58 protein-coding genes and 4 tRNA genes (2 of these 62 cut by a window edge) are annotated in these 56434 nt (G+C 70.4%); 51 read left to right on the top strand and 11 right to left on the bottom strand.

The annotated features are described in order from the left end of the window. On the bottom strand, nt 1-1148 hold the 5' portion of the coding sequence (locus tag ACIO92_RS14130; protein ID WP_366439694.1) for a sensor domain-containing protein. It extends 139 nt beyond the left edge of the window; the window shows 1148 of its 1287 coding nt (coding positions 1-1148); it begins with the start codon at nt 1146-1148; the stop codon falls past the left edge of the window. A 311-nt stretch (nt 1149-1459) separates the two neighbouring features. Further along, a complete protein-coding gene (locus ACIO92_RS14125; protein WP_402056662.1) occupies nt 1460-2641 on the bottom strand; it encodes a sensor histidine kinase in 1182 nt (393 codons plus the stop codon). A gap of 471 nt (nt 2642-3112) precedes the next feature. Here ACIO92_RS14125 and ACIO92_RS14120 point away from each other — a divergent pair, with 471 nt between their 5' ends. The 14 genes from ACIO92_RS14120 (at nt 3113) to ACIO92_RS14055 (ending at nt 16012) form a co-directional block, all read left to right on the top strand. Continuing rightward, nucleotides 3113-3514 carry an NADH-quinone oxidoreductase subunit A gene (locus ACIO92_RS14120; RefSeq protein ID WP_366439692.1) on the top strand — a complete coding sequence of 134 codons (402 nt, stop codon included), beginning with the start codon at nt 3113-3115 and terminating at the stop codon, nt 3512-3514. Then, nucleotides 3505-4092: an NADH-quinone oxidoreductase subunit B family protein gene (locus tag ACIO92_RS14115; protein ID WP_366439691.1), complete on the top strand. Its 588-nt coding sequence runs from the start codon at nt 3505-3507 to the stop codon at nt 4090-4092. The genes ACIO92_RS14120 and ACIO92_RS14115 overlap by 10 nt, the downstream gene beginning before the upstream one ends. Further along, the gene (locus ACIO92_RS14110) at nt 4089-5303 is read left to right on the top strand and encodes an NADH-quinone oxidoreductase subunit C (protein WP_402281357.1); all 1215 of its coding nucleotides are present in this window, start codon (nt 4089-4091) and stop codon (nt 5301-5303) included. Before ACIO92_RS14115 ends, ACIO92_RS14110 begins: the two co-directional genes overlap by 4 nt. Continuing rightward, nucleotides 5300-6271: a complex I subunit 1 family protein gene (locus ACIO92_RS14105; protein WP_366439689.1), complete on the top strand. Its 972-nt coding sequence runs from the start codon at nt 5300-5302 to the stop codon at nt 6269-6271. Before ACIO92_RS14110 ends, ACIO92_RS14105 begins: the two co-directional genes overlap by 4 nt. Then, nucleotides 6268-6888, top strand: coding sequence for an NADH-quinone oxidoreductase subunit I (locus ACIO92_RS14100; protein ID WP_366439688.1), 621 nt, complete (start codon nt 6268-6270; stop codon nt 6886-6888). The genes ACIO92_RS14105 and ACIO92_RS14100 overlap by 4 nt, the downstream gene beginning before the upstream one ends. Next, nucleotides 6885-7553: an NADH-quinone oxidoreductase subunit J gene (locus ACIO92_RS14095; protein WP_402281355.1), complete on the top strand. Its 669-nt coding sequence runs from the start codon at nt 6885-6887 to the stop codon at nt 7551-7553. Before ACIO92_RS14100 ends, ACIO92_RS14095 begins: the two co-directional genes overlap by 4 nt. Beyond that, nucleotides 7553-7942 carry an NADH-quinone oxidoreductase subunit NuoK gene (gene nuoK / locus ACIO92_RS14090; RefSeq protein WP_402056651.1) on the top strand — a complete coding sequence of 130 codons (390 nt, stop codon included), beginning with the start codon at nt 7553-7555 and terminating at the stop codon, nt 7940-7942. Before ACIO92_RS14095 ends, nuoK begins: the two co-directional genes overlap by 1 nt. Next, nucleotides 7939-9924, top strand: a complete 1986-nt coding sequence (locus ACIO92_RS14085) for an NADH-quinone oxidoreductase subunit L (RefSeq protein ID WP_366439685.1) — start codon at nt 7939-7941, stop codon at nt 9922-9924. Before nuoK ends, ACIO92_RS14085 begins: the two co-directional genes overlap by 4 nt. A gap of 27 nt (nt 9925-9951) precedes the next feature. After that, on the top strand, nt 9952-11505 hold the full coding sequence (locus tag ACIO92_RS14080; protein WP_366439910.1) for an NADH-quinone oxidoreductase subunit M: 1554 nt from the start codon (nt 9952-9954) through the stop codon (nt 11503-11505). After that, complete coding sequence (locus tag ACIO92_RS14075) at nt 11502-12995, top strand: NADH-quinone oxidoreductase subunit N (RefSeq protein ID WP_366439684.1); 1494 nt, start codon at nt 11502-11504, stop codon at nt 12993-12995. The genes ACIO92_RS14080 and ACIO92_RS14075 overlap by 4 nt, the downstream gene beginning before the upstream one ends. Before the next feature lie 55 nt (nt 12996-13050). Beyond that, nucleotides 13051-13506 (top strand): MscL family protein, encoded by a 456-nt coding sequence (locus ACIO92_RS14070; RefSeq protein ID WP_366439683.1) that lies wholly within the window; start codon nt 13051-13053, stop codon nt 13504-13506. Nucleotides 13507-13653: 147 nt separating this feature from the next. Then, entirely contained in the window at nt 13654-14517 is an 864-nt protein-coding gene (gene htpX, locus ACIO92_RS14065) for a zinc metalloprotease HtpX (RefSeq protein WP_351781140.1), read from the top strand. Continuing rightward, nucleotides 14514-14921: a YccF domain-containing protein gene (locus tag ACIO92_RS14060; protein ID WP_366439682.1), complete on the top strand. Its 408-nt coding sequence runs from the start codon at nt 14514-14516 to the stop codon at nt 14919-14921. The genes htpX and ACIO92_RS14060 overlap by 4 nt, the downstream gene beginning before the upstream one ends. A 5-nt stretch (nt 14922-14926) precedes the next feature. Beyond that, nucleotides 14927-16012: a hypothetical protein gene (locus ACIO92_RS14055; RefSeq protein ID WP_402281351.1), complete on the top strand. Its 1086-nt coding sequence runs from the start codon at nt 14927-14929 to the stop codon at nt 16010-16012. A 277-nt stretch (nt 16013-16289) separates the two neighbouring features. Here the strand turns inward: ACIO92_RS14055 and ACIO92_RS14050 are convergent, their stop codons facing one another. The 4 genes from ACIO92_RS14050 to ACIO92_RS14035 all read right to left on the bottom strand — a co-directional run bounded on the left by ACIO92_RS14050 (nt 16290) and on the right by ACIO92_RS14035 (nt 18858). Next, nucleotides 16290-16925, bottom strand: a complete 636-nt coding sequence (locus tag ACIO92_RS14050) for an alpha-ketoglutarate-dependent dioxygenase AlkB (RefSeq protein WP_366439680.1) — start codon at nt 16923-16925, stop codon at nt 16290-16292. Next, nucleotides 16922-17419: a methylated-DNA--[protein]-cysteine S-methyltransferase gene (locus ACIO92_RS14045; RefSeq protein WP_366439679.1), complete on the bottom strand. Its 498-nt coding sequence runs from the start codon at nt 17417-17419 to the stop codon at nt 16922-16924. Before ACIO92_RS14045 ends, ACIO92_RS14050 begins: the two co-directional genes overlap by 4 nt. Nucleotides 17420-17536: 117 nt before the next feature. Next, nucleotides 17537-18169, bottom strand: a complete 633-nt coding sequence (locus ACIO92_RS14040) for a hypothetical protein (protein ID WP_366439678.1) — start codon at nt 18167-18169, stop codon at nt 17537-17539. Between the two features lie 197 nt (nt 18170-18366). Beyond that, nucleotides 18367-18858, bottom strand: coding sequence for a YajQ family cyclic di-GMP-binding protein (locus ACIO92_RS14035; RefSeq protein ID WP_351792955.1), 492 nt, complete (start codon nt 18856-18858; stop codon nt 18367-18369). 174 nt (nt 18859-19032) lie between these two features. Between ACIO92_RS14035 and ACIO92_RS14030 the strand changes: the two genes are divergently transcribed. Beyond that, a tRNA-Tyr gene (locus ACIO92_RS14030) sits at nt 19033-19114 on the top strand. Between the two features lie 85 nt (nt 19115-19199). Here the strand turns inward: ACIO92_RS14030 and ACIO92_RS14025 are convergent. Continuing rightward, entirely contained in the window at nt 19200-19856 is a 657-nt protein-coding gene (locus ACIO92_RS14025; protein WP_366439677.1) for an SDR family oxidoreductase, read from the bottom strand. A gap of 2 nt (nt 19857-19858) precedes the next feature. Beyond that, on the bottom strand, nt 19859-21139 hold the full coding sequence (locus tag ACIO92_RS14020; protein ID WP_401236676.1) for an amidohydrolase family protein: 1281 nt from the start codon (nt 21137-21139) through the stop codon (nt 19859-19861). Between the two features lie 217 nt (nt 21140-21356). Here ACIO92_RS14020 and ACIO92_RS14015 point away from each other — a divergent pair. The 6 genes from ACIO92_RS14015 to ACIO92_RS13990 all read left to right on the top strand — a co-directional run bounded on the left by ACIO92_RS14015 (nt 21357) and on the right by ACIO92_RS13990 (nt 23882). After that, a tRNA-Thr gene (locus tag ACIO92_RS14015) sits at nt 21357-21429 on the top strand. Nucleotides 21430-21473: 44 nt separating this feature from the next. After that, nucleotides 21474-21546 (top strand) — tRNA-Met (locus ACIO92_RS14010). An 89-nt stretch (nt 21547-21635) separates the two neighbouring features. Beyond that, nucleotides 21636-21800: a 50S ribosomal protein L33 gene (gene rpmG / locus ACIO92_RS14005; RefSeq protein WP_006604855.1), complete on the top strand. Its 165-nt coding sequence runs from the start codon at nt 21636-21638 to the stop codon at nt 21798-21800. An 81-nt stretch (nt 21801-21881) separates the two neighbouring features. Further along, nucleotides 21882-22334 (top strand): MaoC family dehydratase N-terminal domain-containing protein, encoded by a 453-nt coding sequence (locus tag ACIO92_RS14000; protein ID WP_366439675.1) that lies wholly within the window; start codon nt 21882-21884, stop codon nt 22332-22334. Between the two features lie 2 nt (nt 22335-22336). Continuing rightward, entirely contained in the window at nt 22337-22765 is a 429-nt protein-coding gene (locus ACIO92_RS13995) for a MaoC family dehydratase (protein ID WP_366439674.1), read from the top strand. Between the two features lie 58 nt (nt 22766-22823). Next, nucleotides 22824-23882, top strand: coding sequence for a UDP-N-acetylmuramate dehydrogenase (locus tag ACIO92_RS13990; RefSeq protein WP_366439673.1), 1059 nt, complete (start codon nt 22824-22826; stop codon nt 23880-23882). 74 nt (nt 23883-23956) lie between these two features. Here the strand turns inward: ACIO92_RS13990 and ACIO92_RS13985 are convergent, their stop codons facing one another. Then, nucleotides 23957-24979, bottom strand: a complete 1023-nt coding sequence (locus ACIO92_RS13985) for an adenosine deaminase (RefSeq protein WP_366439672.1) — start codon at nt 24977-24979, stop codon at nt 23957-23959. Nucleotides 24980-25110: 131 nt separating this feature from the next. Further along, a complete protein-coding gene (locus ACIO92_RS13980; RefSeq protein WP_366439671.1) occupies nt 25111-26337 on the bottom strand; it encodes a pyridoxal phosphate-dependent aminotransferase in 1227 nt (408 codons plus the stop codon). Nucleotides 26338-26543: 206 nt separating this feature from the next. On the opposite strand from ACIO92_RS13980, the gene ACIO92_RS13975 reads away from it, so the two are divergent. The 15 genes from ACIO92_RS13975 to tuf all read left to right on the top strand — a co-directional run bounded on the left by ACIO92_RS13975 (nt 26544) and on the right by tuf (nt 45395). Beyond that, nucleotides 26544-26616: transfer RNA gene (locus ACIO92_RS13975), tRNA-Trp, on the top strand. A gap of 103 nt (nt 26617-26719) precedes the next feature. Continuing rightward, nucleotides 26720-27007, top strand: coding sequence for a preprotein translocase subunit SecE (secE, locus tag ACIO92_RS13970; protein WP_366439670.1), 288 nt, complete (start codon nt 26720-26722; stop codon nt 27005-27007). A 44-nt stretch (nt 27008-27051) separates the two neighbouring features. Continuing rightward, on the top strand, nt 27052-28005 hold the full coding sequence (gene nusG, locus ACIO92_RS13965; RefSeq protein ID WP_402281345.1) for a transcription termination/antitermination protein NusG: 954 nt from the start codon (nt 27052-27054) through the stop codon (nt 28003-28005). Nucleotides 28006-28164: 159 nt separating this feature from the next. Further along, nucleotides 28165-28599 carry a 50S ribosomal protein L11 gene (gene rplK / locus ACIO92_RS13960; protein ID WP_266895354.1) on the top strand — a complete coding sequence of 145 codons (435 nt, stop codon included), beginning with the start codon at nt 28165-28167 and terminating at the stop codon, nt 28597-28599. An 85-nt stretch (nt 28600-28684) separates the two neighbouring features. Then, on the top strand, nt 28685-29413 hold the full coding sequence (rplA, locus tag ACIO92_RS13955; protein ID WP_366439668.1) for a 50S ribosomal protein L1: 729 nt from the start codon (nt 28685-28687) through the stop codon (nt 29411-29413). Between the two features lie 117 nt (nt 29414-29530). Beyond that, nucleotides 29531-30436 carry a hypothetical protein gene (locus ACIO92_RS13950; protein ID WP_401236685.1) on the top strand — a complete coding sequence of 302 codons (906 nt, stop codon included), beginning with the start codon at nt 29531-29533 and terminating at the stop codon, nt 30434-30436. Between the two features lie 247 nt (nt 30437-30683). Continuing rightward, nucleotides 30684-31214 (top strand): 50S ribosomal protein L10, encoded by a 531-nt coding sequence (rplJ, locus tag ACIO92_RS13945; RefSeq protein WP_024755372.1) that lies wholly within the window; start codon nt 30684-30686, stop codon nt 31212-31214. A 110-nt stretch (nt 31215-31324) separates the two neighbouring features. Beyond that, the gene (rplL, locus tag ACIO92_RS13940; protein WP_366439666.1) at nt 31325-31705 is read left to right on the top strand and encodes a 50S ribosomal protein L7/L12; all 381 of its coding nucleotides are present in this window, start codon (nt 31325-31327) and stop codon (nt 31703-31705) included. Between the two features lie 549 nt (nt 31706-32254). Further along, nucleotides 32255-35737 (top strand): DNA-directed RNA polymerase subunit beta, encoded by a 3483-nt coding sequence (gene rpoB, locus ACIO92_RS13935; protein WP_366439665.1) that lies wholly within the window; start codon nt 32255-32257, stop codon nt 35735-35737. 100 nt (nt 35738-35837) lie between these two features. Further along, entirely contained in the window at nt 35838-39752 is a 3915-nt protein-coding gene (locus ACIO92_RS13930) for a DNA-directed RNA polymerase subunit beta' (RefSeq protein ID WP_402281341.1), read from the top strand. Between the two features lie 159 nt (nt 39753-39911). Then, nucleotides 39912-40736 (top strand): hypothetical protein, encoded by an 825-nt coding sequence (locus ACIO92_RS13925; RefSeq protein ID WP_366439663.1) that lies wholly within the window; start codon nt 39912-39914, stop codon nt 40734-40736. A gap of 303 nt (nt 40737-41039) precedes the next feature. Then, the gene (gene rpsL, locus ACIO92_RS13920; protein WP_003948652.1) at nt 41040-41411 is read left to right on the top strand and encodes a 30S ribosomal protein S12; all 372 of its coding nucleotides are present in this window, start codon (nt 41040-41042) and stop codon (nt 41409-41411) included. Nucleotides 41412-41413: 2 nt separating this feature from the next. After that, nucleotides 41414-41884 carry a 30S ribosomal protein S7 gene (gene rpsG / locus ACIO92_RS13915; protein ID WP_015035567.1) on the top strand — a complete coding sequence of 157 codons (471 nt, stop codon included), beginning with the start codon at nt 41414-41416 and terminating at the stop codon, nt 41882-41884. A 39-nt stretch (nt 41885-41923) separates the two neighbouring features. Then, nucleotides 41924-44050 (top strand): elongation factor G, encoded by a 2127-nt coding sequence (gene fusA, locus ACIO92_RS13910; protein WP_366439662.1) that lies wholly within the window; start codon nt 41924-41926, stop codon nt 44048-44050. Nucleotides 44051-44201: 151 nt separating this feature from the next. Further along, nucleotides 44202-45395 (top strand): elongation factor Tu, encoded by a 1194-nt coding sequence (tuf, locus tag ACIO92_RS13905; RefSeq protein ID WP_366439661.1) that lies wholly within the window; start codon nt 44202-44204, stop codon nt 45393-45395. A 204-nt stretch (nt 45396-45599) separates the two neighbouring features. Here the strand turns inward: tuf and ACIO92_RS13900 are convergent, their stop codons facing one another. Beyond that, nucleotides 45600-47576, bottom strand: a complete 1977-nt coding sequence (locus tag ACIO92_RS13900; RefSeq protein ID WP_402281338.1) for a PIG-L family deacetylase — start codon at nt 47574-47576, stop codon at nt 45600-45602. Between the two features lie 210 nt (nt 47577-47786). Here ACIO92_RS13900 and ACIO92_RS13895 point away from each other — a divergent pair, with 210 nt between their 5' ends. The 15 genes from ACIO92_RS13895 to rplX form a co-directional block, all read left to right on the top strand. Next, nucleotides 47787-48149, top strand: coding sequence for a YciI family protein (locus ACIO92_RS13895; RefSeq protein ID WP_402056619.1), 363 nt, complete (start codon nt 47787-47789; stop codon nt 48147-48149). Between the two features lie 506 nt (nt 48150-48655). Continuing rightward, nucleotides 48656-49900, top strand: a complete 1245-nt coding sequence (locus tag ACIO92_RS13890; protein ID WP_402281336.1) for an RNA polymerase sigma factor — start codon at nt 48656-48658, stop codon at nt 49898-49900. Between the two features lie 571 nt (nt 49901-50471). Beyond that, the gene (gene rpsJ, locus ACIO92_RS13885; protein ID WP_003948644.1) at nt 50472-50780 is read left to right on the top strand and encodes a 30S ribosomal protein S10; all 309 of its coding nucleotides are present in this window, start codon (nt 50472-50474) and stop codon (nt 50778-50780) included. An 11-nt stretch (nt 50781-50791) separates the two neighbouring features. Then, complete coding sequence (rplC, locus tag ACIO92_RS13880) at nt 50792-51436, top strand: 50S ribosomal protein L3 (protein WP_148005762.1); 645 nt, start codon at nt 50792-50794, stop codon at nt 51434-51436. A gap of 7 nt (nt 51437-51443) precedes the next feature. Then, nucleotides 51444-52094: a 50S ribosomal protein L4 gene (gene rplD / locus ACIO92_RS13875; protein WP_351793007.1), complete on the top strand. Its 651-nt coding sequence runs from the start codon at nt 51444-51446 to the stop codon at nt 52092-52094. Then, nucleotides 52094-52417 (top strand): 50S ribosomal protein L23, encoded by a 324-nt coding sequence (gene rplW / locus ACIO92_RS13870; RefSeq protein WP_015035575.1) that lies wholly within the window; start codon nt 52094-52096, stop codon nt 52415-52417. The genes rplD and rplW overlap by 1 nt, the downstream gene beginning before the upstream one ends. Nucleotides 52418-52457: 40 nt before the next feature. Continuing rightward, nucleotides 52458-53294: a 50S ribosomal protein L2 gene (gene rplB / locus ACIO92_RS13865; protein ID WP_030318653.1), complete on the top strand. Its 837-nt coding sequence runs from the start codon at nt 52458-52460 to the stop codon at nt 53292-53294. Between the two features lie 12 nt (nt 53295-53306). Then, nucleotides 53307-53588: a 30S ribosomal protein S19 gene (gene rpsS, locus ACIO92_RS13860; RefSeq protein ID WP_024755409.1), complete on the top strand. Its 282-nt coding sequence runs from the start codon at nt 53307-53309 to the stop codon at nt 53586-53588. 42 nt (nt 53589-53630) lie between these two features. Then, complete coding sequence (gene rplV / locus ACIO92_RS13855) at nt 53631-53978, top strand: 50S ribosomal protein L22 (protein WP_004571827.1); 348 nt, start codon at nt 53631-53633, stop codon at nt 53976-53978. Further along, the gene (gene rpsC / locus ACIO92_RS13850; protein WP_366439657.1) at nt 53978-54829 is read left to right on the top strand and encodes a 30S ribosomal protein S3; all 852 of its coding nucleotides are present in this window, start codon (nt 53978-53980) and stop codon (nt 54827-54829) included. Before rplV ends, rpsC begins: the two co-directional genes overlap by 1 nt. Before the next feature lie 5 nt (nt 54830-54834). Then, nucleotides 54835-55254 (top strand): 50S ribosomal protein L16, encoded by a 420-nt coding sequence (gene rplP / locus ACIO92_RS13845; RefSeq protein ID WP_017239579.1) that lies wholly within the window; start codon nt 54835-54837, stop codon nt 55252-55254. Further along, on the top strand, nt 55254-55478 hold the full coding sequence (gene rpmC, locus ACIO92_RS13840; RefSeq protein ID WP_056552388.1) for a 50S ribosomal protein L29: 225 nt from the start codon (nt 55254-55256) through the stop codon (nt 55476-55478). The genes rplP and rpmC overlap by 1 nt, the downstream gene beginning before the upstream one ends. Beyond that, nucleotides 55478-55759, top strand: a complete 282-nt coding sequence (gene rpsQ / locus ACIO92_RS13835; RefSeq protein ID WP_030208995.1) for a 30S ribosomal protein S17 — start codon at nt 55478-55480, stop codon at nt 55757-55759. The genes rpmC and rpsQ overlap by 1 nt, the downstream gene beginning before the upstream one ends. A 99-nt stretch (nt 55760-55858) precedes the next feature. Further along, on the top strand, nt 55859-56227 hold the full coding sequence (gene rplN, locus ACIO92_RS13830; RefSeq protein ID WP_003956455.1) for a 50S ribosomal protein L14: 369 nt from the start codon (nt 55859-55861) through the stop codon (nt 56225-56227). 2 nt (nt 56228-56229) lie between these two features. Beyond that, a protein-coding gene (rplX, locus tag ACIO92_RS13825; RefSeq protein ID WP_015035583.1) for a 50S ribosomal protein L24 crosses the window boundary here: on the top strand, nt 56230-56434 show its 5' portion. 107 nt of this gene lie beyond the right edge of the window; the window shows 205 of its 312 coding nt (coding positions 1-205); its start codon is at nt 56230-56232; the stop codon falls past the right edge of the window.

The raw sequence follows: 56434 nt of genomic DNA, 5'->3' as shown, positions 1-56434 counted from the left end.
ACCCCGTCGTCCCTGACCTGGAGCATCAGCCGGTCGCCCGCGCGCCACACGTCCACCCACGCCCGGCGCGCCCGCGCGTGCTTCGAGACGTTCTCGAGCAGCTCCGACACCGTGAAGTACGCGGTTCCCTCGATCGCCGCCACCGGCCGCGCCGGCAGGTCCACGTCCACCGCCACCGGCACCGCGCACCGCCCCGCCAGCGCCGACAGGGCCGCGTCGAGACCCCGGTCGGTCAGGACCGCCGGGTGGATGTTCCGGGCCAGCGCCCGCAGTTCCTGGAGCGCCAGCTTCACCTCGCCGTGCGCCTCGTCCACCAGCACCGCCGCCGCCTCCGGGTCCCGCGCCACCTTCTCCTTCGCGAGCCCCAGGTCCATGGCGAGCGCCGAGAGCCGCGCCTGCGCCCCGTCGTGCAGGTCCCGCTCGATGCGCCGCAGATCGGCGGCGGCGGTGTCGACGACCACCCCGCGGTCCGACTCCAGCTCCGTCACCCGGGACGCGAGCCGGGACGGGCCGAGCAGCCCCGACACGAGCAGCCGGTCCACGGTGACGAGCCCGCGCAGCAGCCACGGCCCCACCATCACGAACAGCAGTCCGATGAGGCACGTCACCGCGATCTCGAAGGACGAGTCGAGGTAGAAGTCGTGCGTCCCGTCGCCGTACAGCTGGATGCCGTCCTGCCCCACGTACGCGGGGAAGACCCACTGCCACAGCGGATACGTGAACAGGCCCCAGCCCCAGCTCCAGAACGCCACCGTCACCGAGAACGAGAACACCGCCCACGGCATGTGCACCAGCGCGTACAGCAGATGCCGCCACGAGGCCCCGCTCTTCAGCATCGCGCCCATCCACGAGAACGCGCCGCCCGTCTTCCCCCGCACCGGCTCCGGAGCCCGCACGTCGAACCCGAGGAGCCCGCGCGCCCTGGCCCGCTCGACCGCACCGAAGCCCCGGCACATCGCGAGCGTCCCGGCGAGGATCGGCACCCCGAGGAAGGTGACCAGCAGTCCGGCACCGGCCGAGGCGAACGCCACGGACAGCGCGAACCAGACGACGCTCAGCGGCAGCCCGATCAGCACGTACAGCAGGGCCCGCCAGGTGCGGGCCTCGAACGGCGCGCGGATCGCGGCGGGGAGGCGGGGGGAGTCCATCGCGGGAGTCCTTCTCTGCTCGGAGGGGGCGCGGTACGTGTTCCAGGGTTCCGTGTCCGGCCCCGCCGGACCATGAGGCGGGTGGGCGTCCCGGGGCGGGGGTTTTCCCTACCTGCGGGGCCGGACCGGTGTCCGGACCGGTGTCCGGTCACCCGCCGGGGGCACCCGGGAGCCATGGCCCCCGGGTGCCCCCGTGGTCGTACGCGCGGCCGGTCAGCGGCCGGAACCGGTCCCGGCCGGGACGACGGTCCACCGGACGGAACCGCTCACCGCCCGGTCCCGCCCGCCCGGTCCCGCCCGTGAGGGACCGCTCACCGCCCGGGGCGGGAGCGCCACGGCAGTTCCGCCGTCACCGTCGTCGGGCCGCCCTCCGGCGAGTCCAGGACCAGCAGGCCGTCCACCGCGCCCAGCCGCTCCGCGAGCCCCGCGAGGCCCGTACCGCCGCCGAACCCGGCCCCGCCCGCCCCGTCGTCCCTGACCCGGAGCATCAGCCGGTCGCCCGCCCGCCACGCCTCCACCGACGCGGACCTGGCCCGCGCGTGCTTGGAGACGTTCTGCAGCAGCTCCGACACCGTGAAGTACGCGATGCCCTCGATCGCCTCCGCGGGCCGTTCCGTCAGATCGACGGTCACCCGCACCGGCACCGTGCACCGCCCCGCCACCGCCGACAGGGCCGCGTCGAGACCCCGGTCGGTCAGGACCGCCGGGTGGATGCCCCGCGCCAGGTCCCGCAGTTCCTGGAGCGCCAGCTTCACCTCGCCGTGCGCCTCGTCGACCATCGTCGCCGCCGCCTCCGGATCGTTCAGCAGCTTCTCCTTCGCCAGACCGAGCCCCATCGCGAGCGCGACGAGCCGCGCCTGCGCCCCGTCGTGCAGGTCCCGCTCGATGCGCCGCAGATCGGCGGCGGCCGTGTCGACGACCACCCCACGGTCCGACTCCAGCTCGGCGATCCGCCGCTCCAGCTCGTCGGAGGGCGAGAGCAGCCCCCGGACCATGCCCCGGTCCGCGTTGGCCAGGCCCCGCGCCAGGAACGGCAGCACGGGCCAGAGCACGATCAGCGAGACCAGCGCCACGGTGAACGTGAGGATGCCCCACGGCAGCCGGATCAGCCCGTACAACTGGGTCCGCCACGCCACCGGGTCCTTCAGCGAACCCCACAGCCAGCCGAAGAAGCCCCCGCGCGACGGCAGCGGCGACGGCTCGGCCACCTTCACCCCCAGCAGCGCCCGCGCCCGCCCCCGCTCCGCGCGCCCGATCAGCCGCGCGCCGCCGAGCCCGAGCGCGAGCAGCGGCAGCCCGATCACGGTGACCGAGAGGCCCACCCCGAGCAGCACGCTCACCACCGAGTACACGAAACCGACCAGCGCCGTGACGAGATTGGAGAGCAGGAAGACGAGCTCCTTCCAGGTCTCCTTCCCGTACGCGGTGCGCTTCGGGGGAGGCGGGGCGGCGGCGGGGTCACGGGCCTCGACGGGGTCAAGATCGGCGGTCATGCTCCCCAGCCTGCCGGTCGCGCCGTGCCCGGCGCCATGGGGGAGGTGGGTGAGCGGCAGGGGGGATATCCCCACCGCCCCCTCCCGTCCCCGTCCTGACCGGGGTCGCGCGCCCCCCTTCCCGGCCTCGCCGACCCCCCACGGCACCTCGGTCGGACCCCGCCGTCCGCCCGCGCGCAGTCGTCCGCCCCCGGCCGCGCCCGCCGTTCCCCGGGCCGCGCCCCACCCGCCCCGACCTCGCCGAAGACCCGCCGCCGCGCCCGCCGGAGGCCCCCGTACCCCCGCCCGCGCCCCGTCCCCACACCACCGAACCCCTGTCGGACCCCCGCCGCGTCCGGGCCGGAGCCGTACGCCCGCCCCGCCCGGACCGCACCACCGGGGCCGTACGGGACTGCTTACGGGCCCTTTAGCAGGGCCTAGACTCGCGTCCGACAGAAGTGACTCCTGAGACACCGAGACCGAGGGGCGGACGTGCGGGAACCGACCGTTGTCGCGGCCGACGCGGCGGACTACTTCCAGACGTACTCCGTCGTCGGCCTGCTCGCCGTCCTCGGCGTGCTCTTCGTCGCCGTGGCGTTCGGCGCAGGCCGTCTGCTGCGGCCCGTCGTGCCGACGCCCGAGAAGCTCCTCACCTACGAGTGCGGCGTCGACCCGGTGGGGGAGGGCTGGGCCCACACCCAGGTCCGCTACTACGTGTACGCCTTCCTCTACGTGATCTTCGCCGTCGACTCGATCTTCCTGTTCCCCTGGGCGACGGTCTTCGCCGCGCCCGGCTACGGCGCCACGACCCTGGTCGAGATGTTCGTCTTCCTCGGCTTCCTGGCCGTGGGACTGCTCTACGCGTACAAGAAGGGCGTCCTGGCATGGATGTGACACCCGGATCCGGCGAGGGGCCCGTGCCCCTGCCCGCGCCGAAGCTGGGGCCGCTCGCCCGCCTCGCCCCCGAGCCGATGAAGGTGGTCCTCAACTGGGGCCGCCGCTACAGCCTCTGGGTCTTCAACTTCGGGCTCGCCTGCTGCGCCATCGAGTTCATCGCCGCGTCCATGGCCCGGCACGACTTCATCCGGCTCGGCGTGATCCCCTTCGCCCCCGGCCCGCGCCAGGCCGACCTCATGATCGTCTCCGGCACGGTGACCGACAAGATGGCACCGGCCGTGAAGCGCCTGTACGAGCAGATGCCCGAACCGAAGTACGTCATCTCCTTCGGAGCCTGCTCCAACTGCGGCGGCCCGTACTGGGACTCGTACTCCGTCACCAAGGGCGTCGACCAGATCATCCCCGTCGACGTGTACGTGCCGGGCTGCCCGCCCCGCCCCGAGGCGCTCCTCCAGGGCATCCTCAAGCTCCAGGAGAAGATCGCCCGCGAGAACCTCGCCGAGCGGTACGCCACCGCCGCCACGGTCTCCCAGCTGACCAGCCCCCTGACGCCCCCGCCGGGAGGCACGGCATGACCGCCGCCGCGTACGACTCCCTGCCCGGCGCCGTCACGGAGCTCTTCGGCGAGACGGCGACGGCGGAACACGCGTACGACCTGCTGACCGTCGACGTACCCCCCGCGTCCTGGCTCACCGCCCTGGAGACGGCCCGCGACACCCTCGGCTGCGCCTACTTCGACTGGCTCAGCGCGGTCGACGAACCCGGCACCGGCTTCCGCGTCTGCGCGCACGTGGTGGCCCTCGCGGACGGCCGCCCGCGCCGCCTCCTCGTCCGTACGACCGTCCCGCACGAGGCCGCCGCCCTGCCCACCGCGCGGGGGATCTACGCGGGCGCGGACTGGCACGAGCGCGAGACCCACGAGATGTTCGGCGTGGACTTCACCGGCCACCCACACCTGGTGCCGCTGCTCCTCCCCGAGAACTTCGAGGGCCACCCGCTGCGCAAGGACTTCGTCCTCGCGGCCCGGGTCGCCAAGGCGTGGCCCGGCGCGAAGGAACCCGGCGAGTCCCACGACGGCGGCCCCAAGCGCCGCCAGATGCTCCCGCCGGGCGTCCCGGACCCCAACGAGTGGGGCCCCCTGAAGGGCCAGCTCCCCCCGGCCCCGGCCCGCCCGTCCCGCGCGGCCACCGGCGACCGCCCGCCCCGCCGCACCCGCACGACGGCGGACGCCCCGACCGGCCCGCCCCCCACCTCACCGGAAACGCCGGACACCCCGGCGGCCCCGGACACCCGCCCGCCGCGCCGCACCCGCTCGGCCTCGGACGGCTCGGCGAGCCGGACACTCCCCGCGCCGGAGCCGGACGCGTCGCCCGCGCCGGAGGCCCCGGCCGCGCCGACCGGTCCGCCGCGCCGCTCGCGTTCGGCCTCGGACGGCTCCGTCAGCCAGGCACCGCCCCGCCGTTCCCGTTCGGCCTCGGACGGGTCCGTCAGCCAGGCGCAGCCGCCGGAGGACGGCACGGAGCCTCAGGCCACCCCGCGCACCCGCAGCACGGACGCCCCATGGCACCACGCCAGCCCGGCCTTCGACACCCCGGACGCGGGCCCGGAGGCGGACCCGAGCCCGGACCTGGCCCCGGAGCCGGGCCCGCCCCCGACCCCGCCCGCCGAAGGCGAGCCCGCCGGAGGCGACTCCGGCGAAGGCGACCCCGGCGATCCCCCCACGCCCCCGTCCGACCCGTCCGACCCGTCCGATCCCACTCACCCCGCCGGAGGCGATCCCGCGTGAACGACGTACTCGACGTCGCCCTCCGGCTACTCGTCGTCTTCGTCCTCTTCCTCGTGCTGCCGCTCGTCGTCGGGCAGACCGAGCACAAGGTCATGGCCCACATGCAGGGCCGCCTCGGGCCCATGTACGCCGGTGGTTTCCACGGCTGGGCCCAGCTCGTCGCCGACGGGGTGAAGTTCGCGCAGAAGGAGGACGTGGTCCCGGCCGCCGCCGACCGGCGGGTCTTCCAGCTGGCCCCGGCCGTCGCCCTCCTCCCGTACCTGCTCGTCCTCCTCGCGATCCCGGTCGGTCCGGGCGAGGGCGCCGTCGGGCAGGTGATCGACGCGGGCATCTTCTTCGTTCTCGCCGTGATGGGCGTCGGCGTCCTCGGCAGCCTGATGGCCGGATGGGCGTCCGCGAACAAGTTCTCGCTGCTCGGCGGCCTCAGGACCGCCGCCCAGCTCCTCGCGTACGAGCTGCCGATGCTGCTCGCCGCCGCCTCCGTGGCGATGGCGGCGGGCACCGTCTCCCTCCCCGGCATCCTGGACGCCTTCGAGTGGTGGTGGCTGCCCTGGCAGATCGTCGGCGCCCTGGTGTTCTTCGTGGCGGGCCTCGCCGAGCTCCAGCGGCCCCCGTTCGACATGCCGGTCGCCGACTCGGAGATCATCTTCGGCGCGTACACCGAGTACACCGGCCTGCGCTTCGCCCTGTTCCTGCTCGCCGAGTACGCGGGCATCGTCGTCCTGTGCGGCCTCACCACCGTCCTGTTCCTCGGCGGCTGGCACGGCCCGTTCGGCGGCGACGGCCTCGGCTGGGTCTGGACGCTCCTCAAGACCGCCGTCCTCGCGTTCGTCGTGATCTGGCTCCGGGTCAGCTACCCCCGGCTCCGCGAGGACCAGCTCCAGAAGTTCGCCTGGACGACCCTCGTCCCGCTCGCGCTCGCGCAGATCGCGCTCACCGGCATCGTGAAGGTGGCGATCCAGCAATGACCCGCCCGTCGCCCGACCACCGCCCCTCGACGACGCCCCCCGGGCGGTCCCGTCCCCTGCCCGGCTCCGGCCTCGCCAAGGGCCTCGCCGTCACGCTCCGCACGATGACGAGGAAGACCGTCACCGCCCGGTACCCGGACGTCCAGCCCGAGCTGCCGCCCCGCACGCGCGGGGTCATCGGACTGTTCGAGGAGAACTGCACCGTCTGTATGCTCTGCGCCCGCGAGTGCCCCGACTGGTGCATCTACATCGACTCCCACAAGGAGACCGTCCCGGCCGCCGCCCCCGGCGGCCGCGAGCGCAGCCGGAACGTCCTCGACCGGTTCGCCATCGACTTCTCGCTCTGCATGTACTGCGGCATCTGCATCGAGGTGTGCCCGTTCGACGCGCTGTTCTGGTCACCGGAGTTCGAGTACGCGGAGACCGACATCCACGAGCTGACCCACGAACGCGACAAGCTCCGCGAGTGGATGTGGACGGTCCCCGAACCGCCCGCGCTCGACCCGCGCGCGGAGGAACCGAAGGAGATCGCCGCGGCCCGCAAGGCGGCCGAGAAGGCAGCGGCGGCGGCCGAGAAGGCGGTCGCGGAGGCCGCGGCCCAGGAGGACCAGGCGTGATCCCGGCAGTCACCACGGCGGTGGCCACGGCCACCGCCGCACAGCAGCAGACCCACGGCTTCCTCTCCCCGACGGGCGTCGAGATCGCCTTCGTCCTGGTCGGACTCGTCACCCTCGGCGCGGCCGTCGTCACGGTCACCACCCGGCAGCTCGTGCACGCCGCGCTCTGGCTGGTCGTGGCGCTCGGCGGCCTCGCCGTCGAGTACCTGCTCCTGACGGCCGAGTTCATCGCCTGGGTCCAGGTCCTGATCTACGTCGGCTCCGTCGTCGTCCTCCTCCTCTTCGGCCTCATGCTCACCAAGGCCCCCATCGGACGCTCCCCGGACGCCGACTCCGGCAACCGGCCGGTCGCCCTCGCGGTCGCCGTGACCGCCGCGGTCGCCCTCGTCTGGGTCGTCGTCGACGCGTTCCGCGCGACCTGGATCGACCTGGACGGAGCCGTCCAGGGCTCCACCGAGGTGACCGGCTCGATCCTCTTCCGGCACTGGGTCCTGCCGTTCGAGGCGCTGTCCGTGCTCCTGCTCGCCGCCCTGGTCGGCTCCATCGTGCTGTCCCGGAAGGCCGGGAAGACGGCTGAGAAGGCGGCCGGGAAGACGGCCGGGAAGACGGTCGAGGAGACGGCCGGGAAGACGGCCGAGAAGAAGGACAAGGACGGGGAGAACTGATGCACCTCGCCTATCCGGCGGTCCTCGCCGCCCTCCTCTTCTGCGTCGGCGTCTACGGCGTCCTCGCCCGCCGCAACGCGATCCTGGTCCTGATGTCCGTCGAGCTGATGCTCAACGCCGTCAACCTGAACCTGGTCGCCTTCGACGTCTGGCTCCGCGACGCCCTCCACGCCGGACAGGCCCTCACCCTCTTCACCATCGCCGTCGCCGCCGCCGAGATCGGCATCGGCCTCGCGATCGTCCTGATGGTGTACCGCAACCGGGGCACCGCGGACATCGACCGGCTCCGCGACACGGCGGAGCACCCCGGCCCCGGCTCCCCGGACGACCCGCCCGTGACCCGTACCGACGAGACGCCCACCGGCGAGAAGGCCGAGGCCACCGCGTGACCACCACGACCCTGGCCGTCCTCGTCCCGCTCCTGCCGTTCCTCGGCGCCGCCGCCGGACTCCTCCTCGGCCGGAAGGCGCCCGGATTCGTCCGCCCGCTGGCCGTGCTGCCGACGCTCGCCGCCGCCGTCCTGGCCGTCCTCGTCGCCTTCCGGCAGGGCGGCGGGAAGGCGATCGACGCCGCCACCCAGCTGACCCCCACCGGCTCGGTCCCGATCGACCTGGCCCTCCACATCGACGGCTTCGCGGCCCTCGTCGCCGTCCTCGTCGGCGTGGTCGCCACCTGTGTGCAGATCTACTCGACCGGCTACCTCCGCGAGGACCCGCGCTACCCCTCGTACGCCGCGCTCGTCTCCCTCTTCACCGCCGCGATGCTGCTCGTCGTCTACTCCGGCGACCTGATGGTCCTCCTCGTCGGCTGGGAGGTCATGGGCATCTGCTCGTACTTCCTCGTCGGCCACTACTGGGAGACCCCCGAGGCGCGCGCCGCCTCCCTGAAGGCCTTCCTCGTCACCAAGCTCGGTGACGTCCCCTTCCTCATCGGCCTCTTCGCGCTCGCCGCCGACGCGGGCACCTTCCGCATCACGGGCGTCCTCGGCGCCGTCGCGAGCGGCGGCCTCGACCACCCCACCCTGATCGCGCTGCTGCTGCTCGCCGGTGTCGCGGGCAAGTCGGCGCAGTTCCCGCTGCACACCTGGCTCCCCGACGCCATGGCCGGACCCACCCCCGTCTCCGCGCTCATCCACGCGGCGACGATGGTCGCCGCCGGCATCTACTTCACCGCCCGGCTGCTGCCCGTCTTCGCCGCCTCCGCCGCCGCCATGACGGTGCTCGCGGTGATGGCCGCGATCACCATGGTCGGCTCGGCGCTCGCCGCCCTCGCCCAGGACGACATCAAACGCGTCCTGGCCTACTCGACGATCGGCCAGCTCGGCTACATGGCCGGTGCCCTCGCCGTCGGCGACCGGGGCGCCGCCGTCTTCCACCTCCTCTCCCACGCCGCCTTCAAGGCGCTCCTCTTCCTCGCCGCGGGCACCGTCATCCACGCCGCCGGGACGAACTCGCTGACCGCGATGTCCCGTGTGAGCGGCCTCGCCAAGCGCGTCCCGGACGCGTACTGGACGATGACCGTCGCCCTGCTCGCGCTCGCCGCGATCCCGCCGTTCGCGGGCTTCTTCTCCAAGGAGGCCGTCCTGGTGGCCGCCGAGCACACCGCACTCGGCGAACGGACCGTCGCCCCCGCCGGGGCGGGCTGGACCGTCCTCGTCGCCGGGCTCCTGACCGCCCTCCTCACCGCCGCCTACGCGCTCCGCCTCTGGCTGCGGACCTTCCGGGGCCGGGGCCCGGCCGTCCCGGACCACGGCCGCCAGCCGATCGCCATGACCGCCGTCCTGTGGGTCCTCGCGATCCCCTCCCTCGGCTTCGGCCTGACCGCCGCCCCTCTCGGCGACTGGTTCGACGGCGGCGCCCTCACCCCGACGCTCACCACCGCCGTCCTCGGCACCGGGCTCGCCGTCGCCGGAGCGGCCGTCACCTACGCGCTCTGGCGCACCCTCGCCGCCAGGACCCCGGCCGCCGCCCCCGCCCCGCACGTCGACCTGGACCGCCCGGACACCGACGCCGGTCTCGTCGAGGCCGAGGCGCTACGGCTGCCGCACCCCGCCGAAGACCCGGCCGACCCCGGCCGCGCCCTCCTGGGCCCGCTGTACGGCCCGGCCGCCGACGGCTTCCACCTGGACACCGTCCACCGGACCCTCTTCGTCCGGCCCGTCCTCGCCGCCGCCTCCCTGGTCCGCTTCCTGGACCGCGAGGTCGTCGACACCTATGTGAGCGGGGCCGCGGGCTCCGCCAAGGTCCTCGGCCGGCTCGTCCGCCGCGCCCAGACCGGCAACGTGCAGACCTATCTCAGCGCCCTGCTCGCCGGCTCCGTCGTCCTGGCGATCGTCGCCGTCGCCCTCGCCAACGCCGTCGCCGGAGCGTGAGCCGTGCTCGACATCCCCGAATCCGTGATGCAGTTCCTTCTCGTGGCGCTCGTCGTCGGGCCGCTCGTCGGCGCCGCCGCCGCCTTCCTCCCCGCCCCGCCGGGGCTGAAGGGGAGGTCGCCCGAGCAGGCCGTCCTCCGGCACGGTGTCACCGTCACCGGCGCGGTCCTCCTCGGCGCGATCGTCCTCGTCCTCGGCTTCGACCACGACCAGCCGTCGAGGATGCAGGCCACCACGGACATCAGCTGGATCAGGGCACTCGACGTGCGCGTCCACCTCGGTGTCGACGGCATCTCCCTCCCCCTCCTGGTCCTGACCGCGCTCCTGGCCTTCCTCTGCGCGCTGTACAGCTACTACAAGATGCCCGAGGGCCCGTCCCCCAAGGCCTTCGTCGCCCTGCTCCTCGTCCTGGAGTCCGGCACCCTCGCCACCTTCGCCGTCCTCGACCTCGTCCTGTTCTTCCTGGCCTTCGAGACGGTCCTCGTCCCGATGTACTTCCTCATCGCCCGCTGGGGCGGAGGGGCCCGGCGCGCCGCCGCCTGGAAGTTCATCCTCTACACGCTGCTCGGCTCGGTCGTCATGCTGCTCGGCCTGCTCCTCATCGGCGTGAAGGCGGGCACCTTCGACATGGTGGCACTGGCCACGGACAACGGCCGGGGACTGACCGCGTCGGTGCAGGTCGTCGCCGTCCTGGCGATCGCGCTCGGGCTCGCCGTGAAGACCCCGATGTGGCCGCTGCACAGCTGGCTCCCGGACGCCCACACCGCCGCCCCGACGGTCGGCTCGGTGCTCCTCGCCGGAGTGCTGCTCAAGATGGGCACGTACGGCTTCGTCCGGATCGTGCTGCCGATCGCCCCCGACGGGATGCGGACCTTCGCCCCGTACCTCGCGGCCTTCGCCGTCGTCGGGATCGTCTACGGTTCGCTCGCCTGCCTCGCCCTGGTCCGGCCCGGCAACAAGGGCGACCTCAAGCGGCTCGTCGCGTACTCCTCCGTCGGCCACATGGGCTTCGTCCTCCTCGGCATCGCCACCATGACCCCCACCGGCGTCAACGGCGCCCTCTTCGCCAACATCGCCCACGGCCTCGTCACCGGCCTGCTGTTCTTCCTGGTCGGCGCGGTCAAGGACCGGTACGGCACCGCCGACCTCGACACCCTCGCCGGGGCCACCGGCGCCGCCCTCTACGGCCGGGCCCCCCGCCTCGGCGCGCTCCTCGCGTTCGCCGCCGTCGCCTCCCTCGGCCTGCCGGGGCTCGCCGGGTTCTGGGGCGAGATGCTGGCCCTGTTCGGCGCCTTCGACCCGGCCGAGGGCCTCAGCCGCCCCGCGTTCCTCACCTTCATGGCGATCGGCGCGTTCGGCACCCTCCTCACCGCCGCCTATCTGCTCCTCGTCGTCCGCCGGGTCTGCATGGGCGGCCCCCGGCCCGCGGGCGAGCCGCCGATCGCGGACGTCCAGGGGTACGAGTTCGCCGCCTGGACCCCGCTCGTCGCCCTCACCGTCCTCGCCGGACTCTGGCCCGCGGTCCTCCTCGGCCTCACCGACCCGGCCGTCCAGAAGCTCCTCGCCGGAGGCACCCAGTGACCCCGTCGCTCGTCCAGTCCGTCGACTGGCTCACGATCGCGCCCCCGACCCTGACGGCCGTGACCGCCCTCGTGGTCCTCGTCGCGGACCTGTTCCTCCCCGAGGGCCGCAAGGCCGTCCTCGGCTGGACGGCGACCGGCGGTCTGGCCGCCTCCCTCGCGCTCCTGGTGCCGCTGCGGGCCGGTGACCGCTCGACGTTCTGCCTGACGGCCGACACCCAGGTCAGGGCGTGCAGCTACACCGCCGACCACTTCACCCTCGTCATCCAGCTCCTGGTCCTCGGCGGCGCGCTCGTCACCGCGCTGCTCTCCTTCACCGAGACCCGCGAGAGGCTCCCGGCGGGCGAGTTCTGGTTCCTGCTCCTCGCCTCGGCCGCCGGAGCCGCCCTGCTGCCCGCCTCCCGGGACCTGGCGACCCTCGTCGTCGCCCTCGAAGTCGCCTCGCTGCCCGCGTTCGCGCTCGTCGGCCTCAAGCGCGGCGACCGCAGGTCCGGTGAGGCGGCGCTCAAGTTCTTCCTGTCGTCGGTCACCGCGACCGCCGTCACCCTGCTCGGTGTGAGCTTCGTCTACGCGGCGACCGGCACCCTCCACCTCACCGAGCTGGCCCACCGCCTCGACGACGTGCCCCCTCAGCTCCAGACCCTCGTCGGGACGGGCGTGGCCCTCACCCTGGTCGGCTTCGCCTTCAAGACGGCCGCCGTCCCCTTCCACTTCTGGGTCCCCGACACCTACGTCGGCGCCCCGCTGCCGGTGGCCGCCTACCTCTCGGTCGTCGGCAAGGCCGTCGGCTTCACCGGGCTCATCCTGGTGACCGTCGTCGCCTTCCCCTCGTACGCGGACGTGTGGGGGCCCGCGCTCGCCGTCCTGGCCGCGCTGACCATGACCGCGGGCAACGTCGCCGCCCTGCGCCAGTCGTCCACGCGCGCGTGGAGCGCGGTACGGCTCCTCGCCTGGTCGTCCGTCGCCCAGGCGGGCTACCTCCTGGTGCCGATCGCCGCCGCCGCGTACTCCGGCGACCACCAGATCGGCGCCACCGTCGCGTACGCCCTGATGTACGCCGTCGTGAACCTCGGCGCGTTCGCGGTGGTCGCGCTGGTCGCCCGCCGCCACCCGCAGAACCGCCTCGCCGACCACCGGGGCCTGTTCGCGACGGCCCCCGCCGCCGCCCTCGCGCTCGCCTTCTTCCTGCTGAACCTGGCCGGTCTGCCCCCGGGTATCATCGGCCTCTTCGCCAAGGTGACCGTCTTCTCGGCGGCCATTGACGCGGGCCTCGGCTGGCTGGCCGTGGTCATGGCCCTGAACGTCGTGATCGCGCTGTACTACTACCTCCGCTGGACCGCGCTGCTGTTCCGCGCTCCCGAGGGCGGGACCGTTCCCCACCGGGCCCCCGTGCCGGTCACCGCGGCGATCGCGCTGACCGTCGCCGCCGGAGTCGTCCTGTCGGGTTATCCGCAGTTCGCCCTCCGCTTCGCCGCGAACAGCCTGTTCTGACCCCCAGAACCGTTCCGTCCCCCCCCCACAGGAAAAAACCGAGGAGCTTCACCCCGTGCTGAACGGATTCAAGGACTTCATCCTTCGCGGGAACGTCATCTCGATGGCCATCGGCCTGGCCGTCGGAACCGCGTTCACGGCCGTCGTCACCGGCTTCAGCAAGGCGTTCATCACCCCGCTCATCGGTCTCGCCACCGGCACCGTCGGCAACTTCAACGACGCCCAGTTCCACGTCGGCAGGACCGTCTTCCCCTACGGTCTGGCGATCTCCGCCGCCATCGCCTTCGTGATCACCGCGGCCGTCCTCTACTTCCTGATCGTCGCCCCGCTGGCGAAGGTCCAGGACAGGTTCGCCAAGGCGGAGGCCGCCGACCCCAAGGCCGAGAAGCGCGACTGCCCCCGCTGCTTCACCGAGATCCCGGCCATCGCCACCCGCTGCGCCCACTGCACCAGCGAGGTCGAGCCCGTCGCCACGCCGCTGGAGCACACCAAGGTCCCCGCGGCCCGCTGATCACCCGGACGGCTCACACCGCTCCCCGGTACGGCCGGGGGAACCGCAGCTTCCCGCCTGGCGTTGACCAGTACGGAAGGGTCCACTGGACGAGTGGACGACCACGAAGCAAAGGGTTCCCCTGCCGCACCACTTGGAGGGCGTACCGTGCACCGCCGGCACAACGGGCTGAGGACCGCCGTACTCCTCGGAGGGCTCTCCGCCCTCATCATCGTCATCGGCAGCTTCTTCGGGCGTACGGGACTGATCGTCGCGCTCGTCGTGGCGCTCGGCACCAACGCGTACGCGTACTGGAACAGCGACAAGCTGGCGCTCCGGGCCATGCGGGCCCGCCCGGTCAGCGAATTCGAGGCCCCCGCCCTCTACCGGATGGTGCGGGAGCTCTCCACCCAGGCCCGTCAGCCCATGCCACGGCTGTACATCTCGCCGACCCAGGCGCCGAACGCCTTCGCGACCGGCCGCAATCCGCGCAACGCCGCCGTCTGCTGCACCGAGGGCATCCTCGCGATCCTGGACGAGCGCGAACTGCGCGGGGTCATCGGCCATGAGCTGAGCCACGTCTACAACCGGGACATCCTCATCTCCTCGGTCGCCGGAGCACTCGCCTCGGTGATCATGTTCCTGGTGAACTTCGCCTGGCTGATCCCCATCGGCCGCTCCAACGACGACGACGGACCGGGGCTGCTCGGGATGCTCCTGATCATGATCCTGGGCCCGATCGCCGCCTCGGTGATCCAGCTCGCCATCTCCCGCTCCCGCGAGTACGAGGCCGACGCCTCCGGCGCGCAGCTCACCGGCGACCCGCTCGCCCTGGCCAGTGCCCTGCGCAAGCTGGAAGCGGGCACCAAGCAGCTGCCGCTGCCCCCCGAGCCCCGGATCGAGACCGCGAGCCACATGATGATCGCCAACCCGTTCCGTCCGGGGCAGGGACTCTCCAAGATGTTCTCCACCCATCCGCCGATGGCCGAGCGCATCGCCCGGCTCGAGAAGATGGCAGGTCACCGCCCGTGAAGACGATCCTGAACGTCATATGGCTGGTCCTCTGCGGATTCTGGATGTTCCTCGGCTACATGCTGGCGGGCGTCCTGCTCTGCATCACGATCATCGGCATACCCTTCGGCCTCGCCGCCTTCCGCATCGGCCTCTACGCCCTGTGGCCCTTCGGCCAGACCGTCGTGGACCGCGGTGACGCCGGAGCCCCCTCCTGCGTCGGCAACGTCCTCTGGCTGATCCTGGCGGGCTGGTGGCTCGCTCTCGGCCACATCACCACCGGCATCGCCCTCTGCCTCACGATCATCGGCATCCCGCTGGGCATCGCGAACTTCAAGATGATCCCGGTCTCGCTGCTGCCCCTCGGCAAGGAGATCGTCCCCAGCGACCAGGCGTATCCGGCGTACGGCCGACAGGGCCACTGAGCCCGGTGCACCACCCCCGGTACGCGCTCCTCTCCGGCCGTCACGCGCTCGCGCTCTGCGAGGACGTCGACGGGCTGTACGGCGAGCCCGCCCCGCCGCCCCGCGCCGTCCACGAGATCCGCGGCTGCGAACCCCGGGGCGAACTCGCCCGAGCCGTCACCGAGGCGGTCGTCGAGGGCACCGCCCCGCTCGGCACCCTCCACGTCCGCACCCACGACGGCCTCGTCTGGCGCTTCGGCGACTGCCGCGTCCTCGGCGCCCGCGGCGACGTCGTCACCGTCGAGTCCACGGGCGGCCCCCGCCGCTCGTACGGGAGACCCACGGGGGCGACCGAGCACACCGGGGCGACCGAGCACACCGGGGCCACCGGGGCCGACACCGAGGACCCCGCCGTCCCCTGCGGCAACATCGTCCCCGCCACCCCCTCGCCGCCGGAGACCCGCACCCACACCGAGGTCACCTTCCTGGGCTGCTCGCCGCGCGGCGGCCTGCGGGACGCCCTCGCGGCCGGTGCCGAGGAGTACGGGGCCGTCCGCTACCAGGTCCTCGGCCACTTCGGCGACGACCACCACGAGGCCGAGGCGGGCCGCGTCACCGGCTGGGACACCTCCGTCCGCCGCCACGGCCTGACGGACCTCACCGTCGCCTTCCCGCGCGCGGGCCTGATACCGCACCGGACCCGGGAGGTCTGGGAACTGTGGCACCGCGACCGGCCCGCCGAGCCCGGGACCTGGCGCCGCTTCACCGGCGCCGCCCGCGCCGAGTGGCTGCGCCAGGCGGTCCGCCACTCGTACGACGTCCCCGAGATCGTCCCCGGCACCACGTACCACCTCGACGGCACCGACGCCGTCGACGAGGACGCCCTGCGCTGCGCCCTCGGCGAGGCCGTCCACGGCCCCGGCCGCACCCTCTGCGCCGGGACGCCCCGGGCCCTCGGCCGGCTCCTCGCGGACACCACCCTCGTCTGGCACCGCTCCGACGTGTCCCGCGCCTGCCTGGGCGTCCAGCCGTGGAGCGGCCCCCGCCCGGCGACCTTCCAGGAGTACACCGACGGCCTCAGGGCGGCGGGAGTCCGGCTCGTCCTCGAATGAAATCCGTCCGCGAAAGCGAACGGGAGCAAAGCCGGACAGGTCGGGCCCGTGGCTACCACGGGGCGCGGAAACGGACACGGCGAGCCCCTCCCGCATATGTTCCGGGATACCAGTACGACGAAACGACAGTAGGACTGAGAAGGCATCGCACGAGTCTCTCCGCCCGGTCGCGATCGAGACGGCCACGCACAGAGCGGAAGCCCGCCGTCCCGCCCCGAACGCCCTCCAGGGACGAACCACCCCATTTGCGAGCGCGCACAGCGGGAAGTCGGGAGAGTCAGGGGAGGTCCTGGAGTCCGGTCTCCCGCAGGGTGATGTTGAGCCGGCCGGTCAGCCCGAGCGCGGGGTCGGCCGTCCCCGAGAGGACCTTGGGCACCCCGTGATGGACCCACCGCGAGGGCCCGCCGAACACGAACAGGTCCCCGGACGCCAGCTCGACGTCCCGGTACGGCCGCCCCCTGCCCTCCTCGTTGCCCAGCCGGAACACACACCGGTCCCCGAGGCTCAGCGACACCACCGGCGCACCCGAACGCTCCTCCCGGTCCTGGTGCATCCCCATCCGCGCCCCCGGCGCGTAGAAGTTCACCAGCGCGGTGTCCGGCGTGAAACCCCCGTCGTCGCCGTACGCCTCCGCGACCGCCTCCCGGCCGAGCGCCACGAGCGTGTCGGGCACCGGCACGGCGACCGCGTCGAGATAGCGGTACGGCACCCAGCGACGGCCCAGACACAGCGAACGCACCGACATCACGCCCCCGCCGGGCAGCTCGGTCCGCCGGTAGGGCACCGGCCCCCGCCCCCACTCCCGGCAGGCATCCACCAGCTCCCGCTGGCGCGCGGACGACAGCCACCCGGGTACGTGCACCGCGCCCGGCGCCACCGTGGCCCGCTCGCGCGGGAACAGTCCCTCGGTCACCCCAGGGCCCCCTCCAGGCCCAGCAGCCGCTCCTTGCGGTCGAGCCCGGCCGCGTACCCGCGCAGGCTCCCGTCCGCCCCGACCACCCGGTGGCAGGGCCGCACCACGAGCAGCGGATTGCGCCCGATCGCGGTCCCCACGGCCCGTACCCCGGTGCCCGGCGAGCCGACCCGCCGGGCGATCTCCCCGTACGAGACGGTCGTGCCGTACGGGATCTCCTCCAGGGCCGCCCAGACGCGCCGCTGGAACACGGTCCCCGCGTCCTCGGCGAACGGCAGGTCGAACCGGTCGCGGCGCCCGTCGAAGTACTCGCCCAGCTGCCCGGCGGCCTCCGCGAAGGCCCCGGGCGCGGCCGTCCACCCGTCCTCGACCCCGGCGCCGCCCTTCTGCCCCGGCAGGGACAGCGAGCGCAGCACGGCGCGGCCCTCTCCCACGGGCTCCCCGACGAGCAGCATCTCGCCCAGGGGGCCGCTGACGTACGCGTACACGGTCATGGCTGGTTCCTCTCCCGCACAGGTCTTCCTCCTCCAGTGTGCGGGGCCCGCCCGGTCCGGAGCTGGCGGAAATCGGACACGAGCCTGGACGCTCCGGCGGAGGTCCCCCGCACCGGATCACGCCCCGGCCGCCCCGCCCGCGCCACCGCCCGGAGCGGCGGGCGCGCGGGCCGCGATCCGGTCCGCGAGCCCCGCGTAGTCCGTCGGCCCGCCGCAGAGCCGCCGCACCGAGGCCAGCCCCACACCGGCCTGACCGGTCGCCTCGACGGCCGCCCGGGAGGCGACGTGGAAGTGCCACTGGCCGATGTCGAGCGGGTCGTACGCGGAGTGGTCACGCGCGATGTGGAGGGCGAAGACGTACACGTCGGCGTTGTACGACTGCTCCGCCGCGCTGCCGCCCTCGGGGGTCCAGACCCGTCCGCGCAGCCGGGAGAAGCGGATGTCCGACAGCCGGGCCTGCGGCCACGCCTGGAGGTAGGCGCTCGTCTTCACCTCGATCCTGAGGCCGTCCGGCGCCAGGACGTCGAAGCTCTCCCACTCGGTGTTCCGCCGGACCGCGCCCACCGCCCGGTGCACCAGGAACTCCGCGAGCAGCCCCCGGGTGGTGTTGCTCCGCAGATCGGGCAGCGCGTAACGCCAGAAGTCCAGCACCGTCCCCGCGTCCGCGCCCCGGAAGGGCTCGTCACCCCGGAACGGCGCCGGTTCGGCGGGAGTGAGCCAGGTGTCGTCCGAGGCGGGGCCGAAGGTCATGCGGTCAGCCTGCCACCCGCCCGCGCGACCGGACGGACCAGGCGCGACCGGCCGCACCCGCCGACGCCACCGTCACGACCCGCCCCCGAGAGCGGCCGGACGGCCCGAGGGCACGGCACGCACGTCTCCCGTGCCCGCCGTGCCCTCGACCCGCGCTCCGGCCCGGAGCACCGACGTCCCCGTGGACCGCGACGGCCTCAGCGGTAGTTCACGAACTGGATCGCGAAGTCGAAGTCCTTGCCCTTGAGCAGCGCCTGGACGGCCTGCAGGTCGTCCCGGCTCTTCGAGCTGACGCGCAGTTCGTCGCCCTGCACCTGCGCCTTGACGCCCTTGGGGCCCTCGTCCCGGACGACCTTCGCGACCTTCTTGGCGTTCTCCTGGGAGATGCCCTCCTGGACGGAGGCGAAGAGCTTGTACTCCTTGCCGGACAACTGCGGGTCACCCTCGACGTCCAGCGACTTGAGGGAGATCCCGCGCTTGATCAGCTTGGACTGGAAGATGTCGAGGATCGCCAGGACGCGCTCCTCGCCGCTCGCCTGCATGAGGATCTTCTCGCCCGACCAGGAGATCGAGGCGTTGGTGCCCTTGAAGTCGTAACGCTGCGAGATCTCCTTCACGGCCTGGTTGAGGGCGTTGTCGACCTCCTGCCGCTCGACCTTGGACACGATGTCGAAACTGGAGTCGGCCATGAACTCGTGGCTCCTTGCTCGGATGCTGTGGGATACAGCCCAAAGCCTAGGGGGTGAGCCGGGGCCGGAACCGCTGATCAATCCGGTGGCGGAGCACCCCCGGGGATCAGGTATCGTTTACGTCGTTGCCACGGAACACCGCAGCAAAGCGGAGCTCCACGGCAGCGATCTCATGGCGATGTGCCCGAGTGGCCAATGGGAGCGGACTGTAAATCCGTCGGCTTAGCCTACCCAGGTTCGAATCCTGGCGTCGCCACGTGAAGAAGGTCCCCGGTGTTCGCACCGGGGACCTTCACTCGTTTCCGGCGGCCCCTCCCGCCGACCCCTTCGCGGGGCCCGGTTCAGTTGCCCGCCACGTCCTTCACCGCGACCGACAGCGGCGTCGAGCCCGCGACCAGTTCCAGGGTCAGGCCCGCCGTCGCCGGAGTGTCCAGGAGTTCGGCGATCGTCGCCGCCACGTCGTCCCGGGGCACCGGACCCCGGCCCGTCGCGGCGCCCAACCGGACCGTGCCCTTCCCCGCGTCGTCCGTCAGCGCCCCCGGCCGCAGGATCGTCCAGTCCAGCGCCGGACGTGACCTGACCTCGTCGTCCGCCGCCCCCTTCGCCCGCAGGTACGCGTCGAAGACCTCGTCCCCCGGATGCCCCGCGTCCGCCCCCATCGACGAGACCACGACGAACCGCCGCACCCCCGCCCGCTCCGCCGCGTCGGCGAACAGCACCGCCGCCGCCCGGTCCACCGTGTCCTTGCGGTCCGCCCCGCTGCCCGGCCCCGCGCCCGCCGCGAAGACCGCCGCGTCCGCGCCCCGCAGTACCTCCGCGACCTCCGCGACCGGCGCCGACTCCAGGTCCAGCACCACGGGCTCCGCACCCGCCTCCCGCAGGTCCCCCGCCTGTTCCGGTCTGCGGACGATCCCCACCGGTTCGTGCCCGGCGGCCGAGAGCAGCCTCTCCAGGCGCAGGGCGATCCGTCCGTGTCCTCCAGCGATGACGATGCGCATACTCACGACCGTACGACGGGACCGGCCGGAGGGCCCCCCGGCTCCGGCGGACGCTCCGGCCGCGCCTGCCTCGGCAGGTCGAGCGCCGCCGCCGAGTCGCAGTACTCCCGCACCGCGCTCGTCCGCGCCACCACCCGCCCCCGGTGCACCACGATCCGGCTGTACGCCAGCGACAGCACCCCCGAGAGGCGCCCGCCCCGCACCGCCACCAGCTCCGCCGGGAAACCGGCCTCCACCCGCACCTCCGGCAGCCCCATCACCGCCCGTGCCTCCGTGCTCACCGCCCCGTACGCCTCCTCCGCCCGCAGCCCCCCGAGCGAGGCCAGCAGGTACGCCGCCTCCAGCGGATCGCCCCGCCCCACCGGGTTCGCCACGTCCCGCAGCGCCCCGCTGCCCGCCGCGACCCGCACCCCCGCCGCCCGGAGCAGCCGCACCGGGGCGACCCCGCGCCGCTCGGTGTTCCCGCAGCCGCCCTGTGGCAGGCACACCACCGCCACCCCCGCCGCCGCGAGCCCGTCGGCCGCCCGCCGCGCCGCCTCCAGCGGCAGCCGTCCGAGCCCCGCGCCCGGCCCGATCGTCACCCCGGGCCGCAGCCCCCCGGCCATCGCCGCGAGCCGCGCGAGCCGCGCCGGGTCCCCGCCGTCCGTGTGCAGGTCCACCGGGACACCGTGCTCGGCGGCCACGTCGAGGACCGCCTCCACGTACCCGGAGGGGTCGGGGTCGAGGTCCGGGCAGCCGCCGACCACGCCCGCACCCATCCTCACCGCGTCCCGCAGCATCGCCAGGCCGTCCGCGCCCGCCACCCCGGTGAGCAGCCGGGGCACGGCCACGGCGGTCAGGTCCACGAGCCCGCGCAGCGAGCGCCGGGCCCGGAGCACCGCCTTGAGCGGCCCGAGCTCCTGCACGTCCCCGGTCCGCACGTGCGCGCGCAGTGCGGTCGCCCCGTGGCCCAGCTGGAGCAGCGCCGCCTCGGTGGCCCGCCGCTGCACCTCGTCGGGGGCGTACGAGACGGGGCCGGGGGAGTCGGCGGAGAGGGCGGTGTCGGCGTGGGCGTGGGGTTCGGCGGCGGCGGGCAGCAGCAGATAGCCGGTGAGGTCGACCCGGGCTCCGACGGTGGTGAGGCTCCCGGCGGTGCCGACGGCCTCGATACGGCCGCCGGCCATGCGGACGTCGACGGTCCGTCCGTCGGTGAGCCGGGCGTGGGAGAGCAGGAGCGAGGTCGTGTCGGCGGTGGTGGCACCGTCCTCGGGCGGCGGCTGGGGCTGCTTGCTGTCGGCTGACATCGGGCTCCTCAAGGCTCCTCAAGATCAAGATCACGCAGCGTGGGCCCGAGCCTAGGGGCGCCCGGACCGAGCTTCGAGGAGGAACGCAATAGTCGTACCGATGAGGCCACGAGTGGCGTACGAGACACCTGAGGACGCCCTGGTGGGGACCCCCGTGGGGGTACCGGGAAACGGATTTGGGTGATGGGCGGGGGACCGTGTAATGTCTTCCTCGCTCGCCCCAATAGCTCAGTCGGTAGAGCGTCTCCATGGTAAGGAGAAGGTCTACGGTTCGATTCCGTATTGGGGCTCTGGTGAGAGGGATTCCGCTTTCGGGCGGGATCCGGATCATCAAAGCGGTGTAGCTCAGTCGGTAGAGCAAGCGGCTCATAATCGCTGTGTCACCGGTTCAAGTCCGGTCACCGCTACACACGGTAGCCGATTGCGGGGTCGGTCCTTCGATCGGCTACCCTTTTATGCGTTCATCCGTCCCACCGTCCGTCCAAGGAGCACTCACGTGGCTGCCACCGACGTCCGCCCGAAGATCACGCTGGCCTGCGTGGAGTGCAAGGAGCGGAACTACATCACCAAGAAGAACCGGCGTAACGACCCGGACCGACTTGAGATGAAGAAGCACTGCCCTCGCTGCAACTCTCACACGGCGCACCGCGAGACGCGCTAACCAGGCTCGTACACGAGGCCGTCCCCACTCGGGGGCGGCCTCGTGTCGTTTGTCGGCAACAGATCCAGGAGGTACGAGCCCATGGCGCTCGACCAGTCCTTCGTGGGCCGGACCTATCCGCCCACCGCGCCCTACGAGGTCGGCCGCGAGAAGATCCGCGAGTTCGCCGAGGCGATCGGCGACGCGAATCCCGCGTACACCGACACCGAGGCGGCCGGGGCGCTCGGGCACCCCGATGTGATCGCCCCGCCCACCTTCGTGTTCGCCATCACGTTCAAGGCGGCCGGCGCGGTCGTCGAGGACCCGCAGCTCGGCCTGGACTACAGCCGCGTCGTGCACGGCGACCAGAAGTTCGCCTACACCCGGCCCGTCCGCGCCGGGGACCGGCTCTCGGTCACCTCCACCATCGAGGCGATCAAGTCCCTCGCGGGCAACGACATCGTGGACATCCGCGGCGACGTCCACGACGCCTCCGGCGAACACGTCGTGACCGCCTGGACCAAGCTCGTGTCCCGCGCACCCGAGGGGGCCTGACCATGACCGCGAAGATCGCCTACGACGAGGTCGAGGTCGGCACCGAGCTGCCCGCGGGCAGCTTCCCCGTGACGCGCGCCACGCTCGTCCAGTACGCCGGGGCCTCCGGCGACTTCAACCCCATCCACTGGAACGAGAAGTTCGCGGTGGAGGTCGGCCTCCCCGACGTCATCGCCCACGGCATGTTCACCATGGCCGAGGCGGTCCGGGTCGTCACCGACTGGGCCGGTGACCCCGCCGCCGTCGTCGAGTACGGCGTCCGCTTCACCAAGCCGGTCGTCGTCCCGAACGACGGAACCGGTGCCGTGATCGAGGTCTCGGCCAAGGTCGCGGCCAAACTGGACGACCGCCGGGTCCGCGTCGACCTCACCGCGACCTGCGCCGGCCAGAAGGTCCTGGGGATGAGCCGGGCCGTGGTCCAGCTGGGCTGAGGGCCGACAAGGGTACGTAATCCATTACGCACGCAATGGATTACGTACCCTTGGCCCCGTGCAGCTCCTCAACGACGCCCCCCTCGCCCCCCTGACCACCTTCCGGCTCGGCGGGCCCGCCGCCCGGCTCGTCACGGCCACCACGGACGACGAGGTGGTCGCGGCCGTCCGCGAGGCCGACGCCGCCGGGACACCGCTGCTGGTCGTCGGCGGCGGCTCCAACCTCGTCATCGGGGACGCGGGCTTCGACGGCACCGCGCTGCGCGTCGCCACCACCGGCTTCACCCTGGACGGCACCCGGCTCGAACTCGCCGCCGGTGAGGTCTGGACGGACGCCGTAGCCCGGACCGTCGAAGCCGGACTGGCCGGGATCGAGTGCCTGGCCGGCATCCCCGGCTCGGCGGGCGCCACCCCGATCCAGAACGTCGGTGCCTACGGGCAGGACGTCTCCGCCACCGTGACCGAGGTCGTCGCGTACGACCGGCACGCGGGGGAGACCGTCACCCTCAGCAACGCCGAGTGCGCCTTCTCGTACCGGCACAGCCTCTTCAAGGAGCACCCCGAGCGGTACGTGGTGCTGCGGGTCCGCTTCGAGCTGGAGGACGCGGACGGGATGTCCGCCCCGCTCAAGTACCCGGAGACCGCCCGCGCCCTCGGCGTGGAGGCGGGGGACCGGGTACCGCTGGCGAAGGCCCGCGAGACCGTCCTCGCCCTGCGCGCGGGGAAGGGCATGGTCCTGGACCCGGAGGACCACGACACCTGGTCGGCGGGGTCCTTCTTCACCAACCCGGTCCTCACGGCGCAGGAGTACGAGACCTTCCTCACCCGCGTGGCCGGGCGGCTCGGCGCGGACGTCACCCCGCCCGCCTTCCCGGCGGGCGCGGACGGCGCGGTGAAGACCTCCGCCGCCTGGCTGATCGACCGGGCCGGATTCACCAAGGGGTACGGGACCGGGCCCGCCCGGATCTCCACCAAGCACACGCTCGCGCTCACCAACCGGGGCGCGGCGACCACCGAGGACCTGCTCGCGCTCGCCCGCGAGGTCGTCGCCGGAGTCAGGGACGCCTTCGGGATCACCCTGGTCAACGAGCCCGTGACCGTGGGCGTCAGCCTCTAGGGCGGGCCAGGCGTCGGCAGGCAGGCGGGACTTTCGAAACGCGGCCCGGGGGACGCGGGCCGGGCTCCCGGGGATCAGGCCGCGATCCAGTCGTCGATCCCCGCGAGCAGCTTCGCCCGTACGTCCGGAGGGGCCGCCGAGCCCCGCACCGACTGCCGGGCCAGCTCCGCCAGCTCCTCGTCGGTGAAACCGTGGTGCCGCCGGGCGATCTCGTACTGCGCCGCGAGCCGCGCGCCGAAGAGCAGCGGGTCGTCCGCGCCCAGCGCCATCGGCACCCCCGCCTCGAAGAGCGTCCGCAGGGGCACGTCCTCGTGCTTCTCGTACACCCCGAGCGCCACGTTCGACGACGGGCAGACCTCGCAGGTCACCCCCCGCTCCGCGAGCTTCCGCAGCAGCCGGGGGTCCTCCGCCGACCGCACCCCGTGACCGATCCGGGCCGCCCGCAGGTCGTCCAGGCAGTCCCGCACCGACGCCGGTCCCGTCAGCTCCCCGCCGTGCGGCGCCGCGAGCAGCCCGCCGTCCCGCGCGATGGCGAAGGCCCGGTCGAAGTCCCGCGCCAAGCCCCGCCGCTCGTCGTTGGAGAGCCCGAAGCCGACCACGCCCCGGTCAGCGAACCGCACCGCGAGCCGCGCGAGCGTCCGCGCCTCCAGGGGGTGCTTCATCCGGTTCGCCGCCACCAGGACCCGCATCCCCAGGCCCGTCTCCCGCGAGGCCGCGTCGACCGCGTCGAGGATGACCTCCAGCGCCGGAATGAGCCCGCCGAGATGAGGGGCGTACGAGGTCGGGTCGACCTGGATCTCCAGCCACCCCGAGCCGTCCCTGACGTCCTCCTGGGCCGCCTCGCGCACCAGCCGCTGGATGTCCTCGGGGGAGCGCAGACAGGAGCGGGCGATGTCGTAGAGGCGCTGGAAGCGGAACCAGCCGCGTTCGTCGGTCGCCCGCAGCTTCGGAGGCGTACCGCTCCTGAGCGCCTCGGGGAGGCTCACCCCGTACTTGTCGGCCAGTTCGAGCAGGGTCGAGGGCCGCATCGAACCGGTGAAGTGCAGGTGCAGATGGGCCTTGGGCAGGGTGCTGAGATCGCGGTAGACATGCTCCATCGGCCGATCCTGCCGCACCCGAACGGACGAGAACACCCCGTTTCCCCGATCGGGACCTCGCTAGAACGCAAAAACGGGCCCCGGTTCCGAAGAACCGGGGCCCGTCAGAGCCGTCGCTCGGCGGACCTGACTCAGTCGGTCGCCTCGGCCAGCAGCTTCTGCAGCCGGGACACGCCCTCCACCAGGTCCTCGTCGCCCAGCGCGTACGACAGGCGCAGATAGCCGGGGGTGCCGAAGGCCTCGCCCGGGACGACCGCGACCTCGGCCTCGTCCAGGATCAGGGCCGCCAGCTCGACCGAGGTCTGCGGACGCTTGCCGCGGATCTCCTTGCCGAGCAGCGCCTTCACCGAGGGGTACGCGTAGAACGCGCCCTCCGGCGTCGGGCAGTACACGCCCTCGATCTCGTTCAGCATCCGCACGATCGTCTGACGGCGCCGGTCGAAGGCGGCCCGCATCTCCGCGACGGCGTCCAGGTTCCCCGAGACGGCGGCGAGCGCGGCGACCTGCGCGACATTGCCCACGTTGGAGGTGGCGTGCGACTGCAGGTTCGCCGCGGCCTTCACGACGTCCTTCGGGCCCACGATCCACCCCACGCGCCAGCCGGTCATCGCGTACGTCTTCGCCACACCGTTGACCACGATGCACTTGTCGCGCAGTTCGGGGACGATCGCCGGGAGCGAGGTGAACTTCGCGTCGCCGTAGACCAGGTGCTCGTAGATCTCGTCGGTGAGGACCCACAGGCCGTGCTCGACGGCCCAGCGGCCGATCGCCTCGGCGTCCGCCTCGCTGTAGACCGCGCCGGTCGGGTTGGACGGCGACACGAAGAGGACCACCTTGGTCCGCTCCGTGCGGGCCGCCTCCAGCTGCTCCACCGAGACGCGGTAGCCGGTGGTCTCGTCGGCCACGACCTCCACCGGGACACCGCCCGCGAGCCGGATCGACTCCGGGTACGTCGTCCAGTACGGCGCCGGGACGATGACCTCGTCGCCCGGGTCGAGGATCGCCGCGAACGCCTCGTAGATCGCCTGCTTGCCGCCGTTGGTCACCAGGACCTGGGAGGCGTCGACCTCGTAGCCGGAGTCGCGCAGCGTCTTGGCGGCGATGGCGGCCTTCAGCTCGGGCAGCCCGCCCGCCGGCGTGTAGCGGTGGTACTTCGGGTTCTTGCAGGCCTCGACGGCCGCGTCGACGATGTAGTCCGGGGTCGGGAAGTCGGGCTCACCGGCGCCGAAGCCGATCACCGGGCGCCCGGCGGCCTTGAGGGCCTTGGCCTTGGCGTCGACGGCGAGGGTGGCGGACTCGGAGATCGCACCGATGCGGGCGGAGACCCGACGCTCGGTGGGAGGGGTAGCAGCGCTCATACGGCCCATGGTCCCAGACCGGCTCAGGCCCCGGCACACAGGTTTCACGGACCGGACAGGAGCGGGCATTACCGGTCGTACGCGCGCCCGGCGGCAGGTCCGTCGTGGTTCCTGTTCGACGCGGGGCCCTCCGAGCACGTATGCTCACTGCTCGTTGGCCCGAACCGATCACATCTCACGATGCGGTAGGTTGGGGGCACCAGCAAAGGGTCGTAGCTCAATTGGTAGAGCACCGGTCTCCAAAACCGGCGGTTGGGGGTTCAAGTCCCTCCGGCCCTGCTACACACACCGCCAGGTGTTGTGCGCATGTACGTACTTCATTGCACCGCCGTGCGGCTCCACCCGGGCGCGGCACGGCCGACCCGGAATCAGGTGAGAGATCGTGACGGACGCCGTAGGCTCCATCGACATGCCTGATGCCGATGACGAGAACGCCGAGTCGACGAAGAAGTCCCGCAAGGGCGGCAAGCGCGGCAAGAAGGGCCCTCTGGGCCGTCTCGCGCTCTTCTACCGACAGATCGTCGCGGAACTCCGCAAGGTCGTCTGGCCCACGCGCAGCCAGCTGTCGACGTACACGACCGTGGTGATCGTCTTCGTCGTCATCATGATTGGCCTTGTCACCGTGATTGACTATGGCTTCCAGGAAGCAGTCAAGTACATCTTCGGCTGACTTCTTGTTCCACCCCATCTGTATCGCAGGAAGAAGCAGCCACCGTGTCTGACGCGAACCTGAACGACGCCTCCGAGTCCGCGCCCGTCGAGGACGAGCGGGACATCGTCGAGGCCGCCGAGGAGGACCAGGCGGACGCTGCGGACGACATCGCAGGCGAGGACGCCGAGGGCGCCGCTCTCCCCGTCGAGGACGAGGACGAGCAGGACACCGACGAGGACGTCGAGGTCGCCGAGGGCGACGAGGACGAGACCGTCGAGGCCGAGGAAGAGGCCGTCGAGGCCGAGGAAGAGGCCGTCGAGGCCGAGGACGCCGAAGAAGCCGAAGAAGAGGCCGCCGACTCCGAGGAAGAGACCGAGGAGGCCGAGCCGGCCGCTCCGGTCGACCCGGTCGCCGCGCTCCGCGAGGAACTGCGCACCCTGCCCGGCGAGTGGTACGTCATCCACACCTACGCGGGCTACGAGAAGCGCGTGAAGGCCAACCTGGAGCAGCGCGCCGTCTCGCTCAACGTCGAGGACTTCATCTACCAGGCCGAGGTGCCCGAGGAAGAGATCGTCCAGATCAAGGGCGGCGAGCGGAAGAACGTCAAGCAGAACAAGCTCCCCGGCTACGTCCTCGTCCGCATGGACCTGACGAACGAGTCGTGGGGCGTCGTCCGCAACACCCCCGGTGTCACCGGCTTCGTGGGCAACGCGTACGACCCGTACCCGCTGACCCTGGACGAGATCGTCAAGATGCTCGCCCCGGAGGCCGAGGAGAAGGCCGCCCGCGAGGCCGCCGAGGCCGAGGGCAAGCCGGCTCCGGCCCGCAAGCTCCAGGTGCAGGTCCTGGACTTCGAGGTCGGCGACTCGGTCACCGTCACCGACGGCCCCTTCGCCACCCTCCAGGCGACCATCAACGAGATCAACCCCGACTCGAAGAAGGTCAAGGGCCTGGTCGAGATCTTCGGCCGCGAGACCCCGGTCGAGCTCAGCTTCGACCAGATCCAGAAGAACTGATCCACACAGGTTTCCGACCAGGTCAGAGCAGCTCTCGCAGCCGCTCTGACCTGCTCGGTTTTTAGCCGCGCGTGTATACCCGTTATCGTTGTGCGGTATGCCTCCGTCCGGATGACCGGATGGCGGGCTGAACACTCTCACTAGGACCCGGAGAGAGCAATGCCTCCCAAGAAGAAGAAGGTCACGGGGCTTATCAAGCTCCAGATCAACGCCGGTGCGGCGAACCCGGCCCCGCCGGTCGGCCCCGCGCTCGGTCAGCACGGCGTCAACATCATGGAGTTCTGCAAGGCCTACAACGCCGCGACCGAGTCGCAGCGTGGCATGGTCGTGCCGGTGGAGATCACGGTCTACGACGACCGTTCCTTCACCTTCGTCACGAAGACTCCGCCGGCCGCCAGGCTGATCCTCAAGGCCGCTGGTGTGGACAAGGGCTCCGGCGAGCCGCACAAGACCAAGGTCGCCAAGCTGACGGCCGCCCAGGTCCGCGAGATCGCCACGGTGAAGCTCCCCGACCTGAACGCCAACGACCTGGACGCCGCGTCCAAGATCATCGCTGGCACCGCCCGCTCCATGGGCATCACGGTCGAGGGCTGATCACCTCAGCTCCCCGTTTGACCTCAGTGGTAGGGCCGGCGCTGGCCCGCACCACGACTCCACACCTGAACCAACAGGAGAAGAAGTGAAGCGCAGCAAGGCTCTCCGCTCCGCGGACGCCAAGGTCGACCGCGAGCGGAACTACGCGCCCCTCGAGGCCGTCCGTATCGCCAAGGACACCGCCGCCACGAAGTTCGACGGCACCGTCGAGGTCGCCTTCCGCCTGGGTGTCGACCCGCGCAAGGCCGACCAGATGGTCCGCGGCACCGTGAACCTCCCGCACGGCACCGGCAAGACCGCCCGGGTCCTGGTCTTCGCGACCGGTGACCGTGCCGAGGCCGCGATCGCCGCCGGCGCCGACATCGTCGGCTCCGACGAGCTCATCGACGAGATCTCCAAGGGCAACCGCCTGAACGAGTTCGACGCCGTGGTGGCCACCCCGGACCTCATGGGCAAGGTCGGCCGCCTCGGCCGCGTCCTCGGCCCGCGTGGTCTCATGCCGAACCCCAAGGTCGGCACCGTCACCCCCGACGTGGCGAAGGCCGTCAACGAGATCAAGGGCGGCAAGATCGAGTTCCGCGTCGACAAGCACTCGAACCTGCACTTCATCATCGGCAAGGTCTCCTTCGACGAGACGAAGCTGGTCGAGAACTACGCCGCGGCCCTGGAGGAGATCCTCCGTCTGAAGCCGTCCGCCGCGAAGGGCCGCTACATCAAGAAGGCGACCCTCGCGACGACGATGGGCCCCGGCATCCCGCTGGACTCCAACCGCACCCGCAACCTCCTCGTCGAGGAGGACCCGGCCGCGGTCTGAGCCCCACAGGCTCACTGAGTGGTCAGCCGGCCCCCCGCCTCCTCGGAGGTGGGGGGCCGGCTCTTTGCTACGGTCAAAGGAATCGCAAAGACCTTTGACCAAGGGGCGGGCACACAGATGAACAAGGCCATGTGGAAGCGCGCGGGCATCACCCTGACGGCCGCCGCCGTCGTGACGGGCCTCGCAGGATGCCAGGACGGGGGCGACAAGGCCGCCGACGCACCCGCCAAGGCGCAGAGCCAGGAAGACGTCACGAAGGTCATCCAGGCCGCGTACACGAAGACCGCGGCCGCCAAGTCGGCGAAGATCAAGATGACCATGGAGATGCCCGCGGCCGTCGAGGGCGGCGGCACCATGGAGATGACCGGCGTCCAGGGCTGGGACCCCGCGGTGATGGACGTCACCGTCAAGGGCTCGATGCTCTCGGCCGGGGGCCCCGGCGCCCCCGAGCAGATGCGCATGGTCGTGCGCGACAACGCCATGTACATGGACATGGGCGCCGCGCGGGCCGCCGAGATGGACGGCAAGCGCTGGATGAAGCTGGACATGACGGCCATCGCGGAGGCTGCGGGCGGCCAGGCCGCGGGCAAGTCGATGACCGGTGGCCTGGAGAACATGAACCAGGACCCGGCCAAGCAGCTCGCCCTGCTCCTGGAGTCGCCCGACCTCAAGCACGTCGGCCCGGAGAAGGTCGACGGCGTCGACACCCAGCACTACAAGGGCACGCTGACCCTGGAGCAGATGGTCGCCGCCAACAAGAACCTCGACGTGCTCTCCGAGAAGGAGCGCACCGAGCTGGTCGCCGGGGTCAAGAAGGCCGGCATCAAGGCGTACGACACCCAGGTCTGGGTCAACGCGGACGGCTACCCGGTCCGGATGGACCTCGGCATGAAGATGGACCAGGGCACCGTGAAGATGGGGATGCGCTACTCCGACTACGGTGCCGAGGCCACCGTCCAGGCCCCGCCGGCCAAGGACACCGTGGACCTCTTCGAGATGCTGAAGGGCCTCGGCCAGAGCTGATTTGCCCTGGACCGATCCGGTCACGTACGCTTCCACAGAAGCCAAAGACCGCTGGTCGTCACCGCACCGTCAAGGTGTGGTGGCCGAAGGATTCGCTGAGACGCGAACGACCCGCGCAGGTGACTGTGGAAGAGTTCCCGACTCCTCGTGATTCGGTCGAGCTGAGCCCCGTGCGCCTGCGCCGGGGCGTTTTGTTTTGTTCAGTCCCTTCCGCGCGGTCCCATCACCCGGAAGGAGGCCGACGCTCATGGCAAGGCCCGACAAGGCTGCCGCGGTAGCCGAGCTCAAGGACAAGTTCCAGAGCTCGAGCGCCGTCGTGCTGACCGAGTACCGGGGTCTCACCGTGGCGCAGCTCAAGACGCTGCGTCGTTCGCTCGGTGAGAACGCCCAGTACGCCGTGGTGAAGAACACGCTGACCAAGATTGCGGCCAACGAGGCCGGGATCACTTCGCTCGACGACCAGTTCACCGGTCCGACGGGCGCTGCCTTCATCACCGGTGACCCGGTGGAGTCGGCGAAGGGTCTTCGTGACTTCGCCAAGGAGAACCCGAACCTCATCATCAAGGGCGGTGTCCTTGACGGTAAGGCGCTGACCGCCGATGAGATCAAGAAGCTCGCGGACCTCGAGTCCCGCGAGGTTCTGCTCAGCAAGCTGGCCGGCGCGTTCAAGGGCAAGCAGTCTCAGGCTGCCTCGCTCTTCCAGGCGCTGCCGTCGAAGTTCGTCCGCACCGCGGAAGCGCTTCGCGTCAAGCTCGCCGAGCAGGGCGGTGCCGAGTAATTCGGCTCGCGCATTGATCCGCGCCGCCTAGCGCGCGGGTCGCAGCGGGCCGTTACGCCCGCCTCTACATACATCCGGCACCTGCCGAATTAGTGGAAGGATCGCCCATCATGGCGAAGCTCTCTCAGGACGACCTCCTCGGCCAGTTCGAGGACATGACCCTCATCGAGCTCTCCGAGTTCGTGAAGGCCTTCGAGGAGAAGTTCGACGTCACCGCCGCCGCGGCCGTCGCCGTCGCCGGTCCGGCCGGTCCGGCCGCCGCCGAGGCCGTCGAGGAGCAGGACGAGTTCGACGTCATCCTCGAAGGTGCCGGCGAGAAGAAGATCCAGGTCATCAAGGTCGTGCGTGAGCTGACCTCCCTCGGCCTGAAGGAGGCCAAGGACCTCGTCGACGGCACCCCGAAGCCGGTCCTCGAGAAGGTCGCGAAGGAGGCCGCCGAGAAGGCTGCCGAGTCCCTCAAGGCCGCCGGCGCCTCCGTCACGGTCAAGTAAGACCGTTTCGGCTCGCTGAGCTGACTCCCGCCGCCGTGTAACGCGGAGGCATCGAGAGGCGATCACCCAGATGGGTGGTCGCCTTTCGGCGTTCCCCGGAGACGGGCGTGGCGGGGGTCCTGGGGTCCGTCGGGAGCGGAGTATGGTGATCTTCGCCGTGCGCCCCGCAGACCGGGGGCCTTGACGAACCGCACGCAGCGCGCAATTCTCAGGACGCGTCGTCACAACGATCCGTTTCCGAGGCATGGATCGACGACTGAACGGGCAGTATCGAGGTGCGCCACACGGCGCGAGGTACCGCGGAGTTGAGAGCAACGAGGGTCGCGAAGAAGTCGCCCTGGACATCAGTGAGCCAAGTGGCTACACTGACCCTTTGCGCTGCCTGTTAGCTGCCCCCTGCCCGTCACCAGGGGCATACCTTCGCATCAGCTTCGTGGACCGACCCCATCTGACCTGGCCTTCTGGTCGTCTCAGGAAAAGTCTGCCGTGAAGCGTTGCTGGGGGACCGGTACGCGCGTAGTGAGTCCGAGCCCTCGGAAGGACCCCCTCTTGGCCGCCTCGCGCAACGCCTCGACCAATACGAACAACGGCGCAAGCACCGCCCCGCTGCGCATCTCCTTTGCAAAGATCAGGGAGCCCCTCGAGGTTCCGAACCTCCTCGCGCTGCAGACCGAGAGCTTTGACTGGCTGCTCGGCAACGCCGCCTGGAAGGCTCGCGTCGAAGCGGCCCTCGAGTCGGGACGGGATGTCCCCACGAAGTCCGGCCTGGAGGAGATCTTCGAGGAGATCTCCCCGATCGAGGACTTCTCCGGGTCGATGTCGCTGACCTTCCGCGACCACCGTTTCGAGCCCCCGAAGAACTCGATCGACGAGTGCAAGGACCGTGACTTCACGTACGGCGCCCCGCTCTTCGTCACCGCCGAGTTCACGAACAACGAGACCGGCGAGATCAAGTCCCAGACGGTCTTCATGGGCGACTTCCCGCTCATGACGAACAAGGGCACCTTCGTCATCAACGGCACCGAGCGTGTCGTGGTGTCGCAGCTGGTCCGTTCGCCCGGCGTCTACTTCGACTCCTCCATCGACAAGACGTCCGACAAGGACATCTTCTCCGCCAAGATCATCCCTTCCCGGGGTGCCTGGCTGGAGATGGAGATCGACAAGCGCGACCTGGTCGGTGTCCGCATCGACCGCAAGCGCAAGCAGTCCGTCACCGTCCTCCTGAAGGCCCTCGGCTGGACCACCGAGCAGATCCTCCAGGAGTTCGGTGAGTACGAGTCCATGCGCGCCACCCTGGAGAAGGACCACACCCAGGGCCAGGACGACGCGCTGCTCGACATCTACCGCAAGCTGCGTCCGGGCGAGCCGCCGACCCGTGAGGCCGCTCAGACGCTGCTCGAGAACCTCTACTTCAACCCGAAGCGCTACGACCTCGCGAAGGTCGGCCGCTACAAGGTGAACAAGAAGCTCGGCGCGGACGAGCCGCTGAACGCCGGCGTCCTCACCACCGACGACGTCATCGCCACGATCAGGTACCTGGTCAAGCTCCACGCGGGCGAGACCGAGACGATCGGCGAGAACGGCAACGAGATCGTCGTCGAGACCGACGACATCGACCACTTCGGCAACCGCCGCCTGCGCAACGTCGGCGAGCTGATCCAGAACCAGGTCCGTACGGGTCTCGCCCGTATGGAGCGGGTCGTGCGCGAGCGCATGACCACTCAGGACGTCGAGGCGATCACGCCGCAGACCCTGATCAACATCCGGCCGGTCGTCGCCTCCATCAAGGAGTTCTTCGGCACCAGCCAGCTGTCCCAGTTCATGGACCAGAACAACCCGCTGTCGGGTCTGACGCACAAGCGTCGTCTCTCGGCGCTGGGCCCCGGCGGTCTCTCCCGTGAGCGGGCCGGCTTCGAGGTCCGAGACGTGCACCCGTCCCACTACGGACGCATGTGCCCGATCGAGACCCCCGAAGGCCCGAACATCGGTCTGATCGGTTCGCTCGCCTCGTACGGCCGCGTCAACGCGTTCGGCTTCATCGAGACGCCGTACCGCAAGGTCGTCGACGGCCAGGTCACCGACGAGGTCGACTACGTCACCGCCGACGAGGAGGACCGCTTCGTCATCGCGCAGGCCAACGCCGGGCTCGACGACGACCTGCGCTTCACCGAGAACCGCGTCCTGGTCCGCAAGCGCGGCGGCGAGGTCGACTACGTCGAGCCGTCGGACGTGGACTACATGGACGTCTCGCCGCGCCAGATGGTGTCGGTCGCGACCGCCATGATCCCGTTCCTCGAGCACGACGACGCCAACCGTGCCCTCATGGGCGCGAACATGATGCGTCAGGCGGTGCCCCTCATCAAGTCGGAGGCCCCGCTCGTCGGTACCGGCATGGAGTACCGCTGCGCCACCGACGCCGGTGACGTGCTCAAGGCCGAGAAGGACGGTGTCGTCCAGGAGCTGTCGGCCGACTACATCACGGTCGCCAACGACGACGGCACGTACATCACGTACCGCCTGCACAAGTTCTCCCGCTCCAACCAGGGCACCTCTGTGAACCAGAAGGTCGTCGTGGACGAGGGCGACCGCGTCATCGAGGGCCAGGTCCTCGCCGACGGTCCCGCCACCGAAGACGGCGAGATGGCCCTCGGCAAGAACCTCCTCGTGGCGTTCATGCCGTGGGAGGGCCACAACTACGAGGACGCGATCATCCTGTCGCAGCGCCTCGTGCAGGACGACGTCCTCTCCTCGATCCACATCGAGGAGCACGAGGTCGACGCCCGTGACACCAAGCTCGGCCCGGAGGAGATCACCCGGGACATCCCGAACGTCTCCGAGGAGGTCCTCGCCGACCTCGACGAGCGCGGCATCATCCGCATCGGTGCCGAGGTCGTCGCCGGTGACATCCTCGTCGGCAAGGTCACGCCCAAGGGCGAGACCGAGCTGACCCCCGAGGAGCGGCTGCTCCGCGCGATCTTCGGCGAGAAGGCGCGCGAGGTCCGTGACACCTCGCTGAAGGTGCCCCACGGCGAGATCGGCAAGATCATCGGCGTGCGCGTCTTCGACCGCGAGGAGGGCGACGAGCTTCCCCCGGGCGTGAACCAGCTGGTCCGCGTCTACGTCGCCCAGAAGCGCAAGATCACCGATGGTGACAAGCTCGCCGGCCGTCACGGCAACAAGGGCGTCATCTCCAAGATCCTGCCGATCGAGGACATGCCGTTCCTGGAGGACGGCACCCCGGTCGACATCATCCTCAACCCGCTGGGCGTCCCGTCCCGAATGAACCCGGGACAGGTCCTGGAGATCCACCTCGGCTGGCTCGCCAGCCGCGGCTGGGACGTCTCCGGCCTCGCGGACGAGTGGGCGCAGCGCCTCCAGGCCATCGGTGCCGACCAGGTCGCCCCCGGCACCAACGTCGCCACCCCGGTCTTCGACGGTGCGCGCGAGGACGAGCTCGCGGGTCTGCTGCAGCACACCATCCCGAACCGCGACGGCGAGCGCATGGTGCTCCCGACCGGCAAGGCGAGGCTGTTCGACGGCCGCTCCGGCGAGCCGTTCCCGGAGCCGGTCTCGGTCGGCTACATGTACATCCTCAAGCTCCACCACCTGGTCGACGACAAGCTCCACGCGCGTTCGACCGGTCCCTACTCCATGATCACCCAGCAGCCGCTGGGTGGTAAGGCCCAGTTCGGTGGCCAGCGCTTCGGTGAGATGGAGGTGTGGGCGCTGGAGGCTTATGGCGCCGCGTACGCCCTCCAGGAGCTGCTGACGATCAAGTCCGACGATGTGACCGGCCGCGTGAAGGTCTACGAGGCCATCGTCAAGGGCGAGAACATCCCTGAGCCCGGCATCCCCGAGTCCTTCAAGGTGCTCATCAAGGAGATGCAGTCCCTGTGCCTCAACGTGGAGGTGCTGTCCTCGGACGGCATGTCCATCGAGATGCGCGACACCGACGAGGACGTCTTCCGCGCAGCGGAGGAGCTCGGCATCGACCTGTCCCGGCGTGAGCCGAGCAGCGTCGAAGAGGTCTGACGGGAGTTCGGCGGCGGGGACCAGTCACGGTCCCCCCGCCGGCCCCAGGACCCCCGTATCAGACCCCAAGCCTTACAACCCTGAGAGGGATTGACGCATAGTGCTCGACGTCAACTTCTTCGACGAGCTCCGGATCGGTCTGGCCACCGCTGACGACATCCGTCAGTGGAGCCACGGCGAGGTCAAGAAGCCGGAGACCATCAACTACCGCACGCTCAAGCCCGAGAAGGACGGACTCTTCTGCGAGAAGATCTTCGGTCCGACCCGGGACTGGGAGTGCTACTGCGGCAAGTACAAGCGTGTCCGCTTCAAGGGCATCATCTGTGAGCGGTGTGGCGTCGAGGTCACCCGCGCGAAGGTGCGCCGTGAGCGGATGGGCCACATCGAGCTCGCCGCCCCGGTCACCCACATCTGGTACTTCAAGGGCGTTCCGTCGCGCCTCGGCTACCTGCTCGACCTCGCCCCGAAGGACCTCGAGAAGGTCATCTACTTCGCGGCGTACATGATCACGTACGTCGACGACGAGCGTCGTACGCGTGACCTGCCCTCCCTGGAGGCGCACGTCTCCGTCGAGCGCCAGCAGATCGAGAACCGCCGCGACTCCGACCTGGAGGCCCGCGCCAAGAAGCTCGAGAACGACCTCGCCGAGCTTGAGGCCGAGGGCGCGAAGGCCGATGTGCGCCGCAAGGTGCGCGAGGGTGCCGAGCGCGAGATGAAGCAGCTGCGCGACCGTGCGCAGCGCGAGATCGACCGTCTGGACGAGGTCTGGGCGCGCTTCAAGAACCTCAAGGTCCAGGACCTGGAGGGCGACGAGCTCCTCTACCGCGAGCTGCGTGACCGCTTCGGCACGTACTTCGACGGTTCGATGGGTGCCGCGGCGCTGCAGAAGCGCCTGGAGTCCTTCGACCTGGAGCAGGAGGCCGAGCGCCTCCGCGAGATCATCCGTACCGGCAAGGGCCAGAAGAAGACCCGTGCGCTCAAGCGCCTCAAGGTCGTCTCCGCGTTCCTGCAGACCGCGAACAGCCCCAAGGGCATGGTTCTCGACTGCGTGCCGGTGATCCCGCCGGACCTGCGTCCGATGGTGCAGCTGGACGGTGGCCGCTTCGCGACCTCCGACCTGAACGACCTGTACCGCCGCGTGATCAACCGCAACAACCGTCTGAAGCGTCTGCTCGACCTCGGTGCCCCCGAGATCATCGTGAACAACGAGAAGCGGATGCTCCAGGAGGCGGTCGACGCCCTCTTCGACAACGGCCGTCGTGGTCGCCCGGTCACGGGCCCCGGCAACCGTCCGCTGAAGTCCCTCAGCGACATGCTGAAGGGCAAGCAGGGTCGTTTCCGTCAGAACCTGCTCGGCAAGCGCGTCGACTACTCGGCGCGTTCCGTCATCGTCGTCGGCCCGCAGCTCAAGCTGCACCAGTGCGGTCTGCCGAAGGCCATGGCGCTGGAGCTCTTCAAGCCGTTCGTGATGAAGCGCCTGGTCGACCTGAACCACGCGCAGAACATCAAGAGCGCCAAGCGGATGGTCGAGCGCGGCCGCACGGTCGTGTACGACGTCCTCGAAGAGGTCATCGCCGAGCACCCGGTCCTGCTGAACCGTGCGCCCACGCTGCACCGCCTCGGCATCCAGGCCTTCGAGCCGCAGCTGGTCGAGGGCAAGGCCATCCAGATCCACCCGCTCGTCTGCACCGCGTTCAACGCGGACTTCGACGGTGACCAGATGGCCGTGCACCTGCCGCTCTCCGCGGAGGCGCAGGCCGAGGCCCGCATCCTGATGCTGTCCTCGAACAACATCCTGAAGCCCGCCGACGGCCGTCCGGTGACGATGCCGACCCAGGACATGGTCCTCGGTCTGTTCTTCCTCACCACCGACGGCGAGCTGCGCGACACCAAGGGCGAGGGCCGCGCGTTCGGCTCCACGGCCGAGGCGACCATGGCGTTCGACGCGGGCGAGCTGGCGCTGCAGTCGCAGATCGACATCCGCTTCCCGGTCGGCACCATCGCTCCCCGTGGCTGGGTTCCCCCGGTCAGCGAGGAAGGCGACGACCACGTCGGGGCAGGTGAGTGGCAGCAGGGTGACTCGTTCCGCCTGCGCACCTCGCTGGGCCGCGCGCTCTTCAACGAGCTGCTGCCCGAGGACTACCCGTTCGTCGACTACTCCGTCGGCAAGAAGCAGCTCTCCGAGATCGTCAACGACCTCGCCGAGCGCTACCCCAAGGTCATCGTGGCGGCGACGCTCGACAACCTGAAGGCGGCGGGCTTCTACTGGGCGACCCGTTCCGGTGTCACCGTGGCCATCTCCGACGTCGTCGTGCCCGAGGCCAAGAAGGCCATCGTCAAGGGCTACGAGGAGCAGGACGAGAAGGTCCAGAAGCAGTACGAGCGCGGTCTGATCACCAAGGAAGAGCGCACGCAGGAGCTCATCGCGATCTGGACCAAGGCGACCAACGAGGTCGCCGAGGCGATGAACGCGAACTTCCCGAAGACGAACCCCATCTTCATGATGGTCGACTCGGGTGCCCGAGGAAACATGATGCAGATGCGTCAGATCGCGGGTATGCGCGGTCTGGTGTCGAACGCGAAGAACGAGACGATCCCGCGTCCCATCAAGGCGTCCTTCCGTGAGGGCCTCACCGTTCTGGAGTACTTCATCTCCACGCACGGTGCCCGTAAGGGTCTGGCGGACACCGCCCTGCGTACCGCCGACTCGGGTTACCTGACCCGTCGTCTGGTGGACGTCTCGCAGGACGTGATCATCCGCGAGGAGGACTGCGGCACCGAGCGCGGTCTGAAGCTGCGGATCGCCGAGCGCGGCGCCGACAACGTGCTGCGCAAGACCGAGGACGTCGAGACCTCCGTGTACGCGCGGATGCTCGCCGAGGACGTCGTCGTGGACGGCAAGGTCATCGCGCCGGCCAACGTCGACCTGGGTGACGTGCTCATCGACGCCCTGGTCAACGAGGGCGTCGAAGAGGTCAAGACCCGCTCGGTCCTGACCTGTGAGTCGGCCGTCGGCACCTGTGCCTTCTGCTACGGCCGTTCGCTCGCCACCGGCAAGCTGGTCGACATCGGTGAGGCGGTCGGCATCATCGCCGCCCAGTCCATCGGTGAGCCCGGTACCCAGCTGACGATGCGTACCTTCCACACCGGTGGTGTGGCCGGTGACGACATCACCCAGGGTCTGCCGCGTGTCGTCGAGCTCTTCGAGGCGCGTCAGCCCAAGGGTGTCGCCCCGATCTCGGAGGCGGCGGGCCGCGTCCGCATCGAGGAGACCGAGAAGACCAAGAAGCTCGTCGTCACCCCGGACGACGGCACCGAAGAGACGGCGTTCCCGATCTCGAAGCGTGCCCGTCTGCTCGTGGGCGAGGGCGACCACGTCGAGGTGGGCCAGAAGCTCACCGTGGGTGCCACCAACCCGCACGACGTGCTGCGCATCCTGGGTCAGCGCGCGGTCCAGATCCACCTGGTCGCCGAGGTCCAGAAGGTCTACAACTCGCAGGGCGTGACGATCCACGACAAGCACATCGAGATCATCATCCGGCAGATGCTCCGCCGGGTGACGATCATCGAGTCCGGCGACGCGGAACTGCTGCCGGGCGAGCTCGTCGAGCGCTCGAAGTTCGAGACCGAGAACCGTCGTGTGGTCACCGAGGGCGGTCACCCCGCCTCCGGCCGTCCGCAGCTGATGGGTATCACCAAGGCCTCGCTGGCGACGGAGTCCTGGCTGTCGGCCGCCTCCTTCCAGGAGACGACCCGAGTGCTGACGGACGCGGCGATCAACGCCAAGTCCGACAGCCTCATCGGCCTCAAGGAGAACGTCATCATCGGTAAGCTCATCCCGGCCGGTACGGGTCTCGCCCGCTACCGCAACATCCGGGTGGAGCCGACCGAGGAGGCCAAGGCCGCGATGTACTCGGCCGTCGGCTACGACGACATCGACTACTCGCCGTTCGGCTCGGGTTCCGGCCAGGCCGTGCCGCTGGAGGACTACGACTACGGTCCGTACAACCAGTAAGCGGTAGTGGTACCGGAGGGCGGCCGTCCCGTGAGGGGCGGCCGCCCTCCGGCGTTCCCGCCGGAGATAGGTTGGCGGCCACCCGTCGGCGGTACCCGCCCGGGGCCGTCCCGCCGGGCCGCCGCCGGGCCGGGGAACCGTCCGACAGAGGAGCCGCCCGTGCCCGCCCGACCCCGTCTGCTGTACGTCACCGACCTCACCTATCCGGCCCGGGGACGGCGGTACGGGGACGAGGACACCCTGCTCACCGCCCGGCTGCGGGAGAGCTTCGACCTGGCCCTCTGCCATCCGCTGGACGCACCGGCCCTGATGGACTCCTTCGACGCCGTCGTGGTCCGCAACAGCGGGCCCGTCCTGGCGTACCGCGCGGCCCACGAGGAGTTCCGGGCCCGCGCCCTGGAGCGGGGCACCCGCGTCTACAACCCGCTGCACGGGCGCGGCGACATGGCGGGCAAGCAGTACCTGCTCGACCTGACGGCCGAGGGCCACCCGGTGATACCCACCGTGGAGCGGACGGAGGACCTGCACCTGCTGCCGGAGGCCGCCCTGTACGCGGTCAAGCCCAAGGACGGCGCGGACTCGCTGGGCCTGCGCTTCCTGCCGTACGAGGAGCTGGCGGGTCTCGACCTGGACGGGCTGCTCGTCCAGCCGAAGGTGGACTTCCGCTACGAGGTGTCCTTCGTCTACGTCGACGACCGGTTCCAGTACGCGCTCCACACCCCCGATCCGGCCCGCCGCTGGGTCCTGGAGCCGTACGAGCCGACCGGCGATGACCTCGCCTTCGCACGCCGCTTCCTCGACTGGAACGCCCTGGGCCACGGGGTCCAGCGGGTGGACGCCTGCCGGGCGCCCGGGGGAGAGCTGCTGCTCGTGGAGCTTGAGGACCTCAACCCGTACCTCTCGCTCGATCTGGTGCCGGAGGAGACCCGGGAGAGGTTCGCCGTCGAGCTGACGGATTCGCTGCTGAGGTTCCTCGCGGGGTGACCGGGGCGGCACGCTCCGTCTCCGGCCAGAGTTCCCGGGCCGGTGTGACGCGTGTCGCTGACCTGCGCGTGGGCATTTGTTTTGACCGGAGTCCATGCGATAGGTACGCTCATGCCTTGTGCCTGGGGTGTGCCTGGGCTCGTGTGCGTGTCTTCAGCCGCACGGCGAGTCCGTCACCGGCCACCGTGATTCCGCGCCTTCCCCGCTTCGGCGGGAGGCGGCGAGATCCGACACACCCGACCGCGTGGGTCGGCGAATGTTCCAGGTTAGTTTCACCGACGGCACACAGAAACCGGAGAAGTAGTGCCTACGATCCAGCAGCTGGTCCGGAAGGGCCGGCAGGACAAGGTCGAGAAGAACAAGACGCCCGCACTCGAGGGTTCCCCTCAGCGTCGCGGCGTCTGCACGCGTGTGTTCACGACCACCCCGAAGAAGCCGAACTCGGCGCTCCGTAAGGTCGCGCGTGTGCGTCTGACCTCCGGCATCGAGGTCACGGCCTACATCCCGGGTGAGGGTCACAACCTGCAGGAGCACTCCATCGTGCTCGTGCGTGGTGGCCGTGTGAAGGACCTGCCGGGTGTTCGTTACAAGATCATCCGTGGTTCCCTCGACACGCAGGGCGTCAAGAACCGTAAGCAGGCTCGCAGCCGCTACGGCGCCAAGAAGGAGAAGTAAGAATGCCTCGTAAGGGCCCCGCCCCGAAGCGCCCGGTCATCATCGACCCGGTCTACAGCTCTCCTCTTGTCACCTCGCTGATCAACAAGATCCTGCTGGACGGCAAGCGTTCCACCGCCGAGCGCATCGTGTACGGCGCCATGGAGGGTCTTCGCGAGAAGACCGGCCAGGACCCGGTCATCACGCTGAAGCGCGCGCTGGAGAACGTCAAGCCGGCTCTTGAGGTCAAGTCCCGCCGTGTCGGTGGCGCCACCTACCAGGTGCCGATCGAGGTCAAGCCGGGCCGCGCGTCCACGCTGGCCCTCCGCTGGCTCGTCGGTTACTCCCGCGCCCGTCGCGAGAAGACCATGACCGAGCGCCTCATGAACGAGCTCCTCGACGCCTCGAACGGGCTCGGAGCCGCGGTCAAGAAGCGTGAGGACACGCACAAGATGGCCGAGTCCAACAAGGCCTTCGCGCACTACCGCTGGTAGTCGCAACCCACATCGAGACCGAGAGAAGACTGAAGCCTTATGGCTACCACTTCGCTTGACCTGGGCAAGGTGCGCAACATTGGCATCATGGCCCACATCGACGCGGGCAAGACGACCACCACCGAGCGGATCCTGTTCTACACCGGCGTCTCGTACAAGATCGGTGAGGTCCACGACGGCGCTGCCACGATGGACTGGATGGAGCAGGAGCAGGAGCGCGGCATCACGATCACGTCGGCCGCGACGACCTGCCACTGGTCGCTCGAGGACGTCGATCACACGATCAACATCATCGACACGCCGGGTCACGTCGACTTCACCGTCGAGGTGGAGCGTTCCCTGCGCGTGCTCGACGGTGCTGTCACCGTGTTCGACGGTGTCGCTGGTGTCGAGCCCCAGTCCGAGACTGTCTGGCGTCAGGCGGACCGCTACGGCGTTCCGCGCATCTGCTTCGTCAACAAGCTCGACCGCACCGGTGCCGACTTCCTGCGCTGCGTCGACATGATCGTGGGCCGCCTCGGCGCCACCCCGATCGTCATGCAGCTCCCGATCGGTGCCGAGGCCGACTTCCAGGGTGTCGTCGACCTCGTCCGCATGAAGGCGCTCGTCTGGTCCGCCGACGCGAGCAAGGGCGAGATGTACGACGTCGTCGACATCCCGGCCGACCTCGCCGAGCTGGCCGAGGAGTACCGCGCCAAGCTCGTCGAGACCGTCTCCGAGAACGACGAGCAGCTCATGGAGCTCTTCCTGGAGGGCATCGAGCCCACCGAGGAGCAGCTCTACGCGGCCGTGCGCCGCATCACCATCGCCTCCGGCAAGGGCGGCGACACCACGGTCACCCCGGTGTTCTGTGGTACCGCGTTCAAGAACAAGGGCGTCCAGCCCCTGCTCGACGCCGTCGTCCGCTACCTGCCGTCGCCCCTGGACGTCGAGGCCATCGAGGGCCACGACGTCAAGGACCCCGAGGTCGTCGTCAAGCGCAAGCCGTCCGACGACGAGCCGCTGTCGGCCCTCGCGTTCAAGATCGCGAGCGACCCGCACCTCGGCAAGCTCACCTTCGTCCGGATCTACTCCGGTCGCCTGGAGGCCGGCACTGCGGTGCTGAACTCCGTCAAGGGCAAGAAGGAGCGCATCGGCAAGATCTACCGTATGCACGCGAACAAGCGTGAGGAGATCGACTCGGTGGGCGCCGGCGACATCATCGCCGTGATGGGCCTGAAGCAGACCACCACCGGTGAGACGCTGTGCGACGACAAGAACCCGGTGATCCTGGAGTCCATGGACTTCCCGGCGCCGGTCATCCAGGTCGCGATCGAGCCCAAGTCCAAGGGTGACCAGGAGAAGCTGGGTGTAGCCATCCAGCGTCTCGCTGAGGAGGACCCCTCCTTCCAGGTCCACTCGGACGAGGAGACCGGCCAGACCATCATCGGTGGCATGGGCGAGCTCCACCTCGACATCCTCGTCGACCGTATGCGTCGCGAGTTCAAGGTCGAGGCGAACGTCGGCAAGCCGCAGGTCGCGTACCGCGAGACGATCCGCAAGACCGTCGAGCGCGTGGACTACACCCACAAGAAGCAGACCGGTGGTACCGGTCAGTTCGCCAAGGTGCAGATCGCGATCGAGCCCATCGAGGGTGGCGACGCCTCCTACGAGTTCGTGAACAAGGTCACCGGTGGCCGCATCCCGAAGGAGTACATCCCTTCGGTCGACGCGGGTGCGCAGGAGGCCATGCAGTTCGGCATCCTGGCCGGCTACGAGATGACTGGCGTCCGCGTCATCCTTCTCGACGGTGGCTACCACGAGGTCGACTCCTCCGAGCTCGCGTTCAAGATCGCCGGTTCGCAGGCCTTCAAGGAGGCCGCGCGGAAGGCTTCGCCGGTCATCCTCGAGCCCATGATGTCCGTCGAGGTCACCACGCCCGAGGACTACATGGGTGATGTCATCGGCGACATCAACTCCCGCCGTGGCCAGATCCAGGCCATGGAGGAGCGCAGCGGCGCTCGCGTCGTGAAGGGCCTCGTGCCCCTCTCGGAGATGTTCGGCTATGTCGGAGACCTCCGCAGCAAGACCTCGGGTCGCGCAAGCTACTCGATGCAGTTCGACTCCTACGCCGAGGTTCCGCGGAACGTCGCCGAGGAGATCATCGCGAAGGCCAAGGGCGAGTAACTCTTCCGAGCGCACGCTTTAGGCTTGACACCAGTCGTCGGGGCTCGGCCCCCGGAACCCGAGGAACGGGCCCCGGCGACTGGCATCCCAGCAAAGATCACCTGGCGCCGATGAGTAAGGCGTACCAGAACCACTCCGCAGGAGGACCCCAGTGGCGAAGGCAAAGTTCGAGCGGACTAAGCCGCACGTCAACATCGGCACCATCGGTCACATCGACCACGGTAAGACGACCCTCACGGCCGCCATTACCAAGGTGCTGCACGACGCGTACCCGGACCTGAACGAGGCCTCGGCCTTCGACCAGATCGACAAGGCTCCCGAGGAGCGCCAGCGCGGTATCACGATCTCGATCGCGCACGTCGAGTACCAGACCGAGTCGCGTCACTACGCCCACGTCGACTGCCCCGGTCACGCGGACTACATCAAGAACATGATCACGGGTGCGGCGCAGATGGACGGCGCCATCCTCGTGGTCGCCGCCACCGACGGCCCGATGCCGCAGACCAAGGAGCACGTGCTCCTGGCCCGCCAGGTCGGCGTTCCGTACATCGTCGTCGCCCTGAACAAGGCCGACATGGTGGACGACGAGGAGATCCTGGAGCTCGTCGAGCTCGAGGTTCGTGAGCTCCTCTCCGAGTACGAGTTCCCGGGCGACGACCTTCCGGTCGTCCGCGTCTCGGCGCTCAAGGCGCTCGAGGGCGACAAGGAGTGGGCCGACAAGCTCCTCGGTCTGATGAAGGCCGTCGACGAGGCCATCCCGCAGCCCGAGCGTGACGTCGACAAGCCGTTCCTGATGCCGATCGAGGACGTCTTCACGATCACCGGTCGTGGCACCGTCGTCACCGGTCGTATCGAGCGCGGCATCCTCAAGGTCAACGAGACCGTCGACATCATCGGTATCAAGACCGAGAAGACCACCACCACGGTCACCGGTATCGAGATGTTCCGCAAGCTGCTCGACGAGGGCCAGGCCGGTGAGAACGTCGGTCTGCTCCTCCGTGGCATCAAGCGCGAGGACGTCGAGCGCGGCCAGGTCATCATCAAGCCGGGTTCGGTCACGCCGCACACGAGCTTCGAGGCCCAGTCCTACATCCTGTCGAAGGACGAGGGTGGCCGTCACACCCCGTTCTTCAACAACTACCGCCCGCAGTTCTACTTCCGTACCACGGACGTGACCGGCGTCGTGACCCTCCCCGAGGGCACCGAGATGGTCATGCCGGGCGACAACACCGCCATGACCGTTGAGCTGATCCAGCCCATCGCCATGGAAGAGGGCCTGAAGTTCGCCATCCGTGAGGGTGGCCGGACCGTCGGCGCCGGCCAGGTCGTCAAGATCAACGCCTGATCTTGAACTGACCTGGTGGCTCGCAGGAGCCGCTGAGCAGTAGGGAAGGGCCCCGCACCGAGAGGTGCGGGGCCTTTTCGTATGCCCGGGTGCGGGTGCGGGTGCGGGCCGAGGCCCGTACGGGCTTCTCAGGGGGAGCCCCTGGGGGGCGTACGAGCCCTTACGGGATCTCAGGGCGGGGCGCCCCCCCCTTGCGGGACCCCGTCAGGGGCGCCAGCTCCATGGACGGCAGTCGGGGCCGAGGCCCACCACGACCGGGCCCCGGGCCTCCAGGTGCAGAGCGGGGACCCCCACCGAGGGGCCTCCCTTACGGGTCCGCAGGGCGCCCCCGGCGCGTACCCGCACCCTGCCGTCCTCGCCGGTGCCGAGCAGCACCGTGCCCAGGGCCGCCGAGCGGGCGACGGACACCTCCCCGAAGCCGTCGAGGCCGCTGTCGCCCGCCGGGCCCAGCAGCGCGGCGGCGGCCGGGGCCCGGTAGTACAGCTCCCCTCCGGCCGAGGCCACCGTCGAGCCCGACACCGGCAGCCGCTCCGGCCGTACCGCCCCGTCCACCCAGTGCCGTACGGACTCCGGCCCGGCCGCGTACACGTGCACCCCGCCCGTGCCGTCGACGGAGACCGCCGGACGGTCCTGCAGCGGACCCGCCGACGGCAGCGCCCGCCACGGCCCCCAGGAGCCGTCCGCCGCCCGCACCCGGGCCGAGACGCCCCGCTCCGCGTTCCGTACGAAGAGGTGCACCCGCCCGTCGGGGGCCGTCACCGCCACCGGGGCGCCGACCCGGCGCCCCCGGTCGTCCTCCCGCTCCGGGTTCCCGAGCCCCCGCCAGGCCAGGAACGGGCCGCCGGGGGAGCGCTGCTCCAGGAGCACCAGCTCCCGCCGGTTCGCCCCGCCGTGCCCGTCGAGCGCGGAGAACCGCACCCCGAACAGCAGCAGGCGCCCGTCCGCCGTCACCGCCGAACCCAGCGCGGGCGCCAGCGGGCCGCCGCCCAGGTCCTCCGGATCGCCCCAGACACCGGGCGCCGACTCGCGCCAGCGGACCGCGCGCAGCCCCAGCACCCCGTACGCGGCGAGCCGCCCGCCCGGTTCCGTCACGGGCACGGGCCCCGCGCCCGGCCAGCGGTGGTGCGTGGAGCGGACCCAGCCCTTGCGGTTGGTGAGCGGCCGGTCGCCCCCGACGCCGTAGTCGCCGCACCCGGAGGGGTTCCCGCAGTGCCAGTCCGGGTCGCCCCCGTAGGGGACGAGCCGCGCGGCCTTCTCCCGGAGCGTGCGCGGCGGCAGGTTCTTGGGCCAGTGCCGGTTGTAGTAGCCCCGGAACGCGCTCGTCGTGAACGCCGGGACCGGACCGCCGTCCCGGACCGCGTCCGTGACCCAGCGGGCGAGCGCCGCCCAGGTGAAGGAGGCGGTCGCCGTGTGGTCCCCGTGGTCCGCGTACCCCGGCTGCTCGGAGTCCCGCTTCCGGGCCGCCTCGTCGCTGAGCTGGATGTCCGGATCGGGGTCCAGGGTGTGCACCACCGTCGGCCGGTAGCGGCGCAGCAGCCCGGCGAGGACCTCGACCAGCCGGTCGTAGTCGTAGCTGTCCGAACGGGTCAGCGGCGAACCCGCCGACAGACGGGTGGGCAGTTCCAGGGCCCGGTCGCCCCAGAGCGCGGGCAGCGCCATGTAGCGGCGGGTGGTGTGCATCGGCAGGTTGAGGAAGACCAGTTCGACCCGGCGGGTGCCGTGGACGAGGGTGTCGACCTCCGCGCGGCGCCCGCCCGGCAGCCCGAGGACCTCGCGCCGCCAGGGGGTGAACACCGGCAGCCCGAGCGCCACCGCGTACGACTGCCGCAGCCCCTGCTGGCGCGCGGCGGAGTAGGCGGCCCGGTCCGGGGGAGTCTCGGGCATCCCCGCGATCCGGTTCCTGCCGGTGTGCTCCCCGGCCGTCACGTACACCGTGACCAGCGGGACCCCGGCGTCGAGCAGCCGTTGCGCGTCGGGGTTCATGAAGTACAGGTCGTCGTCCGGGTGCGCGGCGAACTGCATGAGCAGCGCGCGGCGGGCCCGCGCGGAGGCGATCGGCCTGCCGGGCGCCGGGTCGGCCGTCGGCGCGGTCCTGCGCGGCTCGGGCACGGAACACCCGGCGGCGGCCGGGAGGACCGCGAGAGCGGCGAGAAGCGTCCGGCGACGGGGGGCTGGGGTCACGTGGGCGGTCCGTCCCTCGGTTCGGCGGTCCTCTGCAAGACGGATATCCGGTCGCCGGGGTTGTGCGCGGACCGGCGCGCGCTCGCGGAGATCCTTCCGGTGGAGGATTCCTCCGTGAGGACGGCCGGGGACGTCGAGAAGGCGGAACCGGCTCCGGCCGAAGGGCGACAGCGCGCCGCGGGGGCGCGCGGGACGGGGAGGACACCCGGAATGAAGTACGCCGCGATGATCTACGGCGACCAGGCGAAGCGGGACTCCTTCCCGGCCGGGGAGCGGCCCGAGGCGATCGCCCGCCAGGAGGCGTCCCACCGGAAGCACCGGGAGAGCGGCGAGCCGATCGGCGCCCACGGGATGGCCGGCGCGGCGCCCGCGCGGCCGGTACGGCGGGTGGACGGGGTCCCGGCGGTCACCGACGGCCCGTACCCGGAGACCGAGGAGCACCTGGCCGGCTTCTGCCCGCTGGACCGCGACAGCCCCGAGCGGGCCCGGGAGATCGCCGCGGACATGCCCTTCGCGGACGTCGACCCGGTCGAACCGCGGCCGGTCCCGCACGAGTCCGCGGCGGACGTGTGACGGCCGGACCGGGGGGCCGGGAGGGGGCGGCCGACGAGACGGTGGGCCGGGACGGGACGCCGGGCGGGACGGGTGCCCCTGCCGGGTCCCAGGCCGGGTCCCAGGCCGGGTCCCAGGCCGGGACCCCTTCCGGGACCCCCGCCGGGGTCCGGTCGGGGCTCCCCGACCCGGGCCGGGACCGGGCGGGGGACACCGGACCCGCGACCGGCGCCGAACGCCGGGAGCCGGGCCCTCCCGGGGCCGCCCGGTCCGAAGCCGGTCACGCGGGACGCGACCGCTCCGGGGCCGACCGCTCCGAGGCTGGCAGCCCGGTGTCCGACCGCCCGGTGTCCGGCCGCTCCGGTCGCGGTGGCCCGGGGCCCGACCACCCCGAGGGCGGTTCCTCGGTGTCCGGCCGCTCCGGCTCCGGCCGTCCGGGGCCCGACGGCTCCGGGCCCCGCCCTCCCGGGGCAGCACCTTCCGTGCCCGGTCGACCCGGTTCCGGTGGATCGCGGGGCGTCCGCCCGGTGGGCGGCGGGGAGCGTGTCGTCGAGGATCTCCTGCGGGAGCACGCGCCGAGGGTGCTCGGGGCGCTCGTCCGGCGCTTCGGCGACTTCGACCTCGGTGAGGACGCCGTCCAGGAGGCGCTGATCGCCGCCGCCGGGCAATGGCCCGAGGAGGGCGTTCCCGACCGGCCGCACGCCTGGCTGCTCACCGTCGCCCACCGCCGGTACGTCGACCTGGTGCGCGGCGAGGCCGCCCGCAGGCGCCGGGAGGACGCGGTGGCGCTCGCCACCCCCGACTCCGAGCTGCTCGCGCGCGCCGCCGACGACCTCCCGGGCACCGACCAGGACGACTCGCTGGCGCTGCTCTTCCTCTGCTGCCACCCGGACCTCTCCCCGGCCAGCCGGATCGCGCTCACCCTGCGCGCGGTCGGCGGCCTGACCACGGCCCAGATCGCCGCCGCCTTCCTGGTGCCCGAGCCGACGATGGCGCAGCGGATCAGCCGGGCCAAGCAGACGGTGAAGGCGGCGGGCGGGACCCTCGTCCTGCCCGAGGGCGCGGCCCGCGCGGCCCGAGCGGCCGAGGTGCGGCACGTGCTCTACCTGATCTTCAACGAGGGCTACACGGCCAGCGTCGGCGACGAACTGACCGCGCCCGAGCTGTCCACGGAGGCGATCCGGCTGACACGGCTGCTGCACCGGCTGCTGCCCGAGGACACCGAGACGGCGGGGCTGCTCGCGCTGACCCTGCTCACGGACGCCCGCAGGCCTGCCCGTACGGGGCCGTACGGCGAACCGGTACCGCTCGCCGAGCAGGACCGGGCGCTCTGGGACGCGGCCCTGGTCGCGGAGGGCGTCGCCCTGATCAGCCGCACCCTGCCGCGGGGGCGGGTGGGTCCGTACCAGCTCCAGGCGGCCATCGCGGCGGTCCACGACGAGGCGGGGTCCGCGGCGGCCACCGACTGGCCGCAGATCCTCGCGCTGTACGAGCTCCTGGAGCGGACGGGCCGGAATCCGATGGTCACCCTCAACCGGGCGGTGGCCCTCGCCATGGTCGAGGGACCGGCGGCCGGGCTCGCGCTCCTGGACGAGGTGGCGGCGGACCGGCGGCTGGCCCGGCACCACCGGCTCCTGGCCGCCCGCGCCCATCTCCTCGAACTCCTCGGGGAACGGGGGGCGGCTGCCGAGGCGTACCGGGAGGCGGCCCGGCGGACCAGCAGCGCGCCCGAGCGGCGCCACCTGACGGAACGGGCCCGACGCCTGGGCTGAACCGGTACCGGAGCGGGGAGAACGTCCGGGCGGAGCGGGACGGCAGGGAGGCGGCGGGCGCGGAAGCCGGGGGCGTGGTCCGCCGGGCCGGTCCGGGGCACCCCGGGGACGGGCCCGGGGACAGGGCCGAAACGGTTCGGAAGCGGGCCGCCGCCCGCGCCCCGGCGCATGTCCGTACGTGACGTGGGGTACAGTCTTCCACCCCGATTGGCGGCCGGATGGCCCCGTATGGCAGACTGTCGGGGTTGCTCGGTTGAGTGCCGATGCTGCGCGCCTCCCGTCGGGAGGACCGGAAGCGAGTCCCACAGTACTCGTCGTCCCTTTTCAGGGACGGACGTACGGGAATCTTCTGGGAAGCGTCAGCGGGGTGCAGGCCAGGCACCCGGTGGGTGTTCCACCCCCGGCCTGCGGTCACGGTGACCGCGTCCCCTTGGTTGGGAAGTCCTCAGGGACTTCTGCGTAGAGGGAGCGCGACACGCCCGACCGCGTGGGTCGGAGGAGGACGGTGCTTCCCAGGAAGTGCGGCCCTTCGGGTTCCAGAGCGTTACGAGACGAAGGACTACTAGTAGCCATGGCGGGACAGAAGATCCGCATCCGGCTCAAGGCCTACGACCACGAGGTCATCGATTCCTCGGCGAAGAAGATCGTCGAGACGGTGACCCGCACTGGTGCGTCGGTCGCGGGCCCGGTGCCGCTGCCCACTGAGAAGAACGTGTACTGCGTCATCAAGTCGCCGCACAAGTACAAGGACTCTCGCGAGCACTTCGAGATGCGCACGCACAAGCGCCTCATCGACATCCTCGACCCCACGCCGAAGACGGTTGACTCGCTCATGCGTCTCGACCTCCCGGCGGGCGTTGACATCGAGATCAAGCTCTGAGGGCGCGCGAGATGGCTAAGAACATCAAGGGCATCCTGGGCGAGAAGCTCGGCATGACGCAGGTCTGGGACGAGAACAACCGGATCGTTCCGGTGACCGTCGTCAAGGCCGGCCCCAATGTCGTGACCCAGGTCCGTACGAACGACGTCGACGGCTACGAGTCGGTCCAGATCGCCTTCGGCGAGATCGACCCGCGCAAGGTGAACAAGCCCCTCAAGGGTCACTTCGCCAAGGCCGATGTCACCCCGCGCCGCCACCTGGTGGAGCTCCGCACCGCTGACGCCTCCGAGTACACGCTCGGCCAGGAGATCACCGCCGAGCTCTTCGAGGCCGGCGTGAAGGTCGACGTCACCGGCAAGAGCAAGGGCAAGGGCTTCGCCGGTGTCATGAAGCGCCACAACTTCCGTGGTGGCAAGGCGTCGCACGGTGCCCACCGCGTGCACCGCAAGCCCGGTTCGATCGGTGGCTGCGCCACTCCGGGCCGTGTCTTCAAGGGCATGAAGATGGCCGGTCGCATGGGCAACGAGCGTGTGACCACCCAGAACCTGACCGTCCACGCCGTTGACGCCGAGAAGGGTCTGCTGCTCATCAAGGGCGCCGTCCCCGGCCCCAACGGTGGCCTCGTCCTGGTCCGCACCGCGGCCAAGGGGGTTTGAGGAACCGATGAGCACCATTGACATCCTTTCGCCGGCAGGCGACAAGACCGGGACCGTCGAGCTCCCCGAGGAGATCTTCGGCGCCAAGGTCAGCGTTCCGCTGATCCACCAGGTCGTCGTCGCGCAGCTGGCCGCGGCCCGTCAGGGCACGCACAAGACCAAGCGCCGTGGCGAAGTCCGTGGTGGTGGCCGCAAGCCTTACCGCCAGAAGGGCACCGGCCGCGCCCGTCAGGGTTCGACCCGCGCTCCGCAGTTCGTCGGCGGTGGCGTCGTCCACGGCCCGCAGCCGCGTGACTACTCGCAGCGGACCCCGAAGAAGATGAAGGCCGCCGCCCTCCGCGGTGCCCTCTCGGACCGGGCCACCCACTCCCGCATCCACGTCGTGACCGGCGTGGTCGAGGGCGGGGTCTCCACCAAGGCCGTGAAGACGCTGCTCGGCAAGATCTCGGAGCGCAAGAACCTGCTCCTGGTCGTCGAGCGCTCCGACGAGGCCGCGTGGCTGTCCGCTCGTAACCTGCCCCAGGTGCACATCCTGGAGCCGGGCCAGCTCAACACGTACGACGTGATCGTCTCCGACGACGTGGTCTTCACCAAGGCCGCCCTCGAGTCCTTCGTGTCTGGCCCCCAGACCGCTGAGACCGAAGGGAGCGACGCCTGATGACTGAGGCCGTCGTCACCAGCAAGACCTTCTCGGACCCGCGCGACATCCTGATCAAGCCGGTCGTCTCCGAGAAGAGCTACGCCCTGCTGGACGAGAACAAGTACACGTTCATCGTCGCGCCTGGCTCCAACAAGACCCAGATCAAGCAGGCCGTCGAGGCGGTCTTCTCGGTCAAGGTCACCGGGGTCAACACGATCAACCGCCAGGGCAAGCGCAAGCGCACCAAGGCCGGTTTCGGTAAGCGCAAGGACACCAAGCGCGCCATCGTGACCCTTGCCGAGGGCAACCGTATCGACATCTTCGGCGGTCCGACCGCCTAACGGCGGTCTGGATCGTCCGGAATCGGACGAGGACTGAGAAATGGGAATCCGCAAGTACAAGCCGACTACGCCGGGCCGCCGTGGCTCCTCCGTAGCCGACTTCGTCGAGATCACGCGGTCCACGCCGGAGAAGTCGCTGGTCCGCCCCCTGCACAGCAAGGGCGGCCGTAACAACACCGGTCGGATCACGGTTCGACACCAGGGTGGCGGCCACAAGCGCGCCTACCGTGTGATCGACTTCCGTCGTCACGACAAGGACGGCGTGCCGGCGAAGGTCGCTCACATCGAGTACGACCCCAACCGCACCGCGCGCATCGCGCTGCTCCACTACGTGGACGGCGAGAAGCGCTACATCATCGCCCCCAAGGGTCTGACGCAGGGTGACCGCGTCGAGAACGGCCCCGGCGCTGACATCAAGCCCGGCAACAACCTGGCGCTCCGCAACATCCCGGTCGGTACCACGATCCACGCGATCGAGCTCCGTCCCGGTGGCGGCGCCAAGTTCGCGCGCTCCGCTGGTGCCTCCGTGCAGCTGCTGGCGAAGGAGGGCACGATGGCCCACCTTCGTATGCCGTCCGGTGAGATCCGTCTCGTCGACGCCCGCTGCCGCGCCACCATCGGCGAGGTCGGCAACGCCGAGCAGTCGAACATCAACTGGGGCAAGGCCGGCCGTAAGCGTTGGCTGGGCGTTCGCCCGACCGTTCGCGGTGTGGCGATGAACCCGGTGGACCACCCGCACGGTGGTGGTGAGGGTAAGACCTCCGGTGGTCGTCACCCGGTCTCCCCGTGGGGTCAGAAGGAGGGTCGTACTCGCTCGCCGAAGAAGGCTTCGAGCAAGTACATCGTCCGCCGCCGCAAGACGAACAAGAAGCGCTAGGAGCGGGTTTAGATGCCGCGCAGTCTCAAGAAGGGACCCTTCGTCGACGGACACCTCGTAAAGAAGGTGGACGTACAGAACGAAGCCGGTACCAAGAACGTCATCAAGACCTGGTCCCGTCGCTCGATGATCATCCCGGCCATGCTCGGCCACACGATCGCGGTGCACAACGGCAAGACCCACATTCCGGTGTTTGTCACCGAGTCGATGGTCGGCCACAAGCTCGGCGAGTTCTCGCCGACGCGCACCTTCCGGGGTCACGTGAAGGACGACCGGAAGTCGAAGCGCCGCTAGTAGCGGGGTGGAATGACCATGACAGACACTGGAAGGACAACCATGGAAGCCAGGGCCCAGGCGCGGTACATCCGCGTCACGCCCATGAAGGCCCGCCGAGTGGTGGACCTTATCCGTGGCATGGACGCCACGGAGGCTCAGGCGGTCCTGCGTTTCGCCCCGCAGGCCGCGAGCGTGCCGGTTGGCAAGGTGCTTGACAGCGCCATCGCCAACGCCGCGCACAACTACGACCACACCGACGCCTCTTCGCTGGTCATCAGCGAGGCGTACGTGGATGAGGGCCCGACCCTGAAGCGGTTCCGTCCGCGTGCTCAGGGCCGTGCCTACCGGATCCGTAAGCGGACCAGCCACATCACCGTGGTCGTCAGCAGCAAGGAAGGAACCCGGTAATGGGCCAGAAGGTTAACCCGCATGGGTTCCGGCTCGGCATCACCACGGACTTCAAGTCCCGTTGGTACGCCGACAAGCTGTACAAGGACTACGTCAAGGAAGACGTCGCCATCCGTCGGATGATGACGTCCGGCATGGAGCGCGCCGGCATCTCGAAGGTTGAGATCGAGCGCACCCGTGACCGCGTGCGGGTGGACATCCACACCGCGCGTCCCGGCATCGTCATCGGCCGCCGTGGCGCCGAGGCCGACCGCATCCGCGGTGACCTCGAGAAGCTCACGGGCAAGCAGGTCCAGCTGAACATCCTCGAGGTCAAGAACCCCGAGATGGACGCTCAGCTGGTCGCCCAGGCCGTTGCCGAGCAGCTCTCCTCCCGCGTCTCCTTCCGTCGTGCCATGCGCAAGAGCATGCAGGGCACGATGAAGGCCGGCGCCAAGGGCATCAAGATCCAGTGCGGCGGTCGTCTCGGCGGCGCCGAGATGTCCCGCTCGGAGTTCTACCGCGAGGGCCGCGTGCCCCTGCACACGCTCCGCGCGAACGTCGACTACGGCTTCTTCGAGGCCAAGACCACCTTCGGCCGCATCGGCGTGAAGGTCTGGATCTACAAGGGCGACGTCAAGAACATCGCCGAGGTCCGCGCCGAGAACGCAGCGGCCCGTGCGGGTAACCGCCCGGCCCGTGGTGCGGGTGGCGCTGGCGACCGTCCCGCCGGCCGTGGTGGCCGTGGTGGCGAGCGTGGCGGCCGCGGCCGCAAGCCGCAGCAGCAGTCCGCGCCGGCTGCCGAGGCCCCCAAGGCCGAGGCTCCCGCCGCCGCTGCCGCTCCGGCTGAGAGCACCGGAACGGAGGCCTGACCGACATGCTGATCCCCCGTAGGGTCAAGCACCGCAAGCAGCACCACCCGAAGCGCTCCGGCGCCAGCAAGGGTGGTACGCAGGTTGCGTTCGGCGAGTACGGCATTCAGGCCCTCACGCCGGCTTACGTGACCAACCGCCAGATCGAGGCGGCTCGTATCGCGATGACCCGCCACATCAAGCGTGGCGGCAAGGTCTGGATCAACATCTACCCGGACCGCCCGCTGACGAAGAAGCCTGCCGAGACCCGCATGGGTTCCGGTAAGGGTTCTCCGGAGTGGTGGATCGCGAACGTCAAGCCGGGTCGGGTGATGTTCGAACTGTCCTACCCGAACGAGAAGATCGCGCGCGAGGCCCTGACCCGTGCGGCCCACAAGCTGCCGATGAAGTGCAAGATCGTAAAGCGCGAAGCAGGTGAGCTGTGATGTCGGCCGGTACCAAGGCGTCCGAGCTGCGCGAGCTGGGCAACGAGGAGCTTCTCAACAAGCTCCGCGAGGCCAAGGAAGAGCTGTTCAACCTCCGCTTCCAGGCGGCGACGGGCCAGCTCGAGAACCACGGCCGGCTCAAGTCCGTCCGTAAGGACATCGCCCGGATCTACACCCTGATGCGCGAGCGCGAGCTGGGCATCGAGACGGTGGAGAACGTCTGATGAGCGAGAGCAACGTGACTGAGAAGACCGAGCGCAACGCTCGCAAGGTCCGCGAGGGCCTGGTCGTCAGCGACAAGATGGACAAGACCGTCGTCGTCGCTGTCGAGGACCGCGTCAAGCACGCGCTGTACGGCAAGGTCATCCGCCGTACGAACAAGCTCAAGGCTCACGACGAGCAGAACGCCGCCGGCATCGGTGACCGCGTCCTCCTGATGGAGACGCGCAAGCTGTCCGCCACGAAGCACTGGCGCGTCGTCGAGATCCTCGAGAAGGCCAAGTAATTCTTGAAGGGGTAACCCTTCGAGTTCGTTCCGCCAGGCTCGGCAGGGGCTTCCACCGAAGCCCCTGCCGGGAACCGGCAGACAAATCAGGAGATAGACGTGATCCAGCAGGAGTCGCGACTGCGTGTCGCCGACAACACTGGTGCCAAGGAGATCCTTTGCATCCGTGTTCTCGGTGGCTCGGGTCGCCGCTACGCGGGCATCGGTGACGTCATCGTCGCCACCGTCAAGGACGCGATCCCCGGTGGCAACGTGAAGAAGGGTGACGTCGTCAAGGCGGTCATCGTTCGCACCGTCAAGGAGCGCCGCCGCCAGGACGGCTCGTACATCCGCTTCGACGAGAACGCCGCTGTCATTCTCAAGAACGACGGCGACCCTCGTGGCACCCGTATCTTCGGCCCGGTCGGCCGTGAGCTGCGCGAGAAGAAGTTCATGAAGATCATCTCGCTCGCGCCGGAGGTGCTGTAAGCATGAAGATCAAGAAGGGCGACCTGGTCCAGGTCATCACCGGTAAGGACAAGGGCAAGCAGGGCAAGGTCATCACGGCCTTCCCCCGTGAGAACCGCGTCCTGGTCGAGGGTGTCAACCGGGTCAAGAAGCACACCAAGGCCGGCCCGTCGCAGGCCGGTGGCATCGTCACGACCGAGGCTCCGGTCCACGTCTCCAACGTCCAGC

The sequence above is a fragment of the Streptomyces sp. NPDC087215 genome, from assembly GCF_044744885.1.
In the GTDB taxonomy this organism is placed as follows: Bacteria; Actinomycetota; Actinomycetes; order Streptomycetales; family Streptomycetaceae; genus Streptomyces.
Note: the sequence above shows the minus strand (reverse complement) of the source record. Positions and strands in the feature narration are given on the sequence as shown.

Excerpts from the sequence above, each read along its gene's own strand:
- rplW (WP_015035575.1), top strand. The coding sequence starts at position 52,094 with ATGACTGAGGCCGTCGTCACCAGCAAGACCTTCTCGGACCCGCGCGAC.
- rpsS (WP_024755409.1), top strand. The coding sequence starts at position 53,307 with ATGCCGCGCAGTCTCAAGAAGGGACCCTTCGTCGACGGACACCTCGTA.
- rpmC (WP_056552388.1), top strand. The coding sequence starts at position 55,254 with ATGTCGGCCGGTACCAAGGCGTCCGAGCTGCGCGAGCTGGGCAACGAG.
- rplK (WP_266895354.1), top strand. The coding sequence starts at position 28,165 with ATGCCTCCCAAGAAGAAGAAGGTCACGGGGCTTATCAAGCTCCAGATC.
- ACIO92_RS14115 (WP_366439691.1), top strand. The coding sequence starts at position 3,505 with ATGGATGTGACACCCGGATCCGGCGAGGGGCCCGTGCCCCTGCCCGCG.
- rplV (WP_004571827.1), top strand. The coding sequence starts at position 53,631 with ATGGAAGCCAGGGCCCAGGCGCGGTACATCCGCGTCACGCCCATGAAG.
- ACIO92_RS13980 (WP_366439671.1), bottom strand. The coding sequence starts at position 26,337 with ATGAGCGCTGCTACCCCTCCCACCGAGCGTCGGGTCTCCGCCCGCATC.
- ACIO92_RS14000 (WP_366439675.1), top strand. The coding sequence starts at position 21,882 with ATGGCGCTCGACCAGTCCTTCGTGGGCCGGACCTATCCGCCCACCGCG.
- ACIO92_RS14080 (WP_366439910.1), top strand. The coding sequence starts at position 9,952 with ATGCAGTTCCTTCTCGTGGCGCTCGTCGTCGGGCCGCTCGTCGGCGCC.
- rplB (WP_030318653.1), top strand. The coding sequence starts at position 52,458 with ATGGGAATCCGCAAGTACAAGCCGACTACGCCGGGCCGCCGTGGCTCC.
- rplP (WP_017239579.1), top strand. The coding sequence starts at position 54,835 with ATGCTGATCCCCCGTAGGGTCAAGCACCGCAAGCAGCACCACCCGAAG.
- ACIO92_RS14020 (WP_401236676.1), bottom strand. The coding sequence starts at position 21,139 with ATGTCAGCCGACAGCAAGCAGCCCCAGCCGCCGCCCGAGGACGGTGCC.
- rplL (WP_366439666.1), top strand. The coding sequence starts at position 31,325 with ATGGCGAAGCTCTCTCAGGACGACCTCCTCGGCCAGTTCGAGGACATG.
- rpsG (WP_015035567.1), top strand. The coding sequence starts at position 41,414 with ATGCCTCGTAAGGGCCCCGCCCCGAAGCGCCCGGTCATCATCGACCCG.
- ACIO92_RS13985 (WP_366439672.1), bottom strand. The coding sequence starts at position 24,979 with ATGGAGCATGTCTACCGCGATCTCAGCACCCTGCCCAAGGCCCATCTG.
- ACIO92_RS13995 (WP_366439674.1), top strand. The coding sequence starts at position 22,337 with ATGACCGCGAAGATCGCCTACGACGAGGTCGAGGTCGGCACCGAGCTG.
- ACIO92_RS14110 (WP_402281357.1), top strand. The coding sequence starts at position 4,089 with ATGACCGCCGCCGCGTACGACTCCCTGCCCGGCGCCGTCACGGAGCTC.
- rpsC (WP_366439657.1), top strand. The coding sequence starts at position 53,978 with ATGGGCCAGAAGGTTAACCCGCATGGGTTCCGGCTCGGCATCACCACG.
- rplD (WP_351793007.1), top strand. The coding sequence starts at position 51,444 with ATGAGCACCATTGACATCCTTTCGCCGGCAGGCGACAAGACCGGGACC.
- ACIO92_RS14100 (WP_366439688.1), top strand. The coding sequence starts at position 6,268 with ATGACCCGCCCGTCGCCCGACCACCGCCCCTCGACGACGCCCCCCGGG.
- ACIO92_RS14045 (WP_366439679.1), bottom strand. The coding sequence starts at position 17,419 with ATGACCGTGTACGCGTACGTCAGCGGCCCCCTGGGCGAGATGCTGCTC.
- fusA (WP_366439662.1), top strand. The coding sequence starts at position 41,924 with ATGGCTACCACTTCGCTTGACCTGGGCAAGGTGCGCAACATTGGCATC.
- rplC (WP_148005762.1), top strand. The coding sequence starts at position 50,792 with ATGGCTAAGAACATCAAGGGCATCCTGGGCGAGAAGCTCGGCATGACG.
- ACIO92_RS13895 (WP_402056619.1), top strand. The coding sequence starts at position 47,787 with ATGAAGTACGCCGCGATGATCTACGGCGACCAGGCGAAGCGGGACTCC.
- rpsQ (WP_030208995.1), top strand. The coding sequence starts at position 55,478 with ATGAGCGAGAGCAACGTGACTGAGAAGACCGAGCGCAACGCTCGCAAG.
- ACIO92_RS13950 (WP_401236685.1), top strand. The coding sequence starts at position 29,531 with ATGAACAAGGCCATGTGGAAGCGCGCGGGCATCACCCTGACGGCCGCC.
- ACIO92_RS14040 (WP_366439678.1), bottom strand. The coding sequence starts at position 18,169 with ATGACCTTCGGCCCCGCCTCGGACGACACCTGGCTCACTCCCGCCGAA.
- ACIO92_RS14125 (WP_402056662.1), bottom strand. The coding sequence starts at position 2,641 with ATGACCGCCGATCTTGACCCCGTCGAGGCCCGTGACCCCGCCGCCGCC.
- ACIO92_RS14035 (WP_351792955.1), bottom strand. The coding sequence starts at position 18,858 with ATGGCCGACTCCAGTTTCGACATCGTGTCCAAGGTCGAGCGGCAGGAG.
- nuoK (WP_402056651.1), top strand. The coding sequence starts at position 7,553 with ATGCACCTCGCCTATCCGGCGGTCCTCGCCGCCCTCCTCTTCTGCGTC.
- rpsJ (WP_003948644.1), top strand. The coding sequence starts at position 50,472 with ATGGCGGGACAGAAGATCCGCATCCGGCTCAAGGCCTACGACCACGAG.
- ACIO92_RS14025 (WP_366439677.1), bottom strand. The coding sequence starts at position 19,856 with ATGCGCATCGTCATCGCTGGAGGACACGGACGGATCGCCCTGCGCCTG.
- rplJ (WP_024755372.1), top strand. The coding sequence starts at position 30,684 with ATGGCAAGGCCCGACAAGGCTGCCGCGGTAGCCGAGCTCAAGGACAAG.